Below are 49,152 nucleotides of genomic sequence, written 5' to 3' on the forward strand. Positions count from 1 at the left end.
TGCGATACGCGATACGCGATACGCGGCGCGGCAGCAGCGCCTGATTGCGCTGACCGTCAAGCAATCCCGGCTCTCGCTACTGCGCGTCATGGAAGATGATGCCGACCGTATGGCGGTGGCCGCTTCGGATCCGGCTCACACCGTGCCGCAGGTTGACGCGATAGACGCCGCGGCTTCCCTGCACGGGCCGGCCGTGTACCGCGAAGATCACTGCGTCGCCTTGCGTGAGCGGCACCACGTCCGCACGCGACTGCATGCGGGGTCGCTGTTCCGTCAACACGAATTCCCCGCCACTGAAATCGCGGCCCGGCGCCGATAGCAGAATCGCGACCTGCAGCGGAAACACGTGCTCGCCATACAGGTCCTGGTGGAGGCAGTTGTAGTCGTCGGCGCCGTATTGCAGGATCAGCGGCGTCGGTCGCGTCTGTCCCGCCGCGTGACAACGATCGAGGAACGCCACATGGTCTTTTGGATAACGGACGTCGATCCCCAGCGCCTGGTTCCAGCGATTCGCGATCGGCGCGAGATGCGGGTAGATCGTCGTACGCAGCTCGGCGATGACCGCTGGCAGCGGATACGCGAAATACTTGTACTCGCCGCGGCCAAAGCCGTGCCGCGCCATCACGACACGTGAACGATAGAGCGCATCGCGCGGATAGAGCGACGCGAGCGCATCGCACTCGCTTGCCGACATCAGGCCCGGCACGTGGGCGCATCCATAGCGATCGAGGTCGGTGTCGACACTCGGCCAGTCGAGGGAGTCGACGCGTTGCGCGATGTCCAGCGGTTCGACGGCAGGGTGCAGATCGGCAATGTTCACGGCGTACCTCGGGGCATCGGCGGTGTGGCGCCGTGCGGTCGCGCACGGTCGAATCCACGATGAAAGTTGATGAACCCAGTCTAGCGGCGTCCGGGCGCCGGCACGCTCCAGATCTTGCGCTTTAATTCCGGCCAGGAAACGGGGGAACGTTGAAGCGCGGCATCGACACACTGAATGTGCCGAGGGCCGGAGCGGAGAGGGAAGCGGAGAAGCGGAGAAGCGGAGAAGCGGAGAAGCGGAGAAGCGGAGAAGCGGAGAAGCGCCAAGCCCAACCTACCGCGGCGGCGGGTAGCCGGCTATCGCCTGCCACCCGCCGCGTCCATGATCAGGCCAGCGACCGGAACAGCCAGTAAAGCCCTCCCGCGAGCGCGATCGACGCCGGCAGCGTCAGCACCCATGCGAGAACGAGGCTGCGCACCGTGCTCCATTGCAGCCCGGAGCCGTTCGCCGCCATCGTGCCCGCGACACCCGACGACAGCACGTGAGTCGTCGACACGGGCAGCCCGTACATGTCGGCGGCGCCGATCGTCAGCATCGCGACCAGTTCGGCCGATGCGCCCTGTCCGTACGTCAGATGCTGCTTGCCGATTTTTTCGCCCACGGTCACGACGATCCGCTTCCAGCCGACCATCGTGCCGAGACCCAGCGCGATCGCGACGGCGACCTTCACCCACGTCGGAATGAACTTCGTCGCGTGGTCGAGCTGTTTGCGATAGTTGTCGATCGCGAGCTTGTCGTCGGCGGCGAACGCGGGCTGGCCCGACTTCTCCATCAGACGAATGGCCTCGGACACCAGATACATCGTGTTGCGCACGTTGTCGACGTCGCGCTGCGGCACGGCCGCCATCGAGCCCGACGCGCCGACGGCGGTCGCGAGCGACGTGGACAACTGCGCGACGGCCGGCAGCACGGCGGGCGTCAGTGCACGGTGCTGCACGTAGTGTTCGACATCGGCGCGCGGGTTCGCGGACGGCGCGACGCCGTTCGTGTACTTGCCGAACGTCGCAGCCGCCTGGCTCGCGACCGCGACGAAGGTCTGCGATTCGGCGGGCGTGACGGCCTTGTTCAGCGCATACGCGGTGGGCACCGTGCCGATCAGGATCAACATGATGAGGCCCATCCCTTTCTGCCCGTCGTTCGACCCGTGTGCGAACGACACGCCGGTGCAGGTGAGGATCAGCAGGCAGCGAATCCAGAACGGCGGCGGCTGGTCCTTCGGCGGTTCCTTGTACAGCTCGGGAATTCGCACGACGGCCTTCAGCACGAGCAGCAGCAGCGACGCACACAGGAAGCCGACGATCGGCGAGAACAGCAGCGACTTGCCGACGCCGAGCGCCTGACCCCAGTCGACGCCGCTCGTGCCGGATGGCCCGTGCATCAGCTGGTTCATCAGCCCGACGCCGATGATCGACCCGATCAGCGTATGCGAGCTCGACGACGGCAACCCGAAATACCAGGTCGCGAGGTTCCAGACGATCGCGGCGATCAGCAGCGCGAACACCATCGCGAAGCCCGAGCCGCTGCCGACCTGCAGGATCAGCTCGACCGGCAGCAACTGCAGGATGCCGAACGCGACGGCACCGCTCGAGACCATCACGCCGAGGAAGTTCCACATGCCCGACCAGATCACCGCGACGTTCGGCGTCAGCGAGTGCGTATAGATCACGGTCGCGACCGCATTCGCGGTGTCGTGGAAGCCGTTGACGAATTCGAAGCCGAGCGCGATCAGCAGCGCGGCGCCGAGCAGCAGGTACGGGAACAGCGTCCCTTCGCGGACCGGCGCCAGATCGTCGACCAGGTGCGTGGCGATATAGACAGCGCCGAGCACGAGCACCAGCACGAACGCGGCATAGCCGATCTGCCGGGTGCGTGCGACGGAGCCCGGATTGTTCGGGGCGGATGAAGCAGGTTGATTCATGACGGCATCTCGTGAGGGAACCGCGTCCGATCCTAGCTGCGGCTAGCAGTCAGTTTGATGACAGTCGGGACGACGAACGGCGTGTCTTACAGGGATGTAAGGCGAGCGGCTGCCTGCGAAGCGCGGGGCTCGCATCGTCGGCTCACATAGTGAACACGACAGCGGTTTACGCGCGGGTATTGCGCACGTCGTCGGCCGTCGCGGCCAACGTCCAGCCGCCCGGCGACGCGACGAACGTCGTGCGCGACAGCGGCGCGACGTCGAGACGCGCGGCCGCTTCGAGGCTCATCCGCCGCACATGCGCGATGGCCGCGCGGACGATCGGCGCATGCGTGATCGCGACGACGTCGCGATCACGCGGCAATCCGTCCAACCATGTGCCGACCCGATGCGCGGCGGCGTCGAACGATTCGCCGCGATGCGGCGACGCGGACGGCGTGCCGATCCACACGGCCAGTTCGTCGGGCACGTCGCGCGCGAGATCGTGCAGCCGTTTGCCGCGCCAGTTGCCGTAGTCGATGTCGCGCAGCGCGGCGTCGATGTCGGCGTGCAGCCCGAGCGCCTCGGCGGTCTGCGTTGCGCAGCGTGCCGGGCTGCACAGCACGCGCGAGCCGGCAACGCCCGTCCACCGGCCGCGCAGCGCGGCGGCTTCGGCGAGGCCGTGCGCGTCGAGCGGGTCATCGTCGGGAAACGTGCCGGTGCGCATCGCGCGGGTCGATGCGTGTGCGATCAGGCAGAGCGAGGCAGGCATGGTCATGTCGGTGTCGGATGATCCGGAGCGGGGCGCGCCGACCCGTGTGTCATCGCTTCAATACGCGAACGTTCGCGCGTACAATTCGCCCGATACGAAGCGTGGAAGCCGGTGCAATTCCGGCGCGGTCGCGCCACTGTAACCGGGGAATCGACGATCCCGGAAGCCAGACCTGCCTTCGTACCCATCCATCATTTGTCGGGGCGCGATTCCCCTGAGGTGCATCCATGAGCGAAGCAGTGCTGAAGCCGGCGGTCGTGCCGGCACCCATCCCCGTCCGCGAGCTGTTGCCCTGGGCCGTGTTCGTCGGCCTGATCCTGCTGCTCGCCCTGTATTTCGTCGGGGCGGAACAGGGCGCGACGTCGCTCGTGCCGGGCATGGTCGTACACGAATTCGTCCACGACGGCCGCCATCTGCTCGGCTTTCCCTGCCACTGACGCGGAGCCTACGATGGTCGGAAAGCTGCTCATGCGCGGGATGCTCGCAGGCATCGCCGCAGGCCTCCTCACGTTCGGTTTCGCCAGGATCGTCGGCGAACCGCAAGTCGATCAGGCGATCTCCCTCGAAGAAAAAAACGCCGCCGCGCAAGGCGAGGCGCCGGAACCCGAGCTGGTCAGCCGCCACACGCAGGCCGGCCTCGGGCTGCTGACGGGCGTCGTGACCTACGGCGCGGCATTCGGCGGGCTGTTCTCGCTGGTCTTCGCGTATGCGTACGGGCGCGGCAGCCGCCTGCCGGCACGGCCGCTGGCCGCGTGGCTCGCGCTGGCGGCGTTCGTCGCGCTCGTGATCGTGCCGAACCTCAAGTACCCGGCCAATCCGCCGTCGGTCGGCGACCCCGACACGATCGGCTATCGCACGGGTCTGTTCTTCCTGATGATCGCGATTTCGGTTGCGACGATGGTGTTCTCGGTCGGTGTGCGCCGCCATCTGCTGGCGAAGCTCGGCCAGTGGAACGCGTCGATCGTCGCCGGGCTCGTGTTCGTCGCGATCATCGCGGCCGTGCAGATCGGGCTGCCGTCGGTCAGCGAGCTGCCGGCCGATTTCCCGGCGGCCTTGCTGTGGAAGTTTCGCGTCGCGGCCATCGGCATGCAGGTGATCATGTGGACGACGATCGGCCTGCTGTTCGGCGCATGGGTCGAGCGCGCCGAACGCGCCGGCATGCGCGCCGCCTGACGCGCGGGGCAACCGGGCGCGCCTAGCGCAGCATGCGCGGCGCGCTCCACGTCGATTCGCGCGCCAGCGCGACGAACGCGGCCAGATAGTCGATCGCTGCGTCCGCTTCGCGGATGCCGAGGAAGATCTGCTTCGCGATGCCCTGCTTGCCGAGCTTGACCGGCACGACGGGCATCCGGTCCGCGTACTCGTCGGCGAGCCATCGCGGCAGCGCGGCCACCCCGCGCCCGCTCGCCACCATCTGCAGCATGATGTCGGTCGTCTCGATCGACTTGTGCCGCCTCGGCACGATGCCGGCTGGCGTCAGGAACTGGTTGTAGATGTCGAGCCGATCGGTTTCGACCGGGTACGTGATCAGGATCTCGTCGGTCAGTTGCTCGGGCGTCACGTAGTCGGCATTCGCGAACCGGTGCGAATCCGCGACCACCAGCACCTGTTCGTAGTCGAACACGGGATCGAAGCGCAGCCCCGGCTTGTTCAGCGGATCGGGCGTGACGAGCACGTCGATGTCGTAACCGAACAGCGCGCCGATGCCGCCGAACTGGAAGCGCTGCTTCACGTCCACGTCGACGTCGGGCCAGCGCGACAGGTACGGCGATACGACCTTCAGCAGCCACTGGTAACACGGGTGGCACTCCATCCCGATGCGCAGCGTGCCGCGCTCGCCCTTCGCGTACTGCTTCATCCGCTCCTCGGCGAGCTCGAATTGCGGCAACAGCCGGTTCGCCAGCTTCAGCAGATACTGCCCGCCCTGCGTGAGCCGCAGGCCGCGGCCTTCGCGGTCCCAGATCGGCGTGCCGAGCTGCTGCTCGATTTTCCTGACGGTATGGCTGAGTGCCGATTGCGTGAGGTGCAGCGCATGGGCCGCCGCGGTCAGCGAGCCCTGGCGCTCGACTTCACGTATGACGACGAGGTGGAATCGTTCCAGCATGGATCGTGTGCATCCGAGGGTGCATGAAAAATGTTAATGGATTAATGAAATAATGCCATTTTATTTCATGGTTTGAAATCCCTATGATGGCTGCCGGATCGACACTTTCTTCTGGACGGCAGCTTCATGGTCACGACACACAATCTCGGTTTTCCGCGCATCGGCGCGAAGCGCGAACTCAAGTTCGGTCTCGAACGCTACTGGAAGGGCGAATCGTCGCGCGACGAACTGAAGGCGCTCGGCGCCGAGCTGCGCCGGCGCCACTGGCACGAGCAGCGCGATCTCGATCTCGCGCCGATCGGCGACTTCGCGTTCTACGACCAGGTGCTCGACATGAGCTTCACGCTCGGCAACCTGCCGAAGCGCGTGCAGGACTTCCACGGCGATGCGCTCGACAACACTTTCCGCGTCGCACGCGGCCGTTCGGCGCAGTCGGCGGAGGAGCATGCGGCATGCTGCGGCGGGGTCGCCGCCGGTGAAATGACGAAGTGGTTCGACACGAACTACCACTACATCGTGCCGGAGTTCCATGCGGACACGAATTTCTCGCTGGATCCGTCGCGTCTGCTCCAGCAACTCGCCGAAGCGAACGCGCAGGGCGTGCGTGCGAAACCGGTGATTCTCGGCCCCGTCACGTACCTGTGGCTCGGCAAGGCGAAGGACGCTTCCGATCGCCTCGCGCTGCTGCCGAAGCTGCTGCCGGTGTACGGCGCGCTGCTCGACACGCTGACCGCGCAGGGCGTCGAATGGGTACAGATCGACGAGCCGATCCTCGTGACCGAACTCGACGCCGAATGGCGCGACGCATTTCGCACCGCGTATGCGGCACTGGAAACGCGCCGCATCAAGCTGCTGCTCGCCACGTACTTCGGCCAGCTTCAGGACAACCTGACGCTCGCGGCGTCGCTGCCGGTCGACGGCCTGCATGTCGACGCGATCAACGCACGCGACGAAGTCGACGCGCTGGTGCGCGAACTGCCGCCGGAGTGCGTGCTGTCGGTGGGCGCGATCAACGGCCGCAACATCTGGAAGACCGACCTGACCACCGCGCTCGACTGGCTCGAGCCGCTCGCGAAGCAGCTGGGCGACCGCCTGTGGCTTGCGCCGTCGTGCTCGCTGCTGCACGTGCCGGTCGATCTCGCGAGCGAGGAGGCGCTCGATGCGGAAATCCGCTCGTGGCTCGCGTTCGCGCTGCAGAAGCTCGACGAGTTGAAGGTGCTTGCGACCGCATTGAACGAAGGCCGCGACAAGGTGGCCGATGCGCTCGCCGCGAATACCGCCGCGATCGAGTCGCGCCGCCGCTCGCCGCGCGTGAACAACCCGGCGGTGAAGGCTGCGGTCGCGCGCATCGACGCGCCGCTCGGCAACCGCGCGAGCCCCTATGCGCAGCGTGCGTCGAAGCAGTCGACGCGCCTGAACCTGCCGGCGTTCCCGACGACGACGATCGGCTCGTTCCCGCAGACCGCCGAAATCCGCCAGGCGCGCAGCCGGTTCAAGGCCGGCGCGCTGGACGAAGCAGGCTATCGCGCGGCGATGCGGGCCGAGATCGAACGCAGCGTGCGCGAACAGGAATCGCTCGAACTCGACGTGCTCGTGCATGGCGAAGCCGAGCGCAACGACATGGTCGAATACTTCGGCGAACAGCTCGACGGCTATGCGTTCAGCCAGTTCGGCTGGGTGCAGTCGTACGGTTCGCGCTGCGTGAAGCCGCCGATCCTGTTCGGCGACATCAGCCGCCCGAAGGCGATGACGGTCGAATGGATCGCTTATGCGCAGTCGCTGACGGACAAGCCGATGAAGGGCATGCTGACCGGCCCCGTGACGATCCTGAACTGGTCGTTCGTGCGCGACGACCAGCCGCGCTCGGTATCGTGCTACCAGTTGGCGCTCGCGATCCGCGACGAAGTGCTCGATCTCGAGAAGGCCGGCGTGCGCGTGATCCAGATCGACGAAGCGGCGCTGCGCGAAGGGTTGCCGCTGCGCCGCGCGCAATGGAGCGACTATCTGACGTGGGCGGTCGAGTCGTTCCGCATCGCCGCGAACGGCGTGCAGGACGATACGCAGATCCACACGCACATGTGCTATTCGGAGTTCAACGACATCCTCGCGTCGATCGCCGACATGGACGCGGACGTGATCACGATCGAGACGTCGCGCTCGGACATGGAGTTGCTCGACGCGTTCGATACCTTCAAGTATCCGAACGAAATCGGGCCGGGCGTGTACGACATCCATTCGCCGAACATCCCGACGCAGGATCACATCGTCGGGCTGATGAAGAAGGCGGCCGAGCGGATTCCGGCGGAACGTCTGTGGGTGAACCCGGACTGCGGGCTGAAGACGCGCCAGTGGGCGGAAGTGATTCCGGCGCTGACGAACATGGTGGCCGCCGCGAAGACGCTGCGTAGCCAGGTGCGGTAGCGCGAACGCTGCGCGCGGGCCGTCGCGGTCGATGATCGGGCGGCATACTTGCGGCCCGCATGTGCGGGCCGCTTGTCGTCATGAATGTTCGGGAAGAGGCGAGGGCGTTGCGGCGTGCAGCCGGATGTCCCATGCAGACGGGCAGGCGATGTCGCTTGCCCGTTGCGTGATGTCAGGTTACGCGGCGCGCGTGCCGCGCGGCAGCGCCTCGTCCGTCTTGCCGGGCGCGCCCGTGTCGTCGATGCTGACGCGGCGCGAGATCAGCCACACGCACAGCGACGACAGCACGGCGGCGCTCGTGTACTGGAGCGCGAGCGGCCACCATTGCGGCGCGGTGTTCTGCGCGATGATGGTCGCAACCAGCGGCGTGAGGCCGCCGGCGAGCGCGCCGCATACCTGATACGCGATCGAGATCGCCGTATAGCGGATCCGCGCGACGAAGATGCCGCTGACGAAGCCCGCGACGACCGAGTAGTAGCCGGATTCCGCGAGCGTCGCGAGGCCGACGCCGACCGTGATCGACACCGGCGTGCCCAGGTGCACGAGCGGCAGCATCACGAACGGGACGATCATCGCCCAGGCGCCGGTGATCAGCAGCACGCGCGTGGTGCCGAAGCGCTGCGCGAGGAACGCGGCCGCGAGCTGCACGACGAACTGCAGCACCGCGACGATCGTCATGCAATGCAGCACCATCGACCGGTCGAGCGACAGGAATTGCGTCGCGTAGCTGATCATGAAGATGTTGCTGAAATACACGCCGGCGATCCCGTACACGTTCGCGCCGATCGCGAGCAGCAGCAGCGGCCAGACCTTGAGTGCTTCGCGCAGCGGTTTTTGCGCGATGTTGCCGCTCTTCCTGACTTCCTCGAACTCGGGGGATTCCGACACGCTCGCGCGGATCACGAAGCCGACGATCAGCAGCACGGAACTCGCGAGGAACGGCACGCGCCAGCCCCAGCTCATCATGTCGTCCTTCGACAGCGTGCTGATCGCGCCGAACGCGAGCATCGACAGGATCAGGCCGCTCGCGCTGCCCAACTGCGCGAACGACGCGAAGAACGTGCGCTTGCCTTCGGGCGCATGCTCGCCGGCCAGCAACACCGCGCCGCCCCATTCGCCGCCAACCGCGATGCCCTGCAGCACGCGCATCAGCACCAGCAGGATCGGTGCGATCACACCGGCTTGCGCATGCGTGGGCAGCAAGCCGATCGCGACCGTCGACACGGCCATCAGCATCAGCGTCGCGAGCAGCGACCGCTTGCGGCCGAAGCGGTCGCCGAGATAGCCGAACGTCACGCCGCCGAGCGGCCGCGCGAAGAAGCCGACCGCGAACGAGCCGAACGACGCGAGCAGGCTGATGAAGCGGTTTTCGCCCGGAAAGAACAGCGGCCCGAACACGATGGCGGCGGCGGTCGCATAACTATAGAAGTCGTACCACTCGATCGTGGTGCCGACGAACGAAGCGAGCGCCGCCCGCTTCGGTTGCTTGACGGAAGTCCCCATCTTTATGTGTGCTCCTCTGGAATCCTCTGATTTGGAATAGTGGCGGCGCCGGGATCAGTCGCGATACGCGACGCCCGGCAGCACGCACAGCAGTTCGTACGCGAGGTTCGCGCCGAGCAGCGCCGTGGTGCCGAACGGGTCGTACGGCGGCGCGACTTCGACGAGATCGCAGCCGACGATGTTCAGCCCCTTCGCGCCGCGGATGATCTCGAGCGCCTGCGGCACCGTGAGGCCCGCGATTTCCGGCGTGCCGGTGCCCGGCGCGTAGGCCGGGTCGATGCCGTCGATGTCGAACGTGATGTAGACGGGCGTGTCGCCGATGCGCGCGCGCACTTCGTCCATCAGCGGCGCGAGCGACTTGTTCCAGCATGCCTCGGCCTGGACCACGCGGAAGCCCTGCTCGCGGCACCAGTCGAAATCCTCGGCCGCGTAGCCGGTGCCGCGCAGGCCGATCTGCGTGACCTTGTCGCCGTGCAGCAGCCCTTCCTCGACCGCGCGGCGGAACGGCGTGCCGTGCGCGATCTTTTCGCCCATCATCGTGTCGTTCACGTCGGCGTGTGCATCGACGTGGATCAATGCAACCTTGCCGTGCTTGCGGTGGATCGCGCGCAGGATCGGCAGCGCGATCGTGTGGTCGCCGCCGAGCGTGATCGGCTTGCAGTCGTGCTCGAGAATCGCGTCGTACGCGGCCTCGATGCGGGCGATCGAATCGTGCAGGTTGTACGGGTTGATCGCGACGTCGCCGATATCGGCGATCTGCAGCGAATCGAAGGGGGCCGCGCGCGTGGCCATGTTGTACGGGCGCAGCAGCACGGATTCGGTGCGGATCTGGCGCGGGCCGAAGCGCGCGCCGGTGCGGTTGGACGTGCCGAGATCGAACGGCACGCCGACGAAACAGGCGTCGAGGCCTTCGGCGCTCGACACGTGCGGCAGGCGCATCATCGTCGCGATGCCGCCGCTGCGCGGCATTTCATTGCCGCCGAGCGGCTGGAAATGGATGGGTTCGTTCATGGGGTCGTCTCTTCCGGTGTGGGGGTGCCGTATCATGCGACGCGGCCTGGCGCACAGTTTTACGCGCTCCGCCGGGAAAGAAGAATGCGAAGATATCGACGTAAACATCGATCTTCATCGATGTATGGAAGGGGATGAACGTGCTGGGGAATCTGTCGACCCTCGATCTGCGGTTGATCCGCGTGTTTCTCGCGGTCACGGACGCGGGCGGCGTATCGGCCGCGCAGGCGATGCTGAACGTCGGCCAGTCGACGATCAGCGCGCAGCTGTCGTCGCTCGAGACGCGGCTCGGCTACCGGCTCTGCGAGCGCGGCCGCAGCGGCTTCCGGCTCACGCCGAAGGGCGAGCGGTTCCATGCGATGAGCCGCAAGCTGCTCGCGGCGCTCGACGAATTCGGGATGGCCGCGCGGCACATGGATCGCCAACTGGTCGGCACGCTGAACATCGGCCTGATCGGCCATACGCCGGTCAGCCAGAACGCACGGATCGCCGAGGCGATCGCCGCGTTTCGCACCCGCGACGAGGCCGTGCGCTTCTCGATTTCGGTGCGCGCGCCCGGCGATCTCGAGGAAAAGCTGCTGAGCAACGAGATCCAGATCGCGGTCGGCTATTTCTGGCATCGCGTGCCGACGCTGCATTACACGCCGCTGTTCATCGAGCGGCAAATCGCGTACTGCGGCCGCGGCCATCCGCTGTTCGAACGCGCCGGCACGCTGACGCCGGCCGACGTCGCCGGCTTCGAGTGGGCGTGGCGCTCGTATCCGCTGCCGGAGGCGCAGATGTCGACGACGCCCGATCGCGTGACCGCGACCGCCGACAACATGGAGGCCGTCGCGCTGCTGATCCTGTCCGGTCATCACCTCGGCTACCTGCCGCAGCACTTCGCGGCGCCGTATGTCGCGCAAGGGCTGCTCGCGCCGCTCAATCCGGATCGACTGCACTACGAGGTCACGTTCCACATGGTCGTGGCGCGCGACGGGCGCGGCGATCCGGTCGTCGAAGCGTTTCTCGAGGATCTCGAGCGCGCGCATCAGTCGCCCGACGTGGTGTGACGCCGGCGCGGCCGACACCGTGAACAAGCGTTACGCGCGGCCGGCTTGCCGGCCCGGCGTGCATCACGGCACCGGCAACCCGGCGTCGTGCTTCACCTCGCGCAGCGACAGCGCCGATTCGATCGACGTCACGCCCGGCAGCATCCGCAGCGACTCCCGCAAGAACGTGCCGTAGTCGTCGAGATCGCGCGCAACCACCTGCAGCAGGTAGTCGGCCGTGCCCGCGACGTTGTGGCACGCGAGGATCCGCTCGATGCCGAGCACTTCCCGTTCGAACCGGTCGGCGACCTTGCGGTCGTGCGTCGCGAACCGCACGAGCACGAACGCGACCACGCCGAAGCCCAGCGCCTGGCGCGACAACTGCGCGCGATAGCGCTCGATGTAGCCGTCGTTTTCGAGACGTTTCAGGCGCCGTGCGCACGGCGTCTCGGACAGGCCGACGGATTCGGCGAGCCGCGCGATCGGCAGGCGGCCGTCGCGTTGCACCGCGGCGAGGATCGCGCGGTCGGTTTTGTCGAGGTCGGTCATATTGGCGGAATCCTTGTCGTGATTTCATGATTGTGGCGGATTCCCCTATGAATCGCCATTCTTGAGCCAAATATGGCCAATAATCCCTCCGCCTTCAACGGCAACATATCGTCATTGAAGGACGGGGGCAGACCATGATTTCCACGCATTTGCTGTTGATTTATCTCGCCGCGCTGGCGGCCATTTACGCGGTGCCGGGGCCCGACATGGCGCTCGTGCTGCAGACCAGCATCGGCCGCGGCGTGCGGCCGGGGATGGCCGCGGCGGCCGGCCTGTCGCTCTCGCGCACCGCGCACGTGACGCTGTCGGCGTGCGGCGTCGCGGCGCTGATTCGCAGCGCGCCCTGGCTCTACGAGGTGATCCGCTACGGCGGCGCGCTCTATCTCGCGTATGTCGCGATCCAGGTGTTCCGCTCGCCGGTGTTCGCGCTCGGCGACGGCGACGCGGCGGCGGGCGAACTGCGGCAGTCGTTCGTGAAGGGGCTGCTGACCAACCTGCTGAACCCGAAGGCGCTGCTGTTCTGCTCGGTGCTGCTGCCGCAGTTCGTGCGGCCCGAGGCCGGGCCGGTCGTCTGGCAGATGTTCGAGCTCGGCGCGCTGCTGGTGGCGGCCGGCGTGTGTTTCGACCTCGCGTGCGTGTTCGGCGCGTCGCGCATCGCGGCGTGGATGCGCGCGCATCCGCTCGCGCAGACGGTGCAGCGCTGGACCTTTTCCGTCGCGTTGATCGGTTTTGCGCTGCGGTTGTCGATGGACTGAGCATTGCCGCCGCATGGCTGCCGCTGCCGCTGCCGCGCGAATCGAGCGGCCGCGCGGGCAAGCCGTGTGCGAATCCTGTGGGCCGCGCGCCATGCCGGCCTTCCCGCGTGCGCGTTGCCGCAGAAGGGCGTGCGCGCAAATCGTCTGACTGTTCTAAACTTCCTCTAACTTCGCGCCGTCGCAAACGCGCCGTCGCGAATCGACTGACCGAACGGAACCGTCTTCCGCAGGCTATGTCCGATTTCCTGGCTGTTCCGTGCAACGCGGTACCAAGGAGGGTCTGAACATGGCAAGGCAGCTTCAAGCCGACCGTGAACCCCGTATCGTCGCCGAGTCCAAGTGTCTCGGCCACTGCGATCCGGCAGAACGCATCCACGTCACGATCATGTTGCGGCGGCAGGAAGAAGGGCAACTCGATGCATTGGTCCACCAACTCGCCACCGGCGACGCCGGCGCGAAACCGCTGTCGCGCGACGCATTCGCGCAGCGTTTCTCCGCCAATCCCGACGATATCCGCAAGACCGAGGACTTCGCGCACCGTCATCAACTGACGGTCGATCGCGTCGATCCGGTCGAAAGCGTCGTCGTGCTGTCCGGCACGATTGCGCAGTTCGAAGCCGCGTTCAGCGTGAAGCTCGAACGTTTCGAGCATCGGTCGATCGGCCAGTATCGCGGCCGCTCGGGCCCGATCGTGTTGCCCGACGATATCGGCGATGCGGTGACGGCCGTGCTCGGCCTCGACAGCCGGCCGCAGGCGCGGCCGCACTTCCGCTTCCGTCCGCCGTTCAAGCCGGCGGGCGGCGCGGCGGCCGTCACGTTCACGCCGATCCAGCTTGCGTCGCTGTACGACTTTCCGGCCGGCGACGGCGCCGGGCAATGCATCGCGATCGTCGAGCTCGGTGGCGGCTATCGCGCGGCCGACATCCAGCAGTATTTCCGCGGGCTCGGGATCACGACGCCGCCGACGCTCGTCGACGTGAACGTCGGCACCGGCCGCAATGCGCCGACCGGCGAGCCGAACGGCCCGGACGGCGAAGTCGCGCTCGACATCGAGATCGCCGGCGCGATCGCACCGGCCGCGAAGATCGCGGTCTACTTCGCGCCGAACAGCGACGCGGGCTTCATCCAGGCCGTCAACGCGGCTGTCACCGACAAGACCCACCGACCTTCCGTGATCTCGATCAGCTGGGGCGGCCCGGAAGCGATCTGGCAGGCGCAGTCGGCGCACGCTTTCAACCGCGTGCTGCAGGCGGCCGCCGCGCAGGGCATCACCGTCTGTGCGGCGTCGGGCGACAGCGGCTCGGGCGACGGGCTGCAGGATGGCGCCGATCACGTCGATTTCCCCGCGTCGAGCCCGTACGTGCTCGGCTGCGGCGGCACGCAGCTCGATGCGTTGCCCGGGCAGGGCATCCGCAGCGAGGTCACGTGGAACGACGAGGCGGCCGGCGGCGGCGCGGGCGGCGGCGGCGTCAGTTCGCTGTTCGACCTGCCGGCGTGGCAGCAGGGGCTGAAGGTCGCGCTCGCCGACGGCACCACCAAGCCGCTCGCGAAGCGCGGCGTGCCGGACGTGGCCGGCGACGCGTCTCCGCAGACGGGCTACGAAGTGTCGGTCGCCGGCACGCCCTCGGTGATGGGCGGCACGAGCGCGGTCGCCCCGCTGTGGGCCGCGCTGATCGCGCGGATCAATGCGGCGGCCGGCGCGTCGGCCGGCTGGATCAATCCGGTGCTGTACAAGCATCCGGGCGCGCTGCGCGACATCACGAAAGGATCGAACGGCACGTATGCGGCCGCGTCCGGCTGGGACGCGTGCACGGGCCTCGGCAGCCCGAACGGCGCGCAGCTCGCCGCGATCCTCGCGCGCAAGCCGTCGAGCTGACGCGCGGGCGCACGCCTTTCCGTCCGACGCGGGTGGTCTGCCCGCGTCTTTTTTCACCTCCAGGAGCAGCACGATGGGCAACGATTCCGCATCTTCCGGCGGCGTGTATCCGCTGCATCACGGCGACCACAATTCGCATGGCGTGCCGCCGACCATCAATCCGGTCGCGCTGAGCCACGGCCGCGACCAGCCGTTCTTCGATCCGGTCGCGTACGGCAACGGCCCCGACGACTCGGTGACCGACACGACCGAGGCGGCCGCGATCACGCACCACACGATCCTGATCGACGGGAAGCGGATCGCGTACACGGCGACGGCCGGCCATCTCGTGACGGTCGATCCGAGCAGTTCGCAGCCGGCCGCGAAGCTCTTCTACGTCGCGTTCACGGCCGACGGCGCGAAGGAGGAAACGCGGCCCGTGACGTTCTTCTACAACGGCGGGCCCGGTTCGTCGTCGGTGTTCGTGCTGCTCGGCTCGTTCGCGCCGAAGCGCATCAAGACGTCGATGCCGGGTTTCACGCCGCCCGCTCCGTACCAGCTCGAGGACAACCCGGACAGCATGATCGACCACAGCGACCTGGTGTTCATCAACCCGGTCGGCACCGGCTATTCGGCGGCCGTCGCGCCGAACAAGAACCGCGACTTCTGGGGCGTCGACCAGGATGCGGATTCGCTGAAGCAGTTCATCAAGCGCTACCTGACGAAGAACAACCGCTGGAATTCGCCGAAATACCTGTTCGGCGAATCGTACGGCACCGCGCGCAGCTGCGTGCTCGCATACAAGCTGCACGAGGACGGCGTCGACCTGAACGGCGTCACGCTGCAATCGTCGATCCTCGATTACCGGCAGGCCGGCAACCCGGTCGGCGCGCTGCCGACCGCCGCGGCCGACGCGTGGTATCACAAGAAGCTCGGCATCAAGCCGGCGCCGAGCGATCTCGGCGCGTTCGTCGAGGAAGTCGCGCAGTTCGCGCGCACCGACTACCTGAGCGCGCTGCGCGCGGTGCCGCATGCGAACCCGGCCACCGTGCAGAAACTGTCGGCATACACGGGCATCGATACGGCGACCCTGCAGACGTGGGGGCTCGACATCGCCGGCTACGATGCACGCGGCAACTCGCTGTTCCTGACGACGCTGCTGCATGCGCAGGGGCTCGCGCTCGGTTCGTACGACGGCCGCGTGACCGGGATCTCGTCGGGCATCGCCGGCAAGATCGACCCGAATTCGGGCGGCAACGATCCGACGATGACGGCCGTGACGGGCGTCTATACGGCGATGTGGAACAGCTATCTGAACGAGCAGTTGAAGTTCACGTCGAACTCGGCATTCACGGACCTGAACGACCAGGCCTTCAAGAACTGGGATTTCGGCCACGTCGACCCGACCGGCGCGCAGCAGGGCATCGATGCGCAGGGCAACGTGATCCTCTACACGGCCGGCGACCTCGCCGCGGTGATGGCGCTGAACGTCGACCTGAAGGTGCTGTCGGCGAACGGCTTCTACGATTTCGTTACGCCGTTCTACCAGACCGTGATCGATCTGCAGCAGATGCCGCTGGAGGACCAGAAGGTGCGGCAGAACCTGTCCGCGCGGTTCTATCCGTCGGGGCACATGGTGTATCTCGACGGCGGCTCGCGCACCGCGCTCAAGCGCGATCTCGCGACGATGTACGACGCGACGGTCAGCGATACGGGCGCGCGGATGCGGATTCGTGCGCTGCAGGCGAAGAAGACGGGCGGGAACGCATAGCGTTGCCCGTCGCGTGGAAGCCGCGCGCGGCCGTGACGGTGCGCGCGGCGGCAGGTCGGTAGCCGGGCGGCCGGCTTACGCGGCCGGCCAGTCGAACGGCGTGTACGGCAGCGCGCGCTTGTGGCGCGAACCGTCGAAGAAGCGCAGCACCGTTTCGTACACGCGGTCTTCCACCGGCTTGCCTTCGAGGAAATCGTCGATCTCGTCGTAGGTCACGCCGTACGCGTGCTCGTCGGGGCGCAGCGGGCGCAATTCCTCGAGGTCGGCCGTCGGCACCTTCATCACGATCAGCTCGTCGCCGCCGAGCGCGCGTGCGACCCCGCGCACGCGGCGCTTGCTCAGGCCCGCGAGCGGCAGGATGTCCGCGCCACCGTCGCCGAACTTCGTGAAGAAACCCATCAGCGATTCGGCCGCGTGGTCGGTGCCGATCACGATGCCGCGCCGCGCGCCGGCCACCGCGTACTGCGCGATCATGCGCTCGCGCGCCTTGATGTTGCCGTGCACGAAATCCTGCTGCGCCGGCGTTTCGAACGCGTGGCCGGACGCGACCAGCGAGCCGAGCATCGCGTCGGCGGCCGGCTTCACGTCGACCGTCAATACCTCGTCCGCGCGCACGAACGCGAGCGCGCGCTGCGCATCCTCTTCGTCGTTCTGCACGCCGTTCGGCAAGCGCATCGCGATGAAGCGTGCGTCGTAGCCACCGGCGCGCAGGCGCTCGACCGACAGTTGCGCGAGCCGGCCGGCCGTCGACGAATCGACGCCGCCGCTGATGCCGAGCACGTAGGTCCGCAGGCCGGTCGAACGAAGGTACTGCGCGAGGAAATCGACGCGGCGGTCGATTTCGGCCTCGGCGTCGAAGTGCGGGGCGACGTTCAGTTCGGCAATGATCGCGCGTTGGCGGCTGGCGTAATCGGCGGATGTCATGAGGGAAGTTCCGGGACGAAATGCAAGGCGCTCATCATAAGCGCAATCGCGGCGCGCCGCCGCGCCGGACAGGCGTTTCCGGCGGTTTCGCGTTGCATCGGCGAGACGCGCCGCATCGCCGTGGTGCGCGGTGCGCCGGGCGGGTGCAGAAGATACCGCGCGAAGGGCGGCCGTGCGCGCGGCTTCGGCGAGGCGGGATGGAGGCTCGATGACGGCGTGGCCGCTCGATCCCGCGTGCGTCTTCCCCCGTCAGCGCCGCGCGAGCACGACGCCCACCAGCGCGAGCGCGAAGCCGGCGAGCTGGATCGTCGCGAGCGTTTCGCCGAACAGCGCGTAACCCTGCAGCGCGGCCAGTGGCGGCGCGAGAAACAGCAGCGACGTCGCGCGCGCCGCATTGCCGTGCCGCAGCATCCACATCAGCATCGTGACTGCGCCGCCGGACAGGAACACGACGCCCCACACGAGCGACACCCACAGCGCCGGCGCGTCGATCCAGCGGGTTTCGTGGAGCAGCACGACGAAGACGGCCGCGACGAGCGCCGCGCCGAAGTTCTGCACGGCGACCGCCGTGCGCAGGTCGCTCTGCGCGAGCTTGCCTTTCTGGTACAGCGAGCCGGCGGTGATCGACCCGACCGCCAGGACCGACACGGTGACGACGAGCCACGCAGGCGCGGCGCCCGGCGGCGGCGCGACGCCGCCCGTGACTTTCGGCGCGAGCACGAGCGCGACGCCGGCGAGCCCGAGCGCCATCCCGAGCCAGCCGCGCGCGGGCAGACGTTCGTTGAACAGCGGAACCGCGAGCACGGCGGTGGCAAGCGGCTGCAGCGCGCCGAGTAGCGCCATCACGCCCGCATTCAACCCTTGCGCGACGGCCCAGTAGCTCGCGCCGAGATAGACGCCTTGCAACAGCGCGCCGGCGATCAGATGGCGCGGCCATTCGCGGCGGCCCGGCCACGGCGCGCGCGCGGCGAGCGCCACCACGCCGAACAGCGCGGCCGTGCCGGCGAAGCGCGCGAGCAGGAACAGGTTGGGATCGGCGTAGGGCTTGATTGCCCGCGCAACGATGAAGCCGGTGGACCAGAGCGCGACGAAAACGGCGGCGACGATCGAGTTGAGCATGCATGACGGGCCGCGACGCGGCCGGACGGAACCGGGAAGTCGGCCAGTATCGGCCGAAGCGGCGCCGGCGTCTTGTCGAATCCTGCACTCATGCCGCGGGGCGCGTGAGCGGGGCGGCGGTCATCGCGCGCCGGGGTGCGCGGGGCGGCGGGGATGATCGTCTGCGGCACCGCACGGGGCGGCACGGTGCTGCGCTGCGCGGATGGGCGCGCAGTCGCGACGCTCAGTCGATCGAGAACGTATCGAGCGGTTGGTTGGCGCGCGCGTCGGTCGCGAAACGCGCGGCGAGCTGTTCGTAGAGCCGGCGCGCTTCGTCGAGCGTCAGGTCGATCCAGTACGGATCGCCCGCCGCGTCGTTGAGGCGTTCCGGCGGAAACTGGATTTCGATCACACTGCCTTTGCGATACATGGCGCGAGCCCCTTTGTTGGTCGGTCTTGGCCGGTCGTTCGGCGAAGCGCAAAGTGTAGCAACCGGCGCCGCGCGGATTCGCGCGCGCCGGGCAATACAGAATTTCGCTTTCGGGAAACGCGCCCGGCCGTGTTTCCCGGCCCGGTCAAATGGTCGTCAAACGTCCGTAATACAATGGCCGGCTTACCCATTACCAGTCGCCTCGGGCGCACACGCGATGCTGGCGGAACAACGTCATCAATACATCCTGACGGAGCTTGGGCGCTCGGGCGCGCTGTCGGTCGCTGAGCTCGTGCGTTCGCTCGACGTGTCGCGCGAAACCGTGCGGCGCGACCTGAACGCGCTGGCCGCGCGCGGCCTGCTCGTGATGACGCATGGCGGCGCGCTGGCCGCGGATCGCCGCGAGCCGACCCTGTCCGAGCGCGAAGCCGCGAACGCCGACGCGAAGCGCACGATCGGGCGGCGCGCGGCCGAATTCGTACCCGACGATGCATCGGTGCTGATCGATTCGGGTAGCACGCCGCATGCGGTTGCGCTGGCGCTCGCCGACCGGCACCGGCTGTCGATCTACACGAACGACTGGCGCACCGCGTTCGTGCTCGCGCGGCGCAACGGCAACCGCGTGACGCTGCTCGGCGGCGAGCTGTCCGACGACGAGGACGCGACGTTCGGACTCGACACGATCCATCAGCTCGCGCAATACCACGTCGATTTCGCGTTCGTCGGCGCCGGCGGCATCACGCCCGACGGCGAGTGCACCGACTACTCGCGGCTCGCGGCCGAAGTGCGCAGCCGGATGATCGCGGCGGCGGGCATGGCGATCATCGTCGCCGACCATTCGAAATTCGGCCGCGTGACGCCGGTGCGGATCAACGGCACGTCCGCCGCCCGCTATCTGGTCACCGAGCGCGCACCCGACAAGGCCGTGCGCCGCGCGCTGACGGCACGCGGGATCGAGTTGCTCGTGTGCGACTGACGCGCGTCCGACATACAAGGTTCATCGAACCGTCATCGCGCGGGAAGAACCGCCATCAAGACTGACGCATTCATCTCGACCGGCCGCCCGGCCAGGGAGCAACGAATGACCGTCAGCGTGCGCAGCTATCTTTCCCCCACCCTGGTCCTGCTGGCTTTCGACTGGCTCGATGCGGCGTCGCGGTCCGATTTCCTCGGCTTCGCGATCCGGCGCACGCCGGGCTTCTGGTCGGCCGACGGCAAGACGCGTGCGCCGGACAGCTGGCTGCCCAACCGCCTGACGTTCGACGGCCCGGCCGCCGACACGCAGGGCGATGCGCCGACCGATCAGGCGCCGATCCAGAAATTCATGTGGTGGGATGCGCGCATCGATCCGCAGGACCGCGGTGCATCGTTCCGCTACGACGTCTATCCGGTCGTCGGCACGCCGGCGAACCTGCAAGTGCTCGACGCGCAAGCCGGCGTGTGCGACGTCGTGCTGCCCGCGCACGTCGAGGACGGCATCGGCACGTGGTTCAACCGCGCGGTGGTCAGCTCGCAGGCGTTCGCGAAGCAGGTCGCGGCGCTCGGCCTCGCGCCGAATGCTGCGCCGAGCGCCGCCCAGGCGCTGAAACTGCGCACGTGGCTCGCGAACGACATGGAACAGGTGTTCGCGCAGATGCTCGATCCCGCGTCGCGCGCGGTGTCGGCCGTCTATCACCTGACCGACGCGCTGTGGGCGCTGCCGGCGTTCGACGCGTTCGGGCGCCAGCACGGCGAAGCGTCGCTCGCGATCGTCTACGACGCGCACACCACGGCGCGCAAGGGCAAGCCGCCGCTGCCGTCGCCGAACCAGCCGGCCGTCGACGCGCTGCAGGGCCTCGCGACGCTCGCGCCGCGCGACAAGACGCACATCATGCACGACAAGTTCATCGTGACCGATGCGCCGTCGAACCCGGCGCCCGCGCGCGTGCTGACCGGTTCCGCGAACTTCACGACCGAGGGGCTGACCGAGCAGGCCAACGTGCTGCATGCGTTCGACTCGCCCGCGCTCGCCGCGCTGTACAACGATCGCGCGCATGCGCTGGCCGGGAATCCGTCGATCGCGGCGACCGCGCGGCTGTCGACGGGCTGGTCGGCGCCGATGACGATCGGCAGCGCGCAGGTGCGTGTCGCCTACTCGCCGGAGCCGGCGGGGCGGCGTACCGAGATCGATACGATCGTTGCCGCGATCGCGGCCGCGAAGCATTCGGTGTCGTTTTGCCTGTTCATGCCGACCGACGCGGCGCTGCGCGATGCGTGTTTCGCGGCCGGCGACCGCGGGCTGATGATGTTCGGCCTCGTCAACAAGATCAACGTCGGCAGCGCGACGAAGGCCGATGCCGCGCGCCAGGCCGGCCGGACGCTCGATGCGGCGACGCTCGCGAACCTCGAGCTGTACCACCGCAGCCGCGACAACCACGACGTGATCGACGCGTCGTATTTCTCGCCGGCCACGGTGCCGCAGGGCTTCGAGCCGGAGTTGCGGCTCTTCCCGGGCGAACCGGCGCCGGCTTTTCCGCCCGTCGTGATCCATCACAAGTTCATCGTGATCGACGCGGAAGGCACGAATCCGGTCGTCTATACGGGGTCGGCGAACATGAGCCGCAATTCCGAGCAGTACAACGACGAGAACCTGCTGGAGATCCGCGACAAGCGGATCGCGGCGATCTATCTCGCCGAATTCCTGCGGCTGTACGAGCACTACCGCGCCCGCGCGCTGGCGATCCATGCGAAACGGCAGCACGGCACGGGCAAGGGCGCGCATGTGCGGCTCGCGCTTGCGCCCGATTCGAGCTGGGCGAAGAAGTACTACGTGGCGGGCAGCCCGGAAGAGAAGGCGCGGATCGCGCTGGCGTCGACCGCGCCGACGGATTGATGCGCTGAGGTGCCGAAGTTCGAGGGGCGCGGATGTCGCGTGCCCCGGCCGGCTGCCGCCGCTTACGCGGCGACGTAGCGGAGCACCGCGTCGGCGATCGTGTCGCGATGTCGCGCGCGCAGGCGCGGCGCCGACGGGTCGCGGCCGAATGCGGCGCCGAACGTGTAGCGGTTCGCCACGCGGTGGAAGCAGAACGAGCTGATCAGCAGGTGCAGGTCGAATGCGTCGATGTCCTTGCGGAACACGCCGCTGGCCGCGCCGCGCTCGACCAGTTCCTCGAGCGTCTTGATGATGCTGACGTTGCGGTTCTTGAACGACTTCAACTGTTCGACATACTTCGCGCCGTGGATGTTCTCGATCGACACGAGACGGACGAAATCGCGATGCTTGTCGTGATAGTCGAACGTGAATTCGACGAGGCGGCGCATGCCTTCGCGCGGCTCCATGTCGCCGACGTGCAGTTCCTGCTCGAGCGCGCGGATGTCGCCGTACACCTTCTCCAGCACGGCCTCGTACAGGCCTTCCTTGCTTTCGAAGTAGTAATAGAGCATCCGCTTCGTCGTGTTCGTGCGCTCGGCGATCGCGTCGACGCGCGCACCGGCGAGGCCCATCGCGGAGAATTCCTGCGTGGCGACATCGAGGATGTTGCGCTTGGTTTGCTCGGGATCGTATTTACGCCGCGCATCGGACGCAAGCGCGCGGGGGTCGGACGTGGCGGCCTTGCTTCCTGCTTTCATGTGACTTTGTTGTGGTTAGCGGCGGCTTGGAAAAGGCATTCTAGCATGTGGAAAATGCCCGTCCGGCCGACCTGCGGCTCTAATCGGCAAGGCCGCGGCGGGCGCTCAGCGGCGGCAGGATGCGAGCGCGTCGCGGGCCTGATACGCGGTATACGTGAGCTGCGCGGCGGCGAGGCCGGCCAATCCGAACGTGCGCGTGAGCCCGAACGCGGCGAAGCCGTCCGGCACCGGCCGCCCTTCGGCCAGCGCGGCGGCGAGCGCCTCGCCGGCGACGGTGGTCGGCGCCATCCCGTGGCCGCCGAATGCGATCGCGTGCCACACGCCGTCCGCGTCGCGGCCGATCTGCGGCATCTTGTGCCGCGCGTAGCTCATCAGCCCGCCCCACGCGTAGTCGATCTTCACGCCTTCCAGTTGCGGATACACGCGCAGCAGGTCGCGCCGCAGCAGCCGTGCGATCGCGTCGGGGCCGCGGTCGAGCACCGAGATCCGGCCGCCCCACAGGATCCGCGTGTCCTGCAGCGGACGGTAGTAGTCGAACGCGAAACGCGTGTCGTAGATCGCGTACGGCGCGTCGATCGCGTCGGGCAGGCGCGTGCCGAGCGGTTCGGTCGCGATCACGTAGGTCGCGATCGGCAGCACCGCGCGCTCGATGCGCGGCGACACGCCGCGCGCGTAGCCGCCGCCGGCGAACACGACGTCCTTCGCGCGCACCGCACCCTGCGCCGTGCGCACGACGTAGCCGGCGCCGTCGCGTGCGATGCCGAGCGCGGCCGAGCGTTCGTACACGCGTGCACCGCCGCGCGACGCGGCCGCCGCGACGCCGAGCACGTACTTCAGCGGATGGAAGTGGAACGCGTTCGGCTCGAACAGGCCGCCGTAATAGCGCCGCGTTTTCAGCCGCTCGCGCAGCGCGCCGGTCGGCACGGGTTCCCAGTCGACGCCGAGTTCGTTCTTCATCAGCGTGCGCACGCTGTCGAGCCGCGACGGATCGTCGAACCAGTTCGCGAGCATCACGCCCTGGTCGACGATGTCGCAGTCGATCCCGTAGCGGGCGATGCGCGCGCGGATCAGGTCGACCGCGTCGACGGTGAGCCGGTACAGCCGGCGCCCTTCGTCGCGGCCGAGCGTGCGCAGCAGGTCGGCGTTGTCGAGGCTGTAGCCGCCGAACACGAAACCGCCGTTGCGGCCCGACGCGCCGAAGCCGACCCGTTCGCCGTCGAGCACGACGACGTCGCGCACGCCGCGCTCGACGAGGCCGAGCGCCGTGCAAAGGCCGGCCAGGCCGCCGCCGACGATGCAGACTTGCGTATCGATCGTGTCGGTCAGTTGCGGGTAGGGCTGGCGGGTAACGGTGGCTTCGTAGAAGTTCTGCATGCGTGTTCGGTGACTCGTGACGGCGGAAAAGCGGACGGCGCGCGTCGATCTTGCCTGAACGCGCGCGCCGCGTCGAATGGGGTTTTCAGCGCGCCGGCCGCGAACGCGACGCCCGCGTGGCGGAACACCAGCGTGAACGGGCTTACGCCGATGTCGGTCACGTCGCTTTTCAGGAGGCTCGGATCGGTGTACGGAACCAGCACGCCGATCACGAAGATCGCGAACACGTAGAACAGCAGGATGCGCCGGAAGATCTGGCTGACCGCGCGCGGAATCGTCGTGCGCTGGGCGCTGTCTCCGGGATTGTTTTTCGTTGACGAAGCGCGACGCGGTGCCGGCCGCGGGGCGGGCAGCGGTGATGCGGTGCGAAGCGGGCCCGCCGGGCCGGGCCCTGGTGCGTGTCGCCTTCGTCGCTCGTCCGGCGGCAGTGGCGGCCGGCGGCGCGCCGGGTGCATCGCACCTCGACGTCGCACCGATTGTGTGGGGGCCGATGCACGGGCGGCAAACGATATTTGCGCACAGGGTGATGCGGGATCGTCATCAACTTGTGTCGGACCGGGATGCATCCGCGTACCCGTCTGCGGGCTTTGGAAAAGTCCGATATCGGCATGGGAACGGGCGCGTCTGCCCGCTGACTTCTTGCGTTTTGGGAATGAAGTCGTGAGTTAATATCAATAGCGGCGCGACTTGTGGCCATCGACAATGTGTTTCACGGATCGTGCCTCGCGAGGTTGGGGCGCGCCGTCCGGCCGGGCTTGCCGGCGGCGGCGCCGCGCGATGCGCCGGATGGCGCACCGGGCACGCCGCGCGGCGCATCCGCTTGCACGACGCGCTCGAACGCGCTCCAATCGAATCACGCGGGCGGCGCTGCCGCCGCACCGATCAATCTGTCCCTGAAGAGGAAGTGATGCAATTCAACGACATTCTTGCCGCGCTCGACATCGATCTCGCCCAGTGGAAAGGCAATGCGCTGACCGCGCGTTCGCCGCTCGACGGCGCGACGCTCGCGACGCTGGCCGTCGACACGCCCGCCGACGCCGAGCGCAAGATCGACGCCGCGCACGACGCATTCCTCAAGTGGCGCACGGTGCCGGCGCCGGTGCGCGGCGAACTCGTGCGCGTGTTCGGCAACGTGCTGCGCGAGCACAAGGCCGAGCTCGGCCGCCTCGTCACGCTCGAAGCCGGCAAGATCACGTCGGAAGGGCTCGGCGAAGTGCAGGAAATGATCGACATCTGCGATTTCGCGGTCGGCCTGTCGCGCCAGCTTTACGGCCTCACGATCGCGTCCGAGCGCCCGGGCCACCGGATGATGGAAACGTGGCACCCGATCGGCGTGTGCGGCGTGATTTCGGCGTTCAACTTCCCGGTCGCGGTGTGGGCGTGGAATGCGGCGCTTGCATTCGTGTGCGGCGATTCGGTCGTGTGGAAGCCGTCCGAGAAGACGCCGCTCACCGCGATCGCGTGCCACGTGCTGCTCCAGAAGGCGCTCCGCGAGTTCGAGAAGACGCATCCGGGCGTCGCGCCGGCGGAGCTGAGCCAACTGGTGCTCGGCATGCGCGACGTCGGCGAGGTGCTGACGGCGTCGAAGAAGGTGCCGGTCATCAGCGCGACGGGCAGCGTGCGGATGGGCCAGGAAGTCGCGAAGGTGCTGAGCCAGCGCCTGGCGCGCGGCATCCTCGAACTTGGCGGCAACAACGGGATGATCGTCGCGCCGAGCGCGGATCTCGACCTCGTCGTGCGCGCGGTCACGTTCGCGGCGGTCGGCACGGCCGGGCAGCGCTGCACGACGCTGCGCCGCCTGATCGTGCATCGCAGCCTCGTCGAGCAACTGCTGCCGCGCATCGAGAAGGCTTACGCGTCGGTGAAGGTCGGCAACCCGCTCGAGGAAGGCACGCTGGTCGGCCCGCTGGTCGATCGTGCATCGTTCGACGCGATGCAGAAGGCGCTGGCCGATGCGCGCGAGCAGGGCGGCGAAGTGAAGGGCGGCGAGCGCGTCGACGTCGGTCATGCGGATGCTTACTACGTGCGTCCGGCCATCGTGCGGATGCCGAAGCAATCGGCGGTGGTCGAGCGGGAGACGTTCGCGCCGATCCTGTACGTGATGGTCTACGACAACTTCGAAGACGCGATCGACGTGCACAACGCGGTGCCGCAAGGGCTGTCGTCGGCGATTTTCACGAACGACATGCGCGAGGCCGAGCAGTTCATGTCGGCGGCCGGCAGCGACTGCGGGATCGTCAACGTGAACATCGGCACGAGCGGCGCGGAAATCGGCGGCGCGTTCGGCGGCGAGAAGGAAACGGGCGGCGGGCGTGAATCGGGTTCGGACGCGTGGAAGGCGTATATGCGCCGTGCGACGAATACGATCAACTACAGCCGGCAGTTGCCGCTGGCGCAGGGGGTGAAGTTCGACGTATAAGTGCAGGCGCCCCGCCAGGGCGCTTCGACGGTCGAATGACAAGGGCTGGTTGCCGCGAAAGCGGTAACCGGCCCTTGTCGTTTATTGCGAAGCGCGCGTCGCGCCAATCGATCGTGAGCGTGCCCGCTCAATGGCTCACTTACGATTCTTGCCGAGTGGGACCATCGTTCGTCGGCATGTTCTGCACGACCAGCATCTGCGGGCTCGACAGCGTGATCCCCGCCGCGCGCAACTGCTTGAGGATCTCGAACAGCAGGTCGCTCTTCGTCGAACTCGCGATCCGCGGGCTCGACACGTAGCCCGTCACGCTCAGCGTGATCCCGTCCGGCGCGAGCTGGCTGAACGTCACCGACGGCGCCGGTTTCTCGAGAATCGCCGGGTGCTCGCGATACGCATCGAGCAGCAGGTCGCGCACCTGTTCGGGATCGGTGTTCAGCGGGAACGTCAGCACCAGCGTCGCGACGCCTTGCGTGCTGTTGCCCATCGTCACGTTGCGCACGTTCTGCGAAATCAGCTGCGAATTCGGCACGATCACGGTCGAGCGGTCGCTCAACTGGATCTCGGTCGCGCGCACGTTGATGCGGCGGATGTCGCCTTCGACGCCCGCGATGCTGACCATGTCGCCCACCTTCACCGGGCGCTCGGTCAGCAGGATCAGCCCCGACACGAAGTTCTTCACGATTTCCTGCAGGCCGAAGCCGATACCCACCGACAACGCGCTGACGATCCACGCGAGATTGCTCCACCGGACGCCGAGCAGCCCGAGCGTCATCAGCACGAGCAGCACGTAGCCGACGTTGGTGAACAGCGTGATCAGGGACACGCGCATACCCGTATCCATGCCCAGCGCGGGCATGAACTCGCCGTCGAGCCAGCGGCGCAGCGAGCGCAACAGGTAGAAGCCGATCGCGAAGCCGATCACGGCGTTCATGATCCGGTCGGGCATGATGTTCAGGCTCTGCAGCCGCTGGCTGCCGATCATCGCGACCGCGCTGTCGAGCAGGTCGCCCGGCGTCGTGCCGAAGCCGCCCGTCAGCAGCGCGATCGCCGCGATCAGCATCAGCAGGCTCGTGCCGAAGCCGGACAGGACCGTGCGCGCCTGATCGAGGTGGCGATCTTCGAGTGCGAACAGGTGCTTGATCTGCTGGCCCGTCGACAGGCTCGACGAGAACAGGCTTTCGCTCGCGTCGCGCGTCAACTGGATCAGAATGTAGGTCGCGCACAGCACGATCTCGAACCACACGAGCTCGTACGTGATGAAGCGCGCGACCGTGATGTAGCCGATCAGGAGTGCGATCAACGACGCGACGATCGCGAGCGTGACGCCGGCATGGATCAGGCCCGCGAGCGTCGAGCGCTGCTCGGGCGCCTCGCCGGCCGCCGCGAGCGCGGCGCGTGCGCGGTTCGCGCGCAACAGCGACGCGCCGACCGTCAGCGCGACGACGAGCGATACGATGCCGCGGCCGAACAGCGTGACCGACAGGCTGGTGTCGACGATCCGGTTGATCGATTCGAGCGTGCCCGACACCAGCAGCAGCCCGGCCAGGACGGCGGGGAACGGCTTCATCGCGAGCGCGACGGGATCGGCGAGCGCGGGCAGGCGCCACGACGGATGCTTCGTGCAGAGCAGCGCGCGGCCGAGCCCGGCGATCAATGCGCAGGTCGCGGCGAGCTTCGCGAACTGGTCCCACAGATCGGTCAGCGACGGCGTGAGCTCGTAGTGGCGCGCGACGGCGAGGTAGAGGATCTGAATCGCGATGGCCGTCGCCAGGAAGGTCGACAGCGCGGTCGACAGCGCCAGCGCACTGCGGCGCAGGCGGGTGGGCGGCAGACGGTTCAGCGCGATCCAGGCGAGCCCGCGCTCGATGAGCCGGCGCCCGCCGAGCCATGCGGCGAATGCGGCGATCAGCAGCAGCGTGGTGATCGCCCGTTGCCCGGGCACCCACGACGAACGCAGCATGTCGAACAGTTCGCCGTTGAAATCGTCGAGCCGCTGGCGATCGTCCGGCGACAGGTGAAACAGCGGCAGCCAGAACTGCGCGCTGAAGATGCTGCCCGAACGGAACGCGAGCTGGTTCTTCAGCAGGCTGCGGTGCAGCTTCGCGAACTGCTCGGTCAGGTTCGCGAGGCTCGTCTTCTGGTCGGCGGCCTGCTTCAGCGCGGCGTCGATCTGCGTCTTGCGCGCATCCAGCGTGGCCCGCTGCTTCGCGACGGCGGGCGTTTCCGGCGCGGCGCCGTCGGCCGGCGGCGGCCCGAGCACGTCGAGTTGCGCCTGAACCTGCGCGCGCTGCGGCGTGAGATCGCCCTGCAGTTTCGCGACATCGGTGCTCAGCTCCTGCGCCGAGTCGTCGAGCCCGTCCAGCTCCTTGCTGTTGGACGCGGTCGAGGTCTGCTGCTTGATGCGGTCCAGCTCTGCCTGCATCTGCTTGAGCTGCGCGACGGCGTCGGGCAGCGAGATGGCCGGCACGGTTGCGCCGACGCCGCTCGCGACGGGAGCGGAAGCGGCCGCCGGAAACGCCGATGCGGTCGCGATCGTCGCGAACTGCAGCAGCGCGATCAGCGCGATCCGGCGGGCATACGTGGATAGTCGTTGTATGGACATGGAATACTTACGATTTGCCGACAATGCCGGTTGCCGAAAGGCAGCCGGAAGCCGGTGGTTGGGCCGGTAGCATGTTACCGGGGCGCGGAACCCGTGGTTGTCCCGATTGCGTGCCCTCGTTCACGGCGATTCGGGCGGCGCGCGCCGGCGCGAAACCGCGCGGCAGCCCCGTTGTTGCCGCTCTGCGCGGCCGTGGCGCGGCGCGGCAGGGCCGGGAACGGGCCGCCGACGCGCTTTCCGAACCCGACAGACGGTTACGCAATTTACACAATGTCCGGCGGAAAACGGGGCAGTGAACGGCTTCGGCGGCCGGCGTGGCCGTCCTGCCGGGCGTGCACATGCGTCGAACGGGCGTGCCGGTACAATGCAGCGATTAGCCCGGCGGCGGTTCGGCGAGCCGCCGGAGAACAACGCACGACACGATCAGGAGACACGCCCAAGATGGCCTCAACGGACAGCCTTTCGCAGGCACCTGCCCAATCCTCATCCATCGACCCCGGCTCCATCTCGGCCCGTCTCGACCGTCTGCCGCCGACGCGCAGCGTCTGGAAGCTCGTCGTGTTGCTGAGCCTCGGCTTCTTCTTCGAGCTCTACGACCTGCTCTACAGCGGCTACGTCGCGCCGGGCCTCGTGAAAAGCGGCGTCCTGTCCGCGACGACGCACGGCCTGTTCGGCACCACGGGCGTCGCGAGCTTCATCGCCGCGCTGTTCTCCGGGCTCTTCATCGGCACGATCGCGTGCGGCTTCCTCGCCGACCGGTTCGGCCGCCGCGCGATCTTCACGTGGTCGCTGCTGTGGTACACGGCCGCCAACGTCGTGATGGCGTTCCAGGACACCGCGGCCGGGCTGAACTTCTGGCGCTTCGTCGTCGGTCTCGGCCTCGGCGTCGAGATGGTCACGATCGGCACGTACATCTCCGAACTCGTGCCGAAGCAGATCCGCGGCCGCGCGTTCGCGTGCGAACAGGCGGTGGGGTTCGTCGCGGTGCCGGTGGTCGCGTTCCTTGCTTACCTGCTCGTGCCGCACGCGCCGTTCGGCCTTGACGGCTGGCGCTGGGTCGTGCTGATCGGCGCGCATGGCGCGCTGTTCGTGTGGTGGATTCGACGCGAGCTGCCCGAAAGCCCGCGCTGGCTCGCGCAGCAGGGGCGGGTCGACGAAGCCGACCGCATCATGCGCGCGCTCGAGGCGAAGGTCGAAGCCGAATACGGGCGGCCGCTGCCGCCGCCCGCGCCGGCCGAACCCGTCCCGCCGCGCGGCAGCTTCCGCGACATGTGGGTGCCGCCGTATCGCAGCCGCACGATCATGATGACGATCTTCAACGTGTTCCAGACGGTCGGCTTCTACGGCTTCGCGAACTGGGTGCCGACGCTGCTGATCAAGCAGGGGATCACGATCACGTCGAGCCTGATGTATTCGAGCGTGATCGCGCTCGCGGCGCCGATCGGCCCGCTGATCGGCCTCGTGATCGCCGACCGCTTCGAGCGCAAGTCGGTGATCGTCGCGATGGCGGCGGCGATCGTCGTCTGCGGGCTGCTGTTCAGCCAGACGACGGTGGGCGCGTTCCTGATCGTGCTCGGCATCGGCCTCACGCTCGCGAGCAACATCATGTCGTACAGCTTCCACGCGTACCAGGCCGAGTTGTTTCCGACGTCGATTCGCGCGCGGGCCGTCGGCTTCGTCTATTCGTGGAGCCGCTTCTCGGCGATCTTCTCGTCGTTCGTGATCGCGGCCGTGCTGCGCGGTTTCGGCACGTTCGGCGTGTTCGCGTTCATCGCGGGCGCGATGGCGATCGTGATGGCCGCGATCGGAGGGATGGGGCCGCGCACGAAGGGCATCGCACTCGAAGCCATCTCGAAGTAGTCGGCCGGTGCGCGCGCGTGTCGCACGGTTCGTGCGGCATGCGTGCGACGCGGTTGCGTTTCGACGTGCGGCTTCGTCAAACGATTGGGGATGCGAATCAACCCCGAAGCATGCAAGCCTTCGAACGCGCGTCGAGATATCCCGTCCGACAGCCTGCCACGCAACGCAACCCGATCGGCAACGAGTTGAAACAAAGCGTGACGAAGCGCAATGACACGTAAAAGCGCGCTTCCGGTCGCTGCCGATCCGCGCATCGACGAGTAGAATGAAGGGCCTGACGACTCATTAGCCGCCATCGGAGCGCCCGCGTTGCATCAGCGAACGGCTCCGCCGCGAAGAGGCGTCGGCGCCGGGCGCACACGATGCGCCGGACGTGTCGATGGCTTGCGCGGAAGACGCGCCGCTCGCACCAGCAGCATGCGGCGGCCGGATCGGCCGATGGCTTCGAACGTATGACTCTTGCCTACTTGACGCGGCGCTTTGCGAAGCCGCGTTGCCTCAGCCGTGCAGTCGCCACAGCCGTGTCGCTCGCTGCCGTGGCGTCGATTTCCGCTCTCGCTGAACGTCCCGCCTTTGCTGCGTCCGATGCTCCGTCATCTGCAGCGCAATCGTCCTCTGTTGCGTCGCCCGCATCGGCAGCCTCCCGCACGCAGCCGGCTTCATCTGCGCATGCGGTATCGGGCGCATCTGCCGCCGCGCCGACATCCGCCGCGTCACACGTGAATCACGCGAATCACACGGAACCCGCGAGTGCGGCATCGGGGGCGTCGGCCGCTTCCTCGGCTTCCGCGGCGTCGGCCGCCGCGCCTGCATCGTCCGCGTCCGGCACGCCCGCCAGCGAGGCCGAACCGGCTCCGTCCACCCCGCCGCGCCGTCATCCGCCGCTGTCGGCCGAGGCGGCGCAAAACGCGACGACACGCGCGCTCGACATGCGCAAGCGCTTCACGCAGGAAGTCACGCGGCGCCTGAACGTGCCCGCGAACGAACAGCGCGCGTACGGCGAGCGCCTTCAGAAAGCGCTCGCCGATGCGGATCTCGGCGATCTTGCCGGCGAATACGTCGTGATGGTCGATCGCGCGCCGAACGTGCAGGCGCTGTTCATCTACTTCCGCGCGACGCCGGCCAATGCATGGTTGATGATCGGCGCATCGCCGGTCGGCACGGGGCTGCCGGGCCAGTACGACCATTTCCTGACACCGCTCGGCGTGTTCCATCACTCGCCCGACACGATGGATTTCCGCGCGGAAGGCACGACGAACGAGAACGGCATTCGCGGCTACGGCCGGCGCGACATGCGCATCTACGACTTCGGCTGGGTGGACGGCGAGCGCGGCTGGGGCAAGGGCGGCGTGTCGCCGATGCGCTTCCAGATGCATGCGACCGACCCCGACCGGCTCGAAGCGCTGCTCGGCATCCGGCATTCGAAGGGCTGCGTTCGGATTCCCGCGTCGCTGAACACGTTTCTCGACCAGCACGGCCTGCTCGACGACGACTATCAGGCCCGCGTCGAGGCCGGCAAGTCGTTGTGGGTACTGCGTCGCGATCGCGACATCACGCCGATCGCGGGCCGCTACCTGGTCGTGATCGACAGCGCTCGCAAGACCCGCCCGGCGTGGTCGCCGATACCGGGGCGCGGCGCGTGGTCGAAGCTGCCGAAGGGCGGCGACACGGCGGACTGAGCGCCGGTTCGTCGAGCGCGGCATGCTTGGGATGAGAATAAATCCGTTTTATTGACATTAAGGCGCGCACAACGTCAGCCATGCGGCATGCTTCTGGTATCCGACGGGAACGGTGCACGTGTCGGGCATCGCGTATGCGGATGCGCAGGCCGCGATCGTGACGGCGATTCGCGATGCCGCGCGCGATTTCGGCATCGGCGCGCGCCTGATTCCGAGCATCGACCGCGAGCAGGACCCCGACGAAGCGGTTGCGATTGTCGAGTGAATGAACGCGCATCGCGCGGACGAAGTTGCGGGGCTCGGCATCGATTATCGCGAGAACGACGGGCCGCCCGAACTGTTCTGGAACGCGTACCGCAATGCACGCTCGGCCGGCTTTCGCACGACCGCGCATGCGGGCGAGTTCGGGACGCCGTGGCGCAACGTCGAGACGGCCGTCGACTGCTGCAGGTGGACCGCATCGATCACGGCTATACGATCGTCGACAACCCCGAGCTGTGCGCACGCTATGCGGAGCGCGAGATCGTCTTCACCGTCGTGCCGACGAATTCGTACTATCTGCGCACCGCTCTCGAAATCCGGCAGCGGGTTCGCGCTCGTGATCATGCGGGCGGTGTCTTCGTTGAACGATGGCGCACGTCGGGCGCCGCGCACTTCGGCAACCGCCGGCGTCACGGCATGCTCCTATAATGAGCGCCGACACGAGCACGGCAACAATAAAAACGAGGGCGACCCTTTCGATGGGCAATCGATCATGGCTGTATCTCCAGGCCGGTGACGGCGACGACGCGCGAACGATCGGGTTCGCGGAATCCAACAACCACTTTCCGCTGCTGTGGCGCGTACTGCTGGCCGATGGCGGCGCGGGCGACGCAATCACGGATCAACGCGTGTTCGGCGACGCCGGCACGCCGAATCTCGTGAGCGACGCGCGCGCCGCGCTTGCGCGCATCAGCCGGCTCGCGGCGTTCGTCACCGCGTATCCGCTGCCGGGCGACGATCCGGCGCTCGCGCGCCAGTTCGATGCGCTCGTGCGTCATCTCGGCGAATCGATCGACGCGCTCGGCGATGCGCACGGCGCGCCGCGGCTATCCGCGAACCTCGACGAACTGTCGTGGCTCGACGACGGCGATCCGAACGACTACATCGACGAGGAACGCGATGCCTGCACGCGCCTGTGGTGGCGCGTCGCGAACTGCATGGACTTCCGCGACGTGCGCGGCGTGCGCGACGTACTCGAGATCGACACGCCCGCCGACTGGCGCGACTGGGCGTGGGGTTTCGGGTTCGGCGGGGTGTTGCATCACTATTTCGTCCGTCAGGAACCGCCGCGCCGCGCGACCTATGAAGATCTGTTCGGCGGCGGCGAACTGCATGGCGCCTATCTCGGAAATTGCACGTTCAGCTTTCGCGCGCACAACGGCCTCTGGGGCCTGCGGCGCGAAACCGACGACGCGTGGCACGTCATCGTGCCGCCGGAGTGGACGAATCTGTGGGCCAGCGGCGCACGCGATGAGCGGCTGTTGTGGGCCGCGCGCGACGGAAAGGTCGGCCTGCTGCTTGCCGATGGCGACGACGACGGTGACGGCGTGCGGATCGTGCGCGAACCGGCGTTCGACGCGGTGTGGGATTTCAGCGGCGACGTCGCCTGCGTACGCGTGGGCGAGCGGTTCGGGCTCCTGCGCACGGATGGCGTGTGGGCGCTCGAACCGTTGCTCGACGGTTTCGGCGAATTCACCGGCGGGATGGCGTCCGCGAGCATGGACGGCCGTTGGGGCTTCGTCGATACGCATGGCGCGTGGGCGATTACGCCACGCTTCGACGATGCGCACGAATTCGTGAACCGTACCGTCGCGGCGGTCGCCGAGGGCGGGCGTTGGGGGCTAATCGGGCGCGATGGAAAATGGCGCGCGCAGCCGGAGTGGGCGTCGCTCGAATGGTCGTCGGCGCTGGGCGCTTTCGTCGCCGGGCGCGACGGTCACGTCGGCGTCGTCGATACGAAAGGCCGGGTAATCGTCGAACCGCATTACGCGGAAGTGGCTGCACTAACTGACGGCGACCGCGCGGAAATGTTCGACGAGCTCGGCGCGATCCGCCATATCGTGCGGCGCGACGACGGCCGTTGCGCGATCGTCGACGGGCAGGGCCGCGTGCTCGCGCCGTTCGACTTCGTCAACATGGGTGCGCTGTCGTGGCTGCCCGACGACGAGATGGTGCCGGGCGAGCTGTTCACGCGTTACGCGATCGGCGTTCTGCCGGGCGAGCCGGTGCAGCTGGCGATCTGCGATCTCGAGACGGGCGCGACGATCGCGCAAGGGCGCTACGACGACGTGGCCGGCTTGTTCTGGGGCGCCGACCACGGCTGGCTCGCCAGCGTGCAGGACGACGACGGCCACGACGTGCGCGCGACGGTATTGCGCGCGGACGGCACCGTGCTGCATCCGGCGCGTTACACGCGGATCGGCGACGATGCGCTGTTCGACGACGATCGCGACGACGACGCACCGCATGCGACATCGATGCCGTGGTTCGTTCGCCGTGTCGAGATCGCGCGGCGCTGGAGCATGGACGAACCGGTCCCCGCATTGCGCGACGACGGCGTGCCCGTGTGGCTGTACGCGGATGGGCACGCGACGACGACGCCTCGATAGCCCGGCGCGCAGCCACCCCGATCAGCGAAAGAACCTCAACCAGTCGAACAGGCCCGAATGCTGCGGTGCGCGCCGCTTCGGCGCCGGCGCGCTGCGCGGCCGGAAATCGGGCGAGAACTGCACGTGCGGATCGATCGCCTGCGCACGCAGCGCCGCATCGTAGAACGACCCGACGATCGGCAGCGCGCTGTGCGCGCCCGCGCCCCAGTAGTCGCTGCGCAGCGTCACGCTGCCGTCGTCGAAGCCGACCCACGCGCCGGCCACCAGTTGCGGATGCATCAGGATGAACCAGCCGTCCGTATTGTCCTGCGTCGTGCCGGTCTTGCCCGCGACGTCGATCCGGATTCCGTAGCGCGAGCGGATGTCCGCGCCGGTCCCGTAATCGATGACGCCGCGCATCGCGTCGACGAGCGTCTGCGCGGCGGCCACCGGCAATGCACGTTCCTGCGGCGCGCTGCCGAACGCGGCGAGCACCCGGCCGTCGCGATCCTCGATGCGCGTGATCATCTGCGGCGCGACGTACACGCCGCGGTTCGCGATCGTGCCGTACGCGGACACCATTTCCTTCAGCGTGACGGGGCTCGTGCCGAGCGCGAGCGACGGCACCGCATCGAGCGGGCTGTCGCGCACGCCCATCGCGCGGGCAAGCTGGGCGACCTTCGCGGCGCCTTCGCGCTGCATGACCTGTGCGGTGATGCGGTTGCGCGACAGCGCGAGCGCGTCGCGCAGCGTCATCGGCTCGCCGGTCGGCGGCTCGGCATCGGTCGGATGCCACACGGCGCGGCCGTCGATCGGGATCGCGACGGGGCGGTCGACGAACGTATCGCCCGGCCGCATCCCGTCCGCGAATGCGGCGCCATAGACGAACGGCTTGAACGTCGAACCCGGCTGGCGCCGCGCCTGTACCACGTGATCGAACGGCTCGCTGCCGAAGTCGGGGCTGCCGACCCACGCGCGGATCGCACCGTTGCGCGGATCGATCGCGACGAAGCCGGCTTGCACCTGCGTCTTGCGCGCGCACAGTGCCCGCATGAACTCGCGATTCGCGCCGAGCTGCTTCAGCGCGACCACATCGGTGAGCCCCGTGTCGCGCGCCTGACGATACTCGGGCGTCTGCCGAATGAAGCCGACGAACAGGTCGTTGCGCAGCCCGCAACCGGACGGCCCGCGCCATGCGCCGTCGGCGATCGCCTGCAGCCGTTCGGTCTGCCGCGTCAGCGCCTGCGTCGCCATGCCCTGCAGCCGTGCGTCGAGCGTCGTGCGCACCACGAGGCCGTCCGAGTAGAGATCGTAGTTGTTGCGGTCGGCCCATGCGATCAGCCACTTGCGCAGTTGCACCGCGAAATGCGGCGCGAGGCCCGGCTGCGCCGTCTGCGGTTCGAAGTCGACGCGCAGCGGCCGGCGCTGCAGTTTCACGAGCTGCTGCGGCGACAGCATGCCCATTTGCGCCATTCGGCCGAGCACGATGTTGCGCCGCTGGACCGCGCGTTCCGGATTCAGCACCGGGTTGTAGTAGCTGTTGCCCTTCAGCATCCCGACGAGCGTCGCGCTTTCCGTGATGTCGAGCTGGTCGGCCGACTTGCCGAAGTAGGTGCGCGCGGCCATTTCGACGCCGTACGCGTTGTACAGGAACGGTACGGTGTTCAGGTAGGTTTCGAGGATCTCGTCCTTGCTGTACACCGCTTCGATCTTGAACGCGGTGATCAGCTCCTTCACCTTGCGCGTGAGCGTCGGCGCACGGCCGACTTCGTCGGGATACAGATTGCGCGCGAGCTGCTGCGTGATCGTCGAGCCGCCCTGGCGGTCGCCCGAGAACGTATGCAGCCCGGCCGCGAGCGTGCGGCGCCAGTCGATGCCGTGATGCGCGTAGAAGCGGTGATCCTCGGTCGCGATCAGCGCGTCGACCATGTGCGGCGAGATCTGCTTGAGCGGTACCCATTCGCGGTTCACGGGCCGGAATTCGGCGATCAGCTGGCCGTCGGCCGACAGCACGCGCGCGGGGCGGTCGATGCGCGCCTTGCGGATGTCGCCGATGCTCGGCGTGAACGGAACGAACGCGAGCAGGACCAGCAGGCCCAGCACGGGAATCGCGGCGAGCGTCAGCGCGACGCCGCGCCGGGTCGGACGGCGCAGGCGATGCAGCGCGCCGGCGCCCAGCGCGCGGACGCGCGTGCGGCACGCGGCGGCGAGCGGCGCGACACGGGCGCGGCAACGGAGCCACGCGTTTCGGAGAAACGGCACGAAGCGGTTCAAGGCGGCAGGCGCGCGAATGGAAGACGCGCGATCCTAGCAAACGGAAGCCGCACGCCGGGGCCCGAAACGGCCGTTTGCTTGCAGGATTTACAGACGATTACGTTTGTTGCCCGCCGCCAACCTTTTACCGCGCGCGGGGCCGCGATTCCGCCGACGAAACGACGTCCGCGAGCCGCTGCGCGGCCGCTTCCATCTGCGCGCGGCCGAACCCGCCGAAGCCGAGTACGAGCCCGGCGCGTGCCGTGTCGGGCGCGAACATCGACGACACCGCACGCACCGCGACACCGGCCCGGGCGGCGCGCGCGACCACGTCGAGATCGTCGATGCCTTGCGCGAGCCACAGCACGACGTGCATTCCCTGGTCGCCCGGCTGCACCCACGCGCGCTCGCGCGGCAGCCGCGCGCCGAGCGTGTCGATCAAGAGCGCGCGCTGTTCCGCATAGACGCCGCGCACGCGGCGGATGTGGCGATCGAGATGCCCTTCGGCGATGAACGCGGCGAGCACGTGCTGGTCGGCGGTCGGCGCATGGCGGTCCATCAGCGCGCGCGCGCCGCAGAACGCGGGCACGAGATCGTCGGGGGCGATCACGTAGCCGAGCCGCAGCGACGGAAACAGGATCTTGCTGAAGGTGCCGAGATAGATCACGCGGTCGGGCGCGAGGCCTTGCAGCGACGGGAACGGATAGCCTTCGTAGCGCAACTCGCTGTCGTAGTCGTCTTCGACGACCCATGAGCGGTGCGCGCGCGCCCACGCCAGCAGCGCATTGCGCCGCGCCATGCTCAGCGGCATGCCGAGCGGGTACTGGTGCGATGGCGTGACGAATGCGGCGCGCGCATCGGGGGCGAGCCGGATGCCGGCGTCGACGTCGAGGCCGTCCGCGTCGACCGGCACGCGAACCATCGCATCGCGCCGCCCGGTGCTTTCGAGCAGCGCGGTGATGCCGCGATAGGCCGGATTCTCGACCCACGCGCGGTCGTTTTCGCCGAGCAGCACCTGGCTCGCGAGATACAGCCCCTGCTGCGTGCCGCTCGTGATCACGACCTGGCCGGCGTCGCAGCGCACCGAGCGCGAGCGGCGCACGTAATCGGCGATCGCTTCGCGCAGCGGCAGCGCGCCTTGCGGGTCGGCATAGTCGGACGGCGCGCCGGCGCCGCGGGCGCGCAGGCGATTGCCGAGCCGGCGCCAGATGTCGTCGGGCGCGGTGAGGCCGACCGGCACCGAGATCGCGAACGGCACGGCCGGCAGCGGACTGAATTCGAGGGCGATCCGCGCGAAGGAGGCGGCCGGCTCGGGCAGGCCGTCGCGTACCGGGGGCCGACGGCTGGCAGCGGGAGCGGGTTCATCGACGGGCGGCGGTTCCGCGAGTGCGTTCGCCACCCGCGTGCCCGCGCCGCCGCGCGATTCGAGAAAGCCTTCGGCGATGAGTTGCGCATACGCGTCGACGACGGTGCCGCGCGCCACCTGCAGCGATGCGGCCAGCAGCCGCGTGGAAGGCAGCGTGTCGCCGGGCCGGACGTCGCCGCGGCGCACCGCGTCGCGCAGCGCCTGCGCGAGCTGGCGGCTCAGGTCGCCGGCCGCGCGGTCGAGCGCGCCGAGCGACGGGATTTCGACGATCCGGGCCGTTCTTGCCATGATTCTGGTCTGCTGAAATTGTTTCAAACCGGCTCTACAGGATAAACCAGTTTGGGCTCACAATCGGCGCATGACGGGCCCGCACCCGCCCCATTTCCCACCCGCACGACCGTGGAGCCGACATGTACGTCCCCGCCGATTTCAACGAACCCAACCCCGACGTGCTGCGCGAACTGATCGTGCAGCACCCGTTCGGCAGCCTGATCACGCACGGCAAGAGCGGGCTCGACGCGAACCACCTTCCGTTCGAGCTGATGCCCGACGACGGCGGGCTCGGCGAACTGCACGCGCACGTCGCGCGCGCGAATCCGGTCTGGCAGGACATCGCGGACGGCGACGAGGTGCTCGTGATCTTCCGCGCCGGCGACGCGTACATTTCGCCGAACGGGTATCCGAGCAAGCACGTCGCGCACCGGCAGGTGCCGACGTGGAACTACCGGGTCGTGCATGCGCACGGCCGCATCACGGTGCGCGACGACGAGAAATTCGTGCGCGGCGTGGTCGCGCGGCTGACGCGCACGCATGAGGCGTCGCAGCCGGTGCCGTGGAAGATGGGCGACGCGCCGAAGGACTATATCGATACGATGCTGCAGGCGATCGTCGGGCTGCAGATCGAGATCACGCGACTCGTCGGCAAGCGCAAGCTTGGGCAGAACAAGGCCGAGGCCGATATCCGCGGCGCGGGTGAGGCACTGGTCGCGGACGGGAAGCTCGCGATCGGGGAAGCGATGCTGGCGGAGGCCGACGCGAAGCGCGAATGAACGCGTGACGCGAGCGGGCGCGGCGAGTATCGCGCCCGCCCGCCGCCCAGATCACTGCGTGCGCGTCGAATCCTTCGTCCCTTCCGCCGCCTGCGCCAACGCCCCCCGAATCGCCGCCTCCGTCTTGTCGTACCCGCCCTCGCCATACCGCGTATAGACGATCTTGCCGTTCGCATCGATCAGGTACAGCGCGGGCCAGTACTGGTTGCCGTACGCGCGCCATGTGTCGTAGCGGTTGTCCTGCGCGACCGGATAGCGGATGTCGAAGCGCTTGATCGCATCGGCGACGTTCTTCGCGTCGCGTTCGAACGGATATTCCGGCGTATGCACGCCGACCACGACGAGCCCCTGGTCGCGATATTTCCGATACCAGTCGTTCACGTACGGAATCGTATGAATGCAGTTGATGCACGAGTACGTCCAGAAATCGACGAGCACGACCTTGCCGCGCAACTGGTCGAGCGTCAGCGGCGGGCTGTTGTGCCAGCGGTCGATGCCGGTGAAGCCCGGCGCCGTCATGCCGGCCGGCGACGCCTGCGTGCCCGCGTCGTCGCGGGTGCCGGCGAACGCGGCGAGCCCGGCCGTGGCGGCGAGGGCGATGACGAGGGCGGCGGTCTTGAGTCGGGGCAGCATGGCGTTCTCCTGATCTTTGGGGGCCGCGGCGCGAGCGCGGCGGCCCGACGGGTTTCGACAGGCCCCATTAGGCGGCGCCGACGTATCTGCGATGTGTCCGGCTGGCCGCGGGTGTGCAATGTTGTGTGTCGCCAAGGTGGCGCGATACATTGGGATACAAACGCATGCCCGCCGTGCGGTATAAAAGCGGACATCGCCCGCCCGAACCCCGATACCGACCACGACTCATGGACAAGATCGACCACGTGCTGATCGTCGACGACGATCGCGCGATCCGCGAACTGATCGCGGACTACCTCGAGAAGAACGGCATGCGCGTGTCGCTCGCCGCGAACGGCCGGGAGATGCGCAACGTGCTGGACGACGGCGCGCCCGACCTGATCGTGCTCGACCTGATGCTGCCCGGCGAGGACGGCCTGACGCTGTGCCGCGACCTGCGCGCCGGCAAGTTCCGCACGGTGCCGGTGCTGATGCTCACCGCCCGCGGCGAGGAAACCGACCGCATCATCGGCCTCGAGATGGGCGCCGACGACTACCTGGCCAAGCCGTTCGCGGTGCGCGAACTGCTCGCGCGGATCCGCTCGGTGCTGCGCCGCGCGCGCATGCTGCCGCCCGGCATGCAGGTGACGGAAACGGCCGCGCTGCTCGCGTTCGGCGAATGGCAGCTCGACACGACCGGACGCCACCTGCTCGATGCCGAAGGCACGCTGGTCGCGCTGAGCGGCGCCGAATACCGGCTGCTGCGCGTGTTCCTCGACAACCCGCAGCGCGTGCTGACGCGCGACCAGTTGCTGAATCTCACGCAAGGGCGGCAGTCCGACCCGTTCGACCGCTCGATCGACCTGCTCGTGAGCCGGCTGCGCCAGCGCCTGCGCGACGGCGCGCGCGAACCGCGCTACATCAAGACGCTGCGCAACGAGGGCTACGTGTTCTCGTCGACCGTCACCGCCGTCGACGGTACGCCATGAGCGCGCGCACGCCGTGGCACTGGCCGCGTTCGCTGTTCGCGCGGCTCGCGCTGATCCTGTGCGTGGGCCTCGCGCTCGCGCAGACGCTGTCGTTCTGGCTCACCGTGACCGAGCGCGACCAGGCGACCACGAACCTGATGATGGGCTACATCGAGCGCGAGGTGGCCAGCTCGGTCGCGCTGCTCGACCATCTGCCGCCGGCGGAGCGGGCCGCGTGGCTGCCGCGTCTCGCACGGCGCAGCTATGCGTTCATCCTCGGGCCGGGCCAAACCGGCACGCCGCCGGAAGCGCGGCTGTCGGCGCGCGTCGAGCGCTCGATCTCGGACGGCATCGGCGGCGACTACCCGCTGACCGCGAATTCGATCCCCGGCGACCGCGAACATCTGCAGGTGCATCTGCGGCTGACCGACGGTTCGCCGCTGACGATCGACATCCACCCGATGTCGACGGTGCCGCTGTCGGGCTGGCTGCCGGCCGTGCTCGTGGTGCAGCTCGCGGTGCTGGCCGCATGCTGCTGGCTCGCGGTGCGGCTCGCGACGCGGCCGCTCAAGCAGCTCGCGCAGGCCGCGGACGCGCTCGGCCCCGACCTGAAGGGCGAACGGCTGAGCGAAGGCGGGCCGTCGGAAGTCGCGCGCGCCGCGCGGGCATTCAACGCGATGCAGGACCGCATCGCGCAGTACATGGCCGAGCGCATGCAGATCCTCGCGTCGATCTCGCACGATCTGCAGACGCCGATCACGCGGATGCGGCTGCGCGTCGACGTGATGGACGACGACGCGCAGGGCGCGAAGCTGCGCCAGGACCTGCTGGAGATGGAGCATCTGGTGAAGGAGGGCGTCGCGTATGCGCGCACGCTGCACGGCACGGAGGAAGCCGCGCGCCGCATCGATCTCGATGCGCTGCTCGACAGCATCGTGTACGACTACACGGATGCGGGGCAGGACGTCGCGCTGCACAGCCATGCGCCGCTCGCGCTCGTCACGCGGCCGAAGGCGCTGCGCCGCATCGTCGGCAACCTGGTGGACAACGCGCTGAAGTTCGCGGGCGCGGCCGAGATCGACGTGCAGGCGGCGCCGGACGGCGGCGCGGTGATCGCCGTGCTCGACCGTGGGCCCGGCATTCCGGACGATCAGCTCGACGCGGTGTTCGAGCCGTTCCGGCGCGTGGAGACATCGCGCAATCGCGACACGGGCGGCACGGGGCTCGGTCTCGCGATCGCGCGGCAACTCGCGCTCGCGATGGGCGGCACGCTCACGCTGAACAACCGGCCGGACGGCGGTGGGCTCGAAGCGCGGCTCACGCTGAGGCACGCGGGGTGATGCGACGCGGCGTATGAGCGCCGCGGTGTCAGGCGCGCGCCGAAGCGTGCGATGTGTGGGATATGTGCGATGTGTGCGACTTCACACGCGTTGCAGATGTGCGTCGACGAGCGGCGCGAGCGCTTCCGCGTGCACGGCCGCGAGATCGTGCCGGCCGCCCGGCACGACATGCAGTTGCGCATCGGGCAGCCGTTCGAGCAGGCGCCGGCCGGCCGCGACCGGGCTGAGCGGATCGTCGTCGCCCCACAGCAGCAGCGTCGGCTGCGCGATACGGCCGATGTCTTGCGACAGGTCCGCGCGAAACGTGATGAACCAGTCGGGCAACCGCGGGTTCGCTTCGGCGAAACCGGCGCGCCAGTCCTGCGCGCCGAGCCCGGCCATGTCGAGTCCGCCGGACGTGACCGTCAGCACGAGATGCGTGACGAGATCCGGCTTGTCGAGCGCCGCGCGCATCGCGATCACGCCGCCCATCGATTGCGCGATCACGGCGGTCGGCCGATCGATGCTGGCGAGCACATGACGCACGAGGCTGTCGAAATCGTCGACCGCCGGGTCGCGCGGCGTGTCGCCGAAGCCCGGATACGCGACGATCCGCCGCTCGGCCGGATGCGTGAGCATGCCGGCCAGCGGCTGCCAGAACGCGGTGCTGCCCGATGCGCCGGGCAGGAAGAGCAGTTGGGACGGGACGGGCATGACGTTTCGTGTTCCTGTGATTGAAAAGCGAAGGGGGTGACCGGGCGCTGCGCGCGGGTCAGCAGCGGCCGGTGCGCAGCGCGACGGCCCAGTCGTCGCGTCCGCGCGACGCCGCGATCGCGGCGGCCGTGTGCCAGTCGTATTCGACCGCATGGAATTCGACGTTCCAGCCGGCCGCGGTGCGCGACACCATCGCGTAGCGCGCATGCGGCGAGCCCGTCTCGATCCGGTGCGGATGCGGCAGATCGTCCGCGTACGCCTGCAGCCCGACGCTGCCCGGATTGACGATCAGCCGGCCGTCGTCGAGCTTCGCGGTGCGCGGCATGTGCGTGTGGCCGCACAGGATCAGCGAGGCCGCCGTGTCGCCCGCGCGCCGCGCGACTTCGTCGGGCGTGGCCGCGCGGCAGCCGTCGGGCGTGACCGTTTCGAGGAAATAGACGAGGTCGCTGGCCGGCGTGCCGTGCACCATCAGCACGTCGCCGTCGAGCGTCAGGCGTTCGGGCAGCGCGGCAAGCCACGTGCGGTGGTCGGCGCGCAGCGTGTCGTGCGCCCAACGATCCGACAGCCCCATCGCGCCGCGCTCGCGCGTCAGCAGTTGCCGTTCGTGATTGCCCTTGATGGTCGGCAGATCGAGCGCGATCAGGCGATCGGCCGTCTCGGCCGGATGGAGCGCGCCCGACAGGACGTCGCCGAGATTGACGATCACGTCGGCGCCGCGGCGGCGGACGTCGTCGAGCACCGCGTCGAGCGCGGCGAGGTTGCCGTGGATGTCGGACAGCGCGGCGATTTTCATGGCGGCAAGGCGGTGAGGGGAACGGCGATTGTCGCCAATTCGGCGCGGGCCGTCCAATTGCGTCACGGCATCGGTGCGGGATGGGCGGCGCAGGCGCGGGGCGCGTCAGTCGGTCGCGAGCCGTGCGTACATCGCGAAATCGCCCGGCGCGCCGCGCACCATCTTGTAGGCGCGCAGCAGCCCTTCGTAGCGGTAGCCGCACTTCTGCAACACGCGCGCGGAGCTCGCGTTGCCGGTCAGCACGACGGCCTGCATGCGGATGAAGCCGCCTTCGGCGAACGCCCACGCGGTGACGGCGTCGCACACCGCGCTCGCGATGCCGCGCCCCCAGTGCGACGGCGCGAGGTCGTACGCAATCTCCGCCGAGCGGTTCACGGTGGACACCGTATGCAGCCCGACCGTCCCGACGAGTGCGCCCGATGCGGTGTCGACGATCGCGAGACGCCGGATCGAATCCGGATCGGCCGATTCGATGTGGTCGAACACTGGCAGCAGATCGTCGGGCGAGCGCAGGTTCCAGCTCGTGTGGCGGAAAACGTCGGGATTCGACAGATACGCGTACCACGCGTCGAGATCCGCGCGTTCGAGTTGCCTGAGCGACAGGCCGGGGAAGCCGGCGCGCGGCGGCGCGGCGATTTTCATGGAGCCCGGCGCCTATGCGGCATGGCGCCGGTACAGCGCGAGCGAACCGGCGAGCGCGAGCAGCATCGCGCCGCACGTGCGTTCGAGCCACAGCGCGCCCGAGCGCTTCAGCAGCCGCACCGCGCGTGCGCCGAGCAGTGCGTAGCCGAACATCACGACGCCGTCGAGCAGCGCGAAGGTGACCGCGCCGATCAGCACGAAGTCGGACAGCATCGCGCCCGCGAAACCGTAGGCGGCCCGGCGCACGCCGTAGCGCGAGCCGTTGGTCAGCGCGAGCAGCACGGTCGGGCCGGGTGTCGCGATGCCGACGAACGCGACGGCGGCGAAGATCAGCAGGGTCGTTTCGTGCACGAAGAAGCTCTCCCGCTGGACGGCGCGCAGCCGATTATCTTCCGCGTCGCCTCGCGCTGTACAGGCGCGGCAGCCGCGCTTCCGACCGCTCGCCGACTATCTCGATTTTGACAAGAAACTGTTGCCATTATTCCGCTTTGGAACGGAACCGGTTCCAACTACCATACCGGCCGCAGCGGGGCATGCCCGCTGCCTCGTCGCGCGCGGACGTCGTCGACCCCGCTCCGCCAGCGTATGTCGGCGTCCGCGCGCGCTACTCGCCATAGCCAGAACAACGGGTTCACCGCCCGGAGACAACCAACCATGAACAAGCAACTGATCGCAGCGCCGCTGCTGCTCTCGCTCGCGGGTGTCGCCGCCGCGCAAAGCTCCGTCACGCTGTACGGCATCGTCGACGCGGGCGTGACCTATCGCAGCAACGAACGGGTCGGCTCGGCGGGCGCGTACACCGGGCATTCGAACGTCGGGCTCACGACCGGCAACCTCTCCGGCAGCCGCTGGGGCATCAAGGGTGCCGAGGATCTCGGCGGCGGAATGCGCGCGCTGTTCGTCCTCGAGAACGGCTTCGACATCACCAACGGCACGTCGGGCCAGGGCGGCCGCCAATTCGGCCGGCAGGCGTTCGTCGGCGTCGGCAGCGACCGCTACGGCACGATCACGCTCGGCCGTCAGTACACGTCGCTCGACGATTTCGTGAGCCCGGTCGGTCCGTCGTCGTTCATCGGCGGCTTCGGCGCGCACCCGGGCGACATCGACGATCTCGACCAGACCGCGCGCGTCGACAGCGCGATCAAGTACACGAGCGCGAACTACTCGGGCTTCACGTTCGGCGCGCTGTACGGCTTCGGCGGCCAGCCGGGCAGCATGAAGCGGCGCAACACGTGGAGCGTGGGCGCCGCGTACGCAGCCGGGCCGCTGCGCGTGGGCGTCGGCTACGAGCGCTCGGACAACAGCAAGACGGGCGCGACCGACCCGACGGCAGGCAAGTGGCAGAGCACCGACGACGGGCTGTTCAACTCGTCGATCAACGAAGGCTACGCGAGCGCGCAGTCGCAGCAGGTGATCGCGACCGGCGCGACGTACGACTTCGGCCCGGCCGTCGTCGGCGTGAACTACAGCAACGTGCAGTACCGCGGCGGCGGCCAGTCGCTGTTCTCCGGCCATGCGACCTTCAACGTCGCGGGCGTGTTCACGCGCTGGAACGTGCAGCCGCAGACGCAACTGTTCGCCGGCTACAGCTACACGCGCGGCAGCGACGTCGACGGCATCGACAACCGCGCGCAGTATCACAACGTCACGCTCGGGGCGGTCTACGACTTGTCGAAGCGCACCAGCGTGTACCTGCTCGGCGCGTATCAGCATGCGTCCGGCACGACGCTCGGCGCGCTCGGCCGGCCGGTGGCCGCGACCGCGTCGGTGTCCGACAAGGCGAACGGCCATTCGTCCGACTCGCGCTCGCAGGCGATCGTGAGCCTGGGGCTGCGCCAGAAGTTCTGACGCGGCGATCGTTGCGCGTGCAACGGGGCCCGCAGCTGCCGCGGGCGTCGTTGCGGGATGCTCGCCTGCAACCGACGATGCCCCCGTTCCATGGGCAACGCGTGATCGACGTCGTCGATGCGCTGCCGAAATACGTCGACGGCCGGGACGGCCCGACGTTCGCCCTGACGCGCTGAACGAGCGCCGCCGTGTGCCGGCCCAGCCGGCGCGCGGCTGTTCCCGCCGCATTCCTCCTTTCCCTCCCGCTTTCCCTTTCGTGCGCGACATCGCGAACGGCCGAGCGCGCCGAATAATATTTTCTCCTTTCATTTTAATTTCTATTTGTAATAATCCAAAAGAATTCCGGGATGAAAAGGCAATACGGCATATCAGAAAAAATGACGTATCTGCATTGGATGAACCGGAAGAAAATGCCGGCGAATGCGCCGAACCAGCACGGCTGGCAGGCCGTACTGGCGTGGGTTCGTCGATTTTTCAATCGTTGACGAAAAAGCGCCGGACGGCAAAAGGCGTGGAGTGAATAATTCGGAGGAGCGACGAATGCGCATTTGCCGGAATCACCAATATTTCATGCGCCGCGATTTACAGTGTCGACCATTGTTCGTCTGGGAGCATTATTCATGTCAATGAAACAAATCCGCGCGGCGTTGCTGGGAATGTGCATGGCGTTGCTGGCGCCGGCAAGCCACGCGCAGGCGCAATACTCGACCGACTGGCTCGCGAACACGTACGGCACGCTGGCCTCGCACGTCGGCAACGGCGCGCGCTCGATGTGGGTCGCGCCCGAAGGCGTGATCTACACGGCGTCGCGCTGGGACGAGAACGCGGGCGGGGTCGCGATCTATCAGAACGGCCAGCCGCTCGGCACGATCGGCATCCACGACGAATTCCAGGGCGGCGCGATCACCGGCAATTCGACGTCGCTGTTCGTCGCGCTCGGCTACAACCGCACGTTCGGCAGCGGCTCGGTGGGCCGCTACAACCGCAGCACGAACCAGCGCGACCTGCGCATTCCGGTCAGCACGTGGACGGGCATCCAGTATGCGGACGTGATCACGGGCCTCGCGACGGCCGGCAACCTGCTGTACGTGAGCGACTTCTACGGCAACCGCGTGCGCGTCTATACGACCGACGGCGTGTGGCAGCGCGACATCGGCGTCACGGGCCCCGGCGCGCTGGCGCTCGATGCGGCCGGCAACCTGTGGGTCGCGCGCAAGAGCGCGGGCGTCGTCGCGCAGTTCAGCGCGAGCGGTGCGGCGATGAACACGCTCCAGATGGCGGCCGGCGCGCGGCCGGCGTCGCTGTACTTCGATGCGTCGATGGGCCGGTTGATGGTGGGCGACGAAGGGCCCGACATGAACATCAAGGTGTACGGCGGGCTGCCCGGAATGCCGGTGCAGGTCGGCACGTTCGGCGTGCAGGGCGGCTATCTCGACACGACGACGGGCATCAAGGGGCAGGTCGGCGACAAGCGCTTCACGCGCGTCGCGGCGCTCGGCAAGGATGCGGGCGGCAACCTGTACGTGCTGAACAACGCGTGGGGCGGCGGCTGGGATCTCGGCCGCAACGGCAGCACCGATCTGCATTCGTACAGCCCGGTCGGCACGCTGCAATGGAAGCTGCAGGCGCTGAACTTCGAGGGCATCGCCGCGCCCGACCCCGCGACCGACGGCGCGTTGTTCTTCAGCGGCAACAACGTGTATACGGGCACCGCGGGCGGCACGTTCGTCGCGAACACGGTCGACCCGTTCACCTATCCGAAAGACCCGCGCCTCGACATGAACGACTACCAGCGCGGCCAACACTTCGGCCAGCTCGTGACGGTCGGCGGCAACCGGATCCTCGTCGCGTCGGGGCAGAACCCCGGCAACTTCAACTTCTATTACTTCAACGCCGCGAGCGGCTATATCGCGATTCCGGCCGGCTCGCTGCCTGGCAAGCCGTTCAACACGACACTGCAGGTGACGGCCGGCTTCGACATCGACGGCAACGGCGACGTGTGGGCCGGACTGAACGGCTCCAACGTGATCACGCGCTACCCGATGACGGGCTTCGACGCGACCGGAAAGCCGTCGTGGGGCAAGCCGGTGACGACGGCCGTGCCGAGCAGCGTGGCGCCCGTGACGCGCATCCTCTATCAGGCCGACAGCGACACGATGATCCTCGCGCAGGGCCTCGCGGGCAACTGGGACTGGACCGCGATGAACGGGCACATCGAGGTCTATCGCGGCTGGAAGAACGGCAACACGAGCACGCCGAACCCGGTGATCAACCTGACGAGCGCGAACCCGAAATCGATCGCGGCGGCCGGCCACTACCTGTTCGTCGGCTATGTGCACACAGTGCCGAACATCGACATCTTCGACCTGAACACCGGTGCGCTCGTCGCGACGCTGACGAACTCGAACGCGTCGTCGATGGACGTCGGCAACGACGTCGACTCGATGTACGGCGTGCAGGCGTACCTGCGCTCG

At 68.1% G+C, this 49,152-nt stretch carries 39 protein-coding genes, 2 pseudogenes and 1 riboswitch; of the genes and pseudogenes, 20 read left to right on the top strand and 21 right to left on the bottom strand.

Going from position 1 to position 49,152, the window contains the following annotated elements:
* Positions 1–76: 76 nt before the first annotated feature.
* From AC3IFE_RS04050 to AC3IFE_RS04060, 3 genes are all read right to left on the bottom strand, one after another.
* On the bottom strand, positions 77–820 hold the full coding sequence (locus AC3IFE_RS04050) for a 2OG-Fe(II) oxygenase (RefSeq protein ID WP_489189677.1): 744 nt from the start codon (positions 818–820) through the stop codon (positions 77–79).
* Between the two features lie 325 nt (positions 821–1,145).
* Complete coding sequence (locus AC3IFE_RS04055) at positions 1,146–2,738, bottom strand: inorganic phosphate transporter (protein WP_489189678.1); 1,593 nt, start codon at positions 2,736–2,738, stop codon at positions 1,146–1,148.
* A gap of 166 nt (positions 2,739–2,904) precedes the next feature.
* Positions 2,905–3,495, bottom strand: coding sequence for a histidine phosphatase family protein (locus AC3IFE_RS04060; protein WP_489189679.1), 591 nt, complete (start codon positions 3,493–3,495; stop codon positions 2,905–2,907).
* A gap of 49 nt (positions 3,496–3,544) precedes the next feature.
* A riboswitch (cobalamin riboswitch) is annotated at positions 3,545–3,683 on the top strand.
* A 33-nt stretch (positions 3,684–3,716) separates the two neighbouring features.
* Between AC3IFE_RS04060 and AC3IFE_RS04065 the strand changes: the two genes are divergently transcribed.
* Positions 3,717–3,926 (top strand): CbtB domain-containing protein, encoded by a 210-nt coding sequence (locus AC3IFE_RS04065; protein WP_034175140.1) that lies wholly within the window; start codon positions 3,717–3,719, stop codon positions 3,924–3,926.
* A 13-nt stretch (positions 3,927–3,939) separates the two neighbouring features.
* Positions 3,940–4,662 (top strand): CbtA family protein, encoded by a 723-nt coding sequence (locus AC3IFE_RS04070; RefSeq protein WP_489189680.1) that lies wholly within the window; start codon positions 3,940–3,942, stop codon positions 4,660–4,662.
* 22 nt (positions 4,663–4,684) lie between these two features.
* Here AC3IFE_RS04070 and AC3IFE_RS04075 read toward each other — a convergent pair whose 3' ends face one another.
* Positions 4,685–5,593: a LysR family transcriptional regulator gene (locus AC3IFE_RS04075; protein ID WP_089470537.1), complete on the bottom strand. Its 909-nt coding sequence runs from the start codon at positions 5,591–5,593 to the stop codon at positions 4,685–4,687.
* Positions 5,594–5,719: 126 nt separating this feature from the next.
* On the opposite strand from AC3IFE_RS04075, the gene metE reads away from it, so the two are divergent.
* Positions 5,720–8,014 carry a 5-methyltetrahydropteroyltriglutamate--homocysteine S-methyltransferase gene (metE, locus tag AC3IFE_RS04080; protein ID WP_489189681.1) on the top strand — a complete coding sequence of 765 codons (2,295 nt, stop codon included), beginning with the start codon at positions 5,720–5,722 and terminating at the stop codon, positions 8,012–8,014.
* A gap of 177 nt (positions 8,015–8,191) precedes the next feature.
* Here the strand turns inward: metE and AC3IFE_RS04085 are convergent, their stop codons facing one another.
* Together AC3IFE_RS04085 and speB are read right to left on the bottom strand one after the other, a co-directional pair.
* On the bottom strand, positions 8,192–9,517 hold the full coding sequence (locus AC3IFE_RS04085; RefSeq protein WP_489189682.1) for an MFS transporter: 1,326 nt from the start codon (positions 9,515–9,517) through the stop codon (positions 8,192–8,194).
* Positions 9,518–9,571: 54 nt separating this feature from the next.
* Positions 9,572–10,528 (bottom strand): agmatinase, encoded by a 957-nt coding sequence (gene speB, locus AC3IFE_RS04090; RefSeq protein ID WP_089470534.1) that lies wholly within the window; start codon positions 10,526–10,528, stop codon positions 9,572–9,574.
* A gap of 140 nt (positions 10,529–10,668) precedes the next feature.
* On the opposite strand from speB, the gene AC3IFE_RS04095 reads away from it, so the two are divergent.
* On the top strand, positions 10,669–11,580 hold the full coding sequence (locus AC3IFE_RS04095; protein ID WP_089470644.1) for a LysR family transcriptional regulator: 912 nt from the start codon (positions 10,669–10,671) through the stop codon (positions 11,578–11,580).
* Between the two features lie 63 nt (positions 11,581–11,643).
* Here the strand turns inward: AC3IFE_RS04095 and AC3IFE_RS04100 are convergent, their stop codons facing one another.
* Positions 11,644–12,108, bottom strand: a complete 465-nt coding sequence (locus tag AC3IFE_RS04100; RefSeq protein ID WP_089470533.1) for an Lrp/AsnC family transcriptional regulator — start codon at positions 12,106–12,108, stop codon at positions 11,644–11,646.
* 134 nt (positions 12,109–12,242) lie between these two features.
* Between AC3IFE_RS04100 and AC3IFE_RS04105 the strand changes: the two genes are divergently transcribed.
* The 3 genes from AC3IFE_RS04105 (at position 12,243) to AC3IFE_RS04115 (ending at position 16,489) form a co-directional block, all read left to right on the top strand.
* Entirely contained in the window at positions 12,243–12,863 is a 621-nt protein-coding gene (locus tag AC3IFE_RS04105) for a LysE family translocator (RefSeq protein WP_489189683.1), read from the top strand.
* A gap of 286 nt (positions 12,864–13,149) precedes the next feature.
* Entirely contained in the window at positions 13,150–14,739 is a 1,590-nt protein-coding gene (locus AC3IFE_RS04110; RefSeq protein ID WP_489189684.1) for a S53 family peptidase, read from the top strand.
* Positions 14,740–14,812: 73 nt separating this feature from the next.
* Positions 14,813–16,489 carry a S10 family peptidase gene (locus AC3IFE_RS04115; protein WP_489189685.1) on the top strand — a complete coding sequence of 559 codons (1,677 nt, stop codon included), beginning with the start codon at positions 14,813–14,815 and terminating at the stop codon, positions 16,487–16,489.
* A gap of 75 nt (positions 16,490–16,564) precedes the next feature.
* Here AC3IFE_RS04115 and nadE read toward each other — a convergent pair whose 3' ends face one another.
* The 3 genes from nadE to AC3IFE_RS04130 all read right to left on the bottom strand — a co-directional run bounded on the left by nadE (position 16,565) and on the right by AC3IFE_RS04130 (position 18,941).
* A complete protein-coding gene (gene nadE, locus AC3IFE_RS04120) occupies positions 16,565–17,413 on the bottom strand; it encodes an NAD(+) synthase (protein WP_089470529.1) in 849 nt (282 codons plus the stop codon).
* 249 nt (positions 17,414–17,662) lie between these two features.
* A complete protein-coding gene (locus AC3IFE_RS04125) occupies positions 17,663–18,532 on the bottom strand; it encodes a DMT family transporter (protein ID WP_489189686.1) in 870 nt (289 codons plus the stop codon).
* Between the two features lie 223 nt (positions 18,533–18,755).
* The gene (locus tag AC3IFE_RS04130) at positions 18,756–18,941 is read right to left on the bottom strand and encodes a hypothetical protein (protein ID WP_006480515.1); all 186 of its coding nucleotides are present in this window, start codon (positions 18,939–18,941) and stop codon (positions 18,756–18,758) included.
* A gap of 217 nt (positions 18,942–19,158) precedes the next feature.
* On the opposite strand from AC3IFE_RS04130, the gene AC3IFE_RS04135 reads away from it, so the two are divergent.
* Positions 19,159–19,917, top strand: a complete 759-nt coding sequence (locus tag AC3IFE_RS04135; RefSeq protein WP_089470527.1) for a DeoR/GlpR family DNA-binding transcription regulator — start codon at positions 19,159–19,161, stop codon at positions 19,915–19,917.
* Between the two features lie 105 nt (positions 19,918–20,022).
* Positions 20,023–21,813 carry a phospholipase D-like domain-containing protein gene (locus tag AC3IFE_RS04140; protein ID WP_489189687.1) on the top strand — a complete coding sequence of 597 codons (1,791 nt, stop codon included), beginning with the start codon at positions 20,023–20,025 and terminating at the stop codon, positions 21,811–21,813.
* A gap of 62 nt (positions 21,814–21,875) precedes the next feature.
* Here AC3IFE_RS04140 and AC3IFE_RS04145 read toward each other — a convergent pair whose 3' ends face one another.
* The 3 genes and pseudogenes from AC3IFE_RS04145 to AC3IFE_RS04155 form a co-directional block, all read right to left on the bottom strand.
* Entirely contained in the window at positions 21,876–22,550 is a 675-nt protein-coding gene (locus AC3IFE_RS04145) for a TetR/AcrR family transcriptional regulator (RefSeq protein WP_012339399.1), read from the bottom strand.
* 105 nt (positions 22,551–22,655) lie between these two features.
* Complete coding sequence (locus AC3IFE_RS04150; protein ID WP_489189688.1) at positions 22,656–23,924, bottom strand: NAD(P)/FAD-dependent oxidoreductase; 1,269 nt, start codon at positions 23,922–23,924, stop codon at positions 22,656–22,658.
* 86 nt (positions 23,925–24,010) lie between these two features.
* Positions 24,011–24,208 (bottom strand): annotated as a pseudogene (locus AC3IFE_RS04155) (amino acid permease); the annotation flags it as partial.
* A gap of 623 nt (positions 24,209–24,831) precedes the next feature.
* Here AC3IFE_RS04155 and amaB point away from each other — a divergent pair.
* Complete coding sequence (amaB, locus tag AC3IFE_RS04160; protein WP_489189689.1) at positions 24,832–26,343, top strand: L-piperidine-6-carboxylate dehydrogenase; 1,512 nt, start codon at positions 24,832–24,834, stop codon at positions 26,341–26,343.
* Positions 26,344–26,482: 139 nt separating this feature from the next.
* Here the strand turns inward: amaB and AC3IFE_RS04165 are convergent, their stop codons facing one another.
* Positions 26,483–28,945 (bottom strand): DUF3772 domain-containing protein, encoded by a 2,463-nt coding sequence (locus AC3IFE_RS04165; RefSeq protein ID WP_489189690.1) that lies wholly within the window; start codon positions 28,943–28,945, stop codon positions 26,483–26,485.
* A 441-nt stretch (positions 28,946–29,386) separates the two neighbouring features.
* Between AC3IFE_RS04165 and AC3IFE_RS04170 the strand changes: the two genes are divergently transcribed.
* The 4 genes and pseudogenes from AC3IFE_RS04170 to AC3IFE_RS04185 all read left to right on the top strand — a co-directional run bounded on the left by AC3IFE_RS04170 (position 29,387) and on the right by AC3IFE_RS04185 (position 35,135).
* Complete coding sequence (locus AC3IFE_RS04170; protein ID WP_489189691.1) at positions 29,387–30,805, top strand: MFS transporter; 1,419 nt, start codon at positions 29,387–29,389, stop codon at positions 30,803–30,805.
* Between the two features lie 362 nt (positions 30,806–31,167).
* Positions 31,168–32,484 carry a hypothetical protein gene (locus AC3IFE_RS04175; protein WP_489189692.1) on the top strand — a complete coding sequence of 439 codons (1,317 nt, stop codon included), beginning with the start codon at positions 31,168–31,170 and terminating at the stop codon, positions 32,482–32,484.
* 64 nt (positions 32,485–32,548) lie between these two features.
* A pseudogene (locus tag AC3IFE_RS04180) lies at positions 32,549–33,051 on the top strand (adenosine deaminase family protein); the annotation flags it as partial.
* Positions 33,052–33,224: 173 nt separating this feature from the next.
* Positions 33,225–35,135 carry a WG repeat-containing protein gene (locus tag AC3IFE_RS04185; RefSeq protein ID WP_489189693.1) on the top strand — a complete coding sequence of 637 codons (1,911 nt, stop codon included), beginning with the start codon at positions 33,225–33,227 and terminating at the stop codon, positions 35,133–35,135.
* Positions 35,136–35,156: 21 nt separating this feature from the next.
* Here the strand turns inward: AC3IFE_RS04185 and AC3IFE_RS04190 are convergent, their stop codons facing one another.
* A complete protein-coding gene (locus AC3IFE_RS04190) occupies positions 35,157–37,388 on the bottom strand; it encodes a penicillin-binding protein 1A (protein ID WP_489189694.1) in 2,232 nt (743 codons plus the stop codon).
* A gap of 124 nt (positions 37,389–37,512) precedes the next feature.
* Positions 37,513–39,021, bottom strand: coding sequence for a MocR-like pyridoxine biosynthesis transcription factor PdxR (gene pdxR / locus AC3IFE_RS04195; RefSeq protein WP_489189695.1), 1,509 nt, complete (start codon positions 39,019–39,021; stop codon positions 37,513–37,515).
* A gap of 122 nt (positions 39,022–39,143) precedes the next feature.
* Here pdxR and AC3IFE_RS04200 point away from each other — a divergent pair, with 122 nt between their 5' ends.
* Positions 39,144–39,782, top strand: a complete 639-nt coding sequence (locus AC3IFE_RS04200) for an FMN-binding negative transcriptional regulator (protein WP_089470517.1) — start codon at positions 39,144–39,146, stop codon at positions 39,780–39,782.
* A gap of 51 nt (positions 39,783–39,833) precedes the next feature.
* On the opposite strand, the gene AC3IFE_RS04205 is transcribed toward AC3IFE_RS04200, so the two are convergent.
* The gene (locus AC3IFE_RS04205; protein WP_089470516.1) at positions 39,834–40,415 is read right to left on the bottom strand and encodes a thioredoxin family protein; all 582 of its coding nucleotides are present in this window, start codon (positions 40,413–40,415) and stop codon (positions 39,834–39,836) included.
* A 227-nt stretch (positions 40,416–40,642) separates the two neighbouring features.
* Between AC3IFE_RS04205 and AC3IFE_RS04210 the strand changes: the two genes are divergently transcribed.
* Complete coding sequence (locus AC3IFE_RS04210) at positions 40,643–41,383, top strand: response regulator (RefSeq protein WP_050016245.1); 741 nt, start codon at positions 40,643–40,645, stop codon at positions 41,381–41,383.
* A complete protein-coding gene (locus AC3IFE_RS04215; protein WP_089470515.1) occupies positions 41,380–42,702 on the top strand; it encodes an ATP-binding protein in 1,323 nt (440 codons plus the stop codon). Before AC3IFE_RS04210 ends, AC3IFE_RS04215 begins: the two co-directional genes overlap by 4 nt.
* Positions 42,703–42,783: 81 nt before the next feature.
* Here the strand turns inward: AC3IFE_RS04215 and AC3IFE_RS04220 are convergent, their stop codons facing one another.
* The 4 genes from AC3IFE_RS04220 to AC3IFE_RS04235 form a co-directional block, all read right to left on the bottom strand.
* A complete protein-coding gene (locus tag AC3IFE_RS04220; RefSeq protein ID WP_089470514.1) occupies positions 42,784–43,395 on the bottom strand; it encodes an alpha/beta fold hydrolase in 612 nt (203 codons plus the stop codon).
* Between the two features lie 58 nt (positions 43,396–43,453).
* Positions 43,454–44,188 (bottom strand): metallophosphoesterase family protein, encoded by a 735-nt coding sequence (locus AC3IFE_RS04225; RefSeq protein ID WP_489189696.1) that lies wholly within the window; start codon positions 44,186–44,188, stop codon positions 43,454–43,456.
* Between the two features lie 105 nt (positions 44,189–44,293).
* Positions 44,294–44,830, bottom strand: a complete 537-nt coding sequence (locus tag AC3IFE_RS04230; RefSeq protein ID WP_489189697.1) for a GNAT family N-acetyltransferase — start codon at positions 44,828–44,830, stop codon at positions 44,294–44,296.
* A gap of 12 nt (positions 44,831–44,842) precedes the next feature.
* Positions 44,843–45,181, bottom strand: a complete 339-nt coding sequence (locus tag AC3IFE_RS04235) for a hypothetical protein (RefSeq protein ID WP_489189698.1) — start codon at positions 45,179–45,181, stop codon at positions 44,843–44,845.
* 303 nt (positions 45,182–45,484) lie between these two features.
* Here AC3IFE_RS04235 and AC3IFE_RS04240 point away from each other — a divergent pair, with 303 nt between their 5' ends.
* The 3 genes from AC3IFE_RS04240 to AC3IFE_RS04250 all read left to right on the top strand — a co-directional run.
* On the top strand, positions 45,485–46,678 hold the full coding sequence (locus AC3IFE_RS04240) for a porin (protein WP_489189699.1): 1,194 nt from the start codon (positions 45,485–45,487) through the stop codon (positions 46,676–46,678).
* Positions 46,679–46,868: 190 nt separating this feature from the next.
* The gene (locus tag AC3IFE_RS04245; RefSeq protein ID WP_489189700.1) at positions 46,869–47,198 is read left to right on the top strand and encodes a hypothetical protein; all 330 of its coding nucleotides are present in this window, start codon (positions 46,869–46,871) and stop codon (positions 47,196–47,198) included.
* 100 nt (positions 47,199–47,298) lie between these two features.
* Positions 47,299–49,152, top strand: a 1,854-nt coding sequence (locus AC3IFE_RS04250) for an NHL repeat-containing protein (RefSeq protein WP_489189701.1), incomplete at its 3' end; no start/stop codon positions are given.

The sequence above is a fragment of the Burkholderia sp. APQ4-4ca genome (assembly GCF_057837105.1).

Excerpts from the sequence above, each read along its gene's own strand:
- AC3IFE_RS04110 (WP_489189684.1), top strand. The coding sequence starts at position 13,150 with ATGGCAAGGCAGCTTCAAGCCGACCGTGAACCCCGTATCGTCGCCGAG.
- AC3IFE_RS04085 (WP_489189682.1), bottom strand. The coding sequence starts at position 9,517 with ATGGGGACTTCCGTCAAGCAACCGAAGCGGGCGGCGCTCGCTTCGTTC.
- AC3IFE_RS04165 (WP_489189690.1), bottom strand. The coding sequence starts at position 28,945 with ATGTCCATACAACGACTATCCACGTATGCCCGCCGGATCGCGCTGATC.
- AC3IFE_RS04150 (WP_489189688.1), bottom strand. The coding sequence starts at position 23,924 with ATGCAGAACTTCTACGAAGCCACCGTTACCCGCCAGCCCTACCCGCAA.
- metE (WP_489189681.1), top strand. The coding sequence starts at position 5,720 with ATGGTCACGACACACAATCTCGGTTTTCCGCGCATCGGCGCGAAGCGC.
- AC3IFE_RS04175 (WP_489189692.1), top strand. The coding sequence starts at position 31,168 with ATGCGCCGGACGTGTCGATGGCTTGCGCGGAAGACGCGCCGCTCGCAC.
- AC3IFE_RS04135 (WP_089470527.1), top strand. The coding sequence starts at position 19,159 with ATGCTGGCGGAACAACGTCATCAATACATCCTGACGGAGCTTGGGCGC.
- AC3IFE_RS04215 (WP_089470515.1), top strand. The coding sequence starts at position 41,380 with ATGAGCGCGCGCACGCCGTGGCACTGGCCGCGTTCGCTGTTCGCGCGG.
- AC3IFE_RS04070 (WP_489189680.1), top strand. The coding sequence starts at position 3,940 with ATGGTCGGAAAGCTGCTCATGCGCGGGATGCTCGCAGGCATCGCCGCA.
- AC3IFE_RS04105 (WP_489189683.1), top strand. The coding sequence starts at position 12,243 with ATGATTTCCACGCATTTGCTGTTGATTTATCTCGCCGCGCTGGCGGCC.
- AC3IFE_RS04100 (WP_089470533.1), bottom strand. The coding sequence starts at position 12,108 with ATGACCGACCTCGACAAAACCGACCGCGCGATCCTCGCCGCGGTGCAA.
- AC3IFE_RS04065 (WP_034175140.1), top strand. The coding sequence starts at position 3,717 with ATGAGCGAAGCAGTGCTGAAGCCGGCGGTCGTGCCGGCACCCATCCCC.
- AC3IFE_RS04170 (WP_489189691.1), top strand. The coding sequence starts at position 29,387 with ATGGCCTCAACGGACAGCCTTTCGCAGGCACCTGCCCAATCCTCATCC.
- AC3IFE_RS04075 (WP_089470537.1), bottom strand. The coding sequence starts at position 5,593 with ATGCTGGAACGATTCCACCTCGTCGTCATACGTGAAGTCGAGCGCCAG.
- amaB (WP_489189689.1), top strand. The coding sequence starts at position 24,832 with ATGCAATTCAACGACATTCTTGCCGCGCTCGACATCGATCTCGCCCAG.
- AC3IFE_RS04230 (WP_489189697.1), bottom strand. The coding sequence starts at position 44,830 with ATGAAAATCGCCGCGCCGCCGCGCGCCGGCTTCCCCGGCCTGTCGCTC.
- AC3IFE_RS04140 (WP_489189687.1), top strand. The coding sequence starts at position 20,023 with ATGACCGTCAGCGTGCGCAGCTATCTTTCCCCCACCCTGGTCCTGCTG.
- AC3IFE_RS04205 (WP_089470516.1), bottom strand. The coding sequence starts at position 40,415 with ATGCTGCCCCGACTCAAGACCGCCGCCCTCGTCATCGCCCTCGCCGCC.
- AC3IFE_RS04185 (WP_489189693.1), top strand. The coding sequence starts at position 33,225 with ATGGGCAATCGATCATGGCTGTATCTCCAGGCCGGTGACGGCGACGAC.
- AC3IFE_RS04145 (WP_012339399.1), bottom strand. The coding sequence starts at position 22,550 with ATGAAAGCAGGAAGCAAGGCCGCCACGTCCGACCCCCGCGCGCTTGCG.
- speB (WP_089470534.1), bottom strand. The coding sequence starts at position 10,528 with ATGAACGAACCCATCCATTTCCAGCCGCTCGGCGGCAATGAAATGCCG.
- AC3IFE_RS04055 (WP_489189678.1), bottom strand. The coding sequence starts at position 2,738 with ATGAATCAACCTGCTTCATCCGCCCCGAACAATCCGGGCTCCGTCGCA.
- AC3IFE_RS04225 (WP_489189696.1), bottom strand. The coding sequence starts at position 44,188 with ATGAAAATCGCCGCGCTGTCCGACATCCACGGCAACCTCGCCGCGCTC.
- AC3IFE_RS04220 (WP_089470514.1), bottom strand. The coding sequence starts at position 43,395 with ATGCCCGTCCCGTCCCAACTGCTCTTCCTGCCCGGCGCATCGGGCAGC.
- AC3IFE_RS04130 (WP_006480515.1), bottom strand. The coding sequence starts at position 18,941 with ATGTATCGCAAAGGCAGTGTGATCGAAATCCAGTTTCCGCCGGAACGC.
- AC3IFE_RS04240 (WP_489189699.1), top strand. The coding sequence starts at position 45,485 with ATGAACAAGCAACTGATCGCAGCGCCGCTGCTGCTCTCGCTCGCGGGT.
- AC3IFE_RS04210 (WP_050016245.1), top strand. The coding sequence starts at position 40,643 with ATGGACAAGATCGACCACGTGCTGATCGTCGACGACGATCGCGCGATC.
- nadE (WP_089470529.1), bottom strand. The coding sequence starts at position 17,413 with ATGACATCCGCCGATTACGCCAGCCGCCAACGCGCGATCATTGCCGAA.
- AC3IFE_RS04060 (WP_489189679.1), bottom strand. The coding sequence starts at position 3,495 with ATGACCATGCCTGCCTCGCTCTGCCTGATCGCACACGCATCGACCCGC.
- AC3IFE_RS04125 (WP_489189686.1), bottom strand. The coding sequence starts at position 18,532 with ATGCTCAACTCGATCGTCGCCGCCGTTTTCGTCGCGCTCTGGTCCACC.
- AC3IFE_RS04115 (WP_489189685.1), top strand. The coding sequence starts at position 14,813 with ATGGGCAACGATTCCGCATCTTCCGGCGGCGTGTATCCGCTGCATCAC.
- pdxR (WP_489189695.1), bottom strand. The coding sequence starts at position 39,021 with ATGGCAAGAACGGCCCGGATCGTCGAAATCCCGTCGCTCGGCGCGCTC.
- AC3IFE_RS04200 (WP_089470517.1), top strand. The coding sequence starts at position 39,144 with ATGTACGTCCCCGCCGATTTCAACGAACCCAACCCCGACGTGCTGCGC.